Consider the following 57,671-nt stretch of genomic DNA (forward strand, 5'->3'; position numbering starts at 1 on the left):
CCAGCTCCAGCGTCACCGGAATAATGTTTTGCGTGGCGTACTGCATAATTTGTTGGCCCACTTCCGTTGAGCCGGTAAACGCCACTTTGGCGATGCGTTTCGAGGTCGCCAGATATTCGCCAATTTCCCCACCAGCGCCGTTAACCACGTTCACCACGCCCGGCGGCAGTAAATCACCGACGAGTTCCATTAGCAGCAGTACAGAAAGCGGGGTAAGACGTGCGGGTTTCAGCACCACACAGTTGCCCGCCGCCAGCGCGGGAGCCATTTTCCAGCTCGCCATCAGCAGCGGGAAGTTCCACGGAATAATCTGCCCCACCACGCCTAACGGTTCGTGGAAGTGATAAGCCACAGTTTCGCTATCCACTTCACTAATACCGCCTTCCTGCGCCCGAATACACGAGGCAAAATAGCGAAAATGGTCAATCGCCAGCGGCACATCAGCAGCACTGGTTTCGCGAATGGGTTTGCCGTTATCCCAGGTTTCAGCGGTCGCTAACAGTTCGAGGTTCTGCTCCATCCGATCGGCAATCTTAAACAGAATCGCCGCGCGATCCTGCACCGAAGTATGCGCCCATTTATCTTTCACTTTGTGCGCAGCATCCAGCGCCAGATCGATGTCTCGTTTGCCCGAAGACGCCACTTCGCACAGCAGCTGCCCGGTCACCGGCGTCAGGTTCTGGTAATACTCACCATCGGCAGGGGCTACCCATTCGCCGCCAATAAAGTTGTCGTAGCGGGCTTTTAACTTGAGGGGGAAACCATACTCGCCGGGCTTAATCTGTGCTGAAGGGGGATTATTGGTCATGATCGTCTCCTTGCGGTGTGAGGTATAACAAGGGTAGACGTGACTGGCGAAATCTTCGCCAGTCGGTAACAGCTTTACGACGGCTATCACGAATTTACGGGCAAGGATTACAGAGATAACTAAAACTCTCTCAAAAATCGCAAATTTTGAGATAGTTAAAAAAATGGCTGACAATTAGCCAGCCATTGGGGGAATGATGATTACATCGCAGCGCGATAAATTGCCACAATCTCTTCGTGAGTTGCCTGAATCGGGTTAGTAAAGCCACACGCATCTTTCAGGGCATTGGTGGCCAGTACCGCGAAATCCTCTTCTTTCACGTTCAGGTCACGCAGGCCTGCCGGGATATTCACTTTCTTCGCCAGTTCACGGATGGCATTGATGCACGCTTCTGCGCCTTCCGCGTCGTTTTTACCAGTCACGTTCACGCCCATTGCAGCGGCACAGTCACGCAGACGTGCTGCAGCGACTTTGCTATTGAATACCTGAACGTGTGGCAGCAGAACAGCATTACATACACCGTGTGGCAGGTTGTAGAAACCGCCCAGCTGGTGCGCCATCGCATGAACATAACCCAGAGAAGCATTATTGAACGCCATACCGGCGAGGAACTGGGCATAAGCCATTGCTTCACGCGCTTTAGCATTGCTGCCATCTTCAACGGCTAACGGCAGGTTTTCGGCAATCATGGTCACGGCTTTCAGTGCGCAAGCGTCAGTGATCGGCGTGGCGGCAATAGAAACATACGCTTCGATAGCGTGCGTTAAGGCATCCATACCCGTTGCGGCGGTCAGTGACTTCGGCATACCGACCATCAGAGATGAGTCATTGACAGAAAGCAACGGAGTTACATGTTTATCAACAATCGCCATTTTGATATGACGCGCTTCGTCAGTGATGATGCAGAAACGGGTCATTTCAGAGGCCGTACCCGCCGTGGTATTGATGGCGATCATCGGCAGCTGCGGTTTTGCAGAGCGGTCAACGCCTTCGTAATCGCGAATATCGCCGCCATTGGCTGCCACTAGCGCAATACCTTTTGCGCAGTCGTGCGGAGAACCACCGCCTAAGGAGATCACGCTATCGCAATTATTTTCTTTAAGTAATTTCAAACCTGCGGCGACGTTTTCCGTGGTTGGGTTAGGTTGGGTGCCATCATAAATAACGCTAAAAATATTGCGTTCTTCCAGTGCTTTTTGCACATCACCCGCCATACCTAATTTCGTTAACATATTGTCAGTGACAATTAAGGTACGGGTAAATCCATAATCTGCCATCATATTCATTGCATCATTCAATGAATCAGCACCAATAACATTCACGGAAGGAATAAAAAAGGTTGAAGCTGCCATAACACACTCCTGAAAGTGTAAAAAAGGGCGGGCAGCTTACTGAGGATTTTCATTCGAAAATATGATCAGTATTATTGTTTATCAAAATTAATCTAATAAAAAGCACATTGTATTCATTAAACAATGTGCTTTTTTTAAATTCATAAGAATTTTGTATTAATTTATTTTAAAACTTAATTAATCATTTCCTTATTTTTCCGGAAATAATAATGCGTCGCGCAATAAATGATCATTTCCCCGACGACGCGTAAAACCAATGCGGTCAAAATATTCCAGAATTTGAATTGCCAGTTTTCGACCAACACCTAAACGATCGCGGAAATCCGCCGCGCAGGTTGAACCACATTCCTGATCGAGATCGCGGATCATATTGGCAAATTCGACAATCCGATCGTTACGGTAATAACGATCTTTAACGATCGCCGTAATTATCCCCTGCTGGGCCGCCTGGCGTAGCGTCAGGCGCATTGCCTGCTCGTCGGTTCCCGTCTCTTTTGCCAGGTCACGCACCCACCACGGTTCGTCACCAAACAGCGGCTCTGCTTTTTGCCAGATGACCTGCTGCTCTTCGCTGAAGCCCGCTTTATGATCCGGCAGATGCAGCCAACCGTGATGACTGAGGATGTCGCCGCTTTCGCGCATCTTTTCAATCAGCAACAGTACCAGCGCTTCATCTTCCATTGGCAACGCCATACGTCGCAGACGTTCGCGCCCAGGACCAGGTTCATCGCGATGTTGCTCATGATAAGTCGCTAATGTGTCGAGAATTTTCCGCTGCCAGCGGGCGGCAACCGGCGCATTCAACAAGCTATAACCAGCCTGAATATAGCCAGGCTGTTGCAGCAGTTCGCGCATCCCTTCGCCGTTGAGCTGCCGTGCCCAGGCGAAATCCGCAAGGTTAACCGCTCCGCGTTCCAGATGAACAGATAACGCATCGGCATCGCTCTGCGCCCGTGCAAGAGACGCCAGCCATTGCAGATATTCCGGCTTACGCTTACCGCGACGCGGCGGGTTAAGCATCACCACACGCGCCCCCGCCAGCGTGTTGCGGGCCGAGATATCGCGCAGCACCAAGCGATCGTTATCCGCCAGCCATAGCGGCGTGTCGAACACCAGCTCGGCAAGGTTATCTTCCAGCAGCGAAACGCGTCCCGTGACGTGGCTGGCGGCGTGGTGAATATGCAGCGGCTGCCACTGGGTCAGCGGTGTATGGGTTTGAAGCTCGACAATCACCCGTGTGAAAGGCTCCGGCGGCGCATCGGCAAGCAGCCAGTCGCCACGGTTAATCTGCTCTTTTTCCGCATCACCCGCGATGTTAAGCGCGATACGCTGCCCGGCATGGGCAGTTTCTGTTGGCTGATTTTGCGCATGTAGCGCACGCACGCGCATCGGTTTATTTACACCAGTCAGCCAGAGTGAATCGCCTACCTTCACTTCCCCGCTTAACGCCGTACCGGTGACGACCAGCCCGGCACCTTTTACGGTAAATGCACGGTCGATCGCGAGGCGGAAACTATGTTGGCTGGCGTGTTCACGTTCTGGTAACTGAAGCAAATGCTCGCGCAGGGCATCAATTCCCCGACCTTCGGTTGCTGCGGTGATAAACAGTTTTGCCTCAGCAAAACCGTATTCCCGCAGCACCTCCTTTACCTGGCGTTCAACCTCATTAACACGCGCTTCGTCCACACGATCGGCTTTGGTCAGCGCCACTGTCAGCATCGGGTTACCGGTCAGCTGCAAAATCGCCAGATGCTCACGAGTCTGTGCCATCACGCCGTCATCGCACGCCACCACCAACAGCGCGTGATCAATACCACCAACGCCCGCCAGCATGTTGGAAAGAAACTTTTCATGACCGGGTACGTCGATAAAACCAGGCACACGGCCATCCGGCTGCGGCCAGTAGGCATAGCCGAGATCGATGGTCATGCCGCGCTTTTTTTCTTCCGGCAGACGGTCGGCATTTACGCCCGTAATCGCCTGCAATAAGGTTGTTTTGCCGTGGTCAACGTGTCCGGCAGTCGCAATAATCATTTCAACAACATCTCCAAAAACCGTTGCTCATCTTCTAGGCAGCGTAAATCCAGCCACAATCGTCCGTCATAAATACGACCAATCACCGGCACTGGCAATTCACGCCAGCGGGCGGCTAATGACTCAAGGTGGCTACCGCGTCCATCATGGGGTGTAAACGTTAATGCCGCGCTCGGCAGGCGATCAACCGGCAGCGAACCACTGCCAATCTGCGAAAGACATGGCATAACCTGTACCGCAAACTCCGCGCCGTAATGTGCGGCAAGGGGAGCCTGTAAACGTTGTGCCTGGATTTGAATGACCTCTGCGCTGCGGGTAAGCAGGCGCAGGGTCGGTAATTTTTCACTCAGAGCTTCAGGGTGTAAATAAAGACGCAACGTGGCTTCCAGCGCCGCGAGGGTCATTTTATCCGCGCGTAATGCACGCTTCAGCGGGTGGCTTTGCAGGCGGGCGATCATCTCTTTTTTACCAACGATAATCCCTGCCTGCGGCCCGCCTAACAACTTGTCGCCGGAGAAGCTCACCAGACTGACGCCCGCCGCAATCAACTCCTGCGGCATTGGCTCTTTCGGCAAACCGTACTGGCTAAGATCAACCAGCGAGCCACTGCCTAAATCAGTCACCACGGGAATATCCAGTTCTTTGCCAAGCGCCACCAGTTCAGCTTCGTCTATCGCTTTGGTGAACCCCTGAATGCTGTAGTTACTGGTATGTACTTTCATCAACAGTGCGGTATTTTCATTCACCGCCTGACGATAATCATTCGCGTGCGTGCGGTTGGTGGTCCCTACTTCGTGTAGTGTGCAGCCTGCCTGACGCATAACATCGGGAATACGAAACGCGCCGCCAATCTCCACCAGTTCGCCGCGAGATACCACCACCTCTTTCCCACTGGCAGTGGCCGCCAACATCAACAATACCGCCGCCGCATTGTTATTGACGATACAGGCATCTTCCGCTCCCGTAATGCGGCACAGCAGCTGCGCCAGCGCCCGATCGCGATGTCCGCGTCCGGCGTCGTCCAGATCGTACTCGAGGGTCACTGGCGAACGCATAGCCTGCGCAACGGCTTCCACCGCGGCTTCTGCCTGTAAAGCTCGCCCAAGATTGGTATGCAGCACGGTTCCCGTCAGGTTGATCACCGGACGCAGCGCGCTCTGCGCCTCTTTCGTCAACCGGGCATCGACTTCTTGCGCCCAGTTTTCACACCATGCGGGCAGCGTCTGGCTATCACGAATCACTTCTCGCGCTTCGTCAAGCATCTGACGCAGCAATTCCACCACGCGGGTGTGACCATAAGTATCACGCAAAGAAAGGAAGGAGCTATCGCGCAATAAGCGATCAATAGCCGGAAGTTGACTATAGAGGGAACGCGTTTCGGTTGTCATAGGAAACCTGGCTGATCAAGGCCCTCTCACACGGAGAAGGGCGTTTAACATAACCACGGATTGTAACGTGAGATGGGTCAGGAGGACATATCGCGCATCAAGCCTTTGGCGGTTCGGTGCGAGCAAAACTTTCGCGGCTAAACAGGTTTTCGACCAGTTTGACTAAGTGTGGGCGGTCGACACACCAACCTGGCGCAACGCGGCGGAAATTGAGATATCCGACGGCACAGGCAATGGCGATAGTCGCCAGATTGACCGTATCGGTTTTGAGTGTGCCATCGACCAGATATCCTTCCAGCACATCCAGACTGCGGTTGATTTTCTCCCGCTGGCGTAACAATTCATCTTCAGACTGCTGCGCCGCTGGACGCGCCTGTTCACGCACCGATACCAGCCCGGCATCCATAATGCCATCCGCCAGTGCCTCAATTTTGCGCACCCGCAACGACTCCAGCGGATCGCGCGGCAACATCGCCGGAGCGACATTCATTAATTCAATATATTCAGCGATGATCGGCGAATCAAACCAGCATTCGCCCTCTTCGGTCACCAGCACCGGCACTTTCCCTAACGGGTTAAATTGCGCCACGCCGTTGTCCGCGTTATAGGGCAGTTCATTAATAAATTCGAAAGTTATGCCCTTTTCTAACAACAGAATAGAAAGTTTGCGTACAAACGGGCTGGTGTAGCTACCGACGAGTTTCATGCCGAGTCCTTTGTGCGAGGAAAAATATCAGTATGGCTCAGGCTCACGCAAAACACAGGTGATATAAGTCTCAATGATCCAAATAAAGATAATGCATCCAGCTGGTCATTCTTAGCAGCACTTTTCGCATCACCGAAACATGGCTGAAATGGTCGGAGTAAACCGCCACCTGGGCGTAGATGCCGTCGGGTAAGGCATCGATATCATCGTTGGGGTCCAGTTCAATGGTTCCCAGCACACCGTCCGTGCCGGGCACGACCGTTAATGATTGCAATACCCCTTGCGCCTGATACGAACCGCCTGGCACGACAGGTAAAATACTGGTCAGTTTGCCGTGGAACACCTGCCCAGGTAGCGCGTTAAACACCACTTCCGCATCATCGCCGGGTTTCAGACGTAACAGCGAGTTCTGCCGAAATTGGGCGACAATTTGCCGTTTTTGCTCGGGGATGAAAACCATCACCGGACGTAGCGGCAAGGCAGCTGCGTATGTACCTGGGCGGATCAGTACCTGAGTAACGTAGCCATTGCTTGGTGCGCGAATGACAGTCTGCTCAAGGTTATATTTTGCTTCAGTAAGTTGCGCTCTTAAGCTCACAATCTGCGATTGCTCGCCGTTAACCATACTGTCGAGCTGGCTCTGGATCTGCGCCTGCTCCGCCACCGAGCCTTTCACCAGCGCGTCCTGCGCGAGGAAGTTTTGCCGCGCATCGTCGATGTCACGTTCCGAGAACGGATTCACCGCCGCCTGGCTGCCTTTCAGGTAACGTTGATAATTTTTAAACAGACGGTCGCGCTCCGCTGAAACCTGGGTGGTGTTGGCCTGCGCTTCAGTGAGCTGCGCGCGCAGCGTCTTTATATTATGCGTCGCCGTCATCAGGTCAGCCTGAAGTCTGTCAACTCGCGCCTGGTAACGAACCGGGTCGAGCTTAAAAAGCACCTCGCCCTTCTGAATAAGCTGATTATTTTTGTCGGTGACTTCAGTAACAATTCCCGTCACCTGTGGCGTGATGGGGATCGCTATCACTGCCTTTTGCGCGGTAAAAGTGTAAGGGTGGTTGTAGTTCATCAACAAAATCAAACCACTCACCAGAAACACGCCTCCCAGCGCCGCCGTCGCCAGCGTCCACTGATTCACCGGAATGCGGAAGATTTTAAAGACCGCCCACGCCAGCGCCACGTAAGTTAAAACAATCAATAGATCCATATTTAGATCTCCGGGAACGTGGAATAGTCAGTCTTTTTCTCGGCGGCGAGTTGGTGCTCCAGCCGGGAAATTCGGTCAGAAAGTGCGGCGATTTCCGGGTCAGTCGCTTTCTCTTGCGACGCAACATGTGACTGCATGCCCCAGCCGCGCTCCGGTTGATAGAGCGTCGCCCAGATCCACAGAAACGGCCAGATAACATGCAGAGTAAACAGGCTCACCCAGCCCGCTGTATGAATAGCGTCGGCATGGGGGTGGTTGCGCTTTTTGGCAATCAGATAAGGGATGTCATGTATCGCGATGATTCCATAAAAAATCACCAGAAAGACGAAGATCAGCACTCCCAACGCGAAATAGTTTAGAAACATATCTGCCTCGGATTCACGTTTATCAGTGTTGTTTTTTGGCTGGCAGCCAGAAGGGAGTCAGGCTGATATTTTGACAATAATTCGGGTTCGCGATTCTCGCCATAACACCAAAGAATAATTTTTAGAGGTGATGAGTTGCTTAGTTACATAACGATTTTATGACGAGGGCATAACATGCTGTAGATCACATCAGGTGAACGCCGTAAGAAAATATCTTGTGATTCAGATCACAAAGATTCAACAAACCAACAAAACAAAAATGTGACATTACTCACATTTAAATGCCATTTTTAGCGAAAATCGCCGCCTTGTTGCTTTTTTACACAAGAGTTTTGTGATGAGCATCACGTCAATTACCTCTCTACCCCCTATATTTATGTGACCGATATCACACAAAAGGCCGTCGACTGGACAGTTAACCGATTCAGTGCCAGATTTCGCAGTATCTACAAGGTCCGGCTACCTCTGCCGCCACATTAACAAAAAACCTCGGGCTTCCAGCCTGCGCGACAGCAAACATAAGAAGGGGTGTTTTTATGTCATCCGATATTAAGATCAAAGTGCAAAGCTTTGGTCGTTTCCTCAGCAACATGGTGATGCCAAATATCGGCGCGTTTATCGCGTGGGGTATCATCACCGCGTTATTTATTCCAACAGGGTGGTTACCGAACGAAACGCTGGCGAAGCTGGTCGGGCCGATGATCACTTATCTCCTGCCGCTGCTGATCGGTTATACCGGTGGTAAGCTGGTAGGCGGCGAACGTGGCGGCGTAGTCGGTGCCATTACCACCATGGGCGTTATCGTCGGCGCAGACATGCCGATGTTCCTCGGCTCTATGATTGCAGGTCCGCTGGGCGGCTGGTGCATTAAGCACTTCGACCGCTGGGTAGACGGTAAGATCAAATCCGGTTTTGAGATGCTGGTGAATAACTTCTCCGCAGGCATCATCGGGATGATCCTCGCTATTCTGGCATTCCTCGGCATTGGCCCGATTGTTGAAGCCCTGTCCAAAATGCTGGCTGCGGGCGTTAACTTCATGGTTGTCCATGACATGCTGCCGCTGGCGTCTATCTTTGTTGAACCGGCGAAAATCCTGTTCCTCAACAACGCCATTAACCACGGTATCTTCTCGCCGCTGGGCATTCAGCAGTCCCATGAACTGGGTAAATCCATCTTCTTCCTGATTGAAGCTAACCCAGGTCCGGGTATGGGCGTGCTGCTGGCGTACATGTTCTTTGGTCGTGGTAGCGCTAAACAGTCTGCGGGCGGTGCGGCAATCATCCACTTCCTGGGCGGTATCCACGAAATCTACTTCCCGTATGTGCTGATGAATCCGCGTCTGATTCTGGCCGTTATCCTCGGTGGTATGACTGGCGTGTTCACGCTGACTATCCTGGGCGGTGGTCTGGTTTCTCCGGCATCTCCGGGTTCTATCCTTGCTGTACTGGCGATGACACCAAAAGGTGCATACTTCGCTAACATCGCGGGTGTGTGTGCGGCGATGGCTGTCTCCTTCGTTGTCTCTGCCATTCTGCTGAAAACCAGCAAAGTGAAAGAAGAAGATGATATTGAAGCAGCAACTCGTCGTATGCAGGACATGAAAGCTGAGTCTAAAGGCGCGTCTCCGCTGTCTGCGGGCGATGTGACTAACGACCTGAGCCACGTACGTAAAATCATCGTTGCCTGTGATGCCGGTATGGGTTCCAGTGCGATGGGCGCAGGTGTGCTGCGTAAGAAAATTCAGGATGCAGGTCTGTCGCAGATTTCGGTCACTAACAGCGCGATCAACAACCTGCCGCCAGATGTGGACCTGGTCATCACTCACCGTGACCTGACCGAACGCGCTATGCGCCAGGTTCCGCAGGCACAGCATATTTCGCTGACCAACTTCCTCGACAGCGGCCTGTACACCAGCCTGACCGAACGTCTGGTTGCTGCCCAGCGCCATACTGAAAACGAAGTGAAAGTGAAAGACAGTCTGAAAGACAGCTTTGACGATTCCAGTGCTAACCTGTTCAAACTGGGCGCGGAGAACATCTTCCTCGGTCGCAAAGCGGCAACCAAAGAAGAAGCGATTCGTTTTGCTGGCGAGCAGCTGGTGAAAGGCGGTTACGTTGAGCCGGAATACGTTCAGGCGATGCTGGATCGTGAAAAACTGACCCCGACTTATCTGGGTGAGTCTATCGCGGTGCCACACGGTACGGTTGAAGCAAAAGATCGCGTACTGAAAACGGGCGTGGTGTTCTGCCAGTACCCGGAAGGCGTGCGCTTCGGTGAAGAAGAAGATGACATTGCCCGTCTGGTGATTGGTATTGCTGCCCGTAACAACGAGCACATTCAGGTTATCACCAGCCTGACCAATGCACTGGATGATGAATCCGTCATCGAGCGTCTGGCACACACCACCAGCGTGGATGAAGTGCTGGAACTGCTGGCAGGTCGTAAGTAATCCAATCCTACCCTCTCCTCACGGAGAGGGTTTGGGTGAGGGAAAAGCCTCACCCCAGCCCTCTCGGGTAAAAACATTGATGAAGGTTAATACTATGAAAGCATTACATTTTGGCGCAGGTAATATCGGTCGTGGCTTTATCGGTAAACTGCTGGCAGACGCGGGTATCCAACTGACGTTTGCTGATGTCAATCAGGTGGTACTTGATGCCCTGAATGCCCGTCATAGCTATCAGGTTCATGTGGTCGGTGAAACCGAGCAGGTAGATACCGTTTCTGGTGTCGATGCCGTCAGCAGCATTGGTGATGATGTCGTTGATCTGATTGCTCAGGTCGATTTAGTCACTACCGCCGTTGGTCCGGTTGTGCTGGAACGTATTGCCCCGGCAATCGCCAAAGGGCTGGTGAAACGTAAAGAACAAGGTAATGAATCCCCGCTGAACATCATCGCTTGTGAAAACATGGTCCGCGGCACCACACAGCTGAAAGGCCATGTGATGAGCGCCCTGCCGGAAGATGCCAAAGCGTGGGTAGAAGAACACGTTGGCTTTGTTGATTCCGCCGTTGACCGCATCGTGCCGCCTTCGGCTTCTGCAACCAACGATCCGCTGGAAGTGACGGTAGAAACATTCAGCGAATGGATTGTTGATAAAACCCAGTTCAAAGGCGCGCTGCCGAACATCCCAGGCATGGAGTTAACCGACAACCTGATGGCATTTGTCGAACGTAAACTCTTCACCCTGAATACGGGTCATGCTATAACCGCGTACCTCGGAAAACTGGCGGGTCATCAGACCATTCGTGATGCGATTCTCGACGAGAAAATCCGCGCGGTGGTAAAAGGTGCGATGGAAGAAAGTGGTGCAGTATTGATCAAGCGCTACGGCTTTGACGCAGACAAACATGCGGCGTACATCCGGAAAATCCTCGGTCGTTTCGAGAACCCGTACCTGAAAGATGATGTAGAGCGCGTAGGCCGTCAGCCGCTGCGTAAACTGAGTGCTGGCGACCGTCTGATCAAGCCACTGCTCGGAACGCTGGAATATGGTCTGCCACATAAAAACCTGATTGAAGGTATTGCCGCTGCAATGCACTTCCGCAGTGAAGATGATCCGCAGGCTCAGGAACTGGCAGCACTGATCGCTGACAAAGGTCCGCTGGCGGCGCTGGCACAGATTTCCGGTCTTGATGCCAACAGCGAGGTTGTATCCGAGGCGGTAACCGCTTATAAAGCAATGCAATAATGGTGGACCAGGCGCAGGATACCCTGCGCCCGAATAACAGATTGTCAGATATGCAGGCAACAATGGAACAAACCCAGGCCTTTGAAAACCGTGTGCTTGAGCGTCTGAATGCTGGCAAAACCGTGCGAAGCTTTCTGATCACCGCCGTCGAGCTTTTGACCGAGGCGGTAAATCTTCTGGTGCTTCAGGTATTCCGCAAAGACGATTACGCGGTGAAGTATGCTGTAGAACCGTTACTCGACGGCGACGGTCCGCTGGGCGATCTTTCTGTGCGTTTAAAACTCATTTACGGGTTGGGCGTCATTAACCGCCAGGAATACGAAGATGCGGAACTGCTGATGGCATTGCGTGAAGAGCTAAATCACGACGGCAACGAGTACGCGTTTACCGACGACGAAATCCTTGGACCCTTTGGTGAACTGCATTGCGTGGCGGCGTTACCACCGCCGCCACAGTTTGAACCTGCAGACTCCAGTTTGTATGCAATGCAAATTCAGCGTTACCAACAGGCTGTGCGATCAACAATGGTCCTTTCACTTACAGAGCTGATTTCCAAAATCAGCTTAAAAAAAGCCTTCCAAAAGTAAGCAACGTCTGCTTACTGCCCCTCTACCTGCTTCGGCCGATAAAGCCGACGATAATACTCCAGACGTTGTAGATATAACGGCACGCTTTCATCAGGTATTCCGGACGGAATCGCGTTACGGGGAGGTAGTTTTTTCAGATACTCCCGGAACGCCTGGCTCGATGCCATGAAATCTACGGCTTTATCGATAAGAAGCGGAACGTTTTCACCTAATTTGCCCATGATGATATCTCCGTATTACCCCGCGCCGGGAATGCGCGGCCGCCAATTTTAGTTTAGATCCCGGTATAAATGACATTAAGGAAAACGTGCTCAATCCTCAATAATCATCCGCTTCTGTTAACTATCTTTTTTCTTTAAATTTCTTAACTAATCAATGGATTGGGTGAATTTTAAACGCATTAATAGTTACAATCTGGAACTATTACAATGCCATCAGTTGTGAACAAAGCACCTGGTCGCGCATACTAGAGGCTATAAATTTATCTCTATCAGAAGTCATCACATGAAAGAAGTCGAAAAAAACGAAATCAAACGTCTCAGCGATCGTCTGGACGCCATCCGTCACCAGCAGGCCGATCTGTCGCTGGTTGAAGCCGCAGACAAATATGCCGAACTGGAAAAAGAGAAAGCCACTCTGGAAGCAGAAATTGCTCGCCTGCGCGAAGTTCACAGCCAGAAACTCAGTAAGGAAGCACAGAAGCTGATGAAGATGCCGTTCCAGCGCGCGATTACTAAAAAAGAGCAAGCTGATATGGGCAAACTGAAGAAGAGCGTTCGCGGACTGGTCGTTGTGCACCCAATGACCGCGCTGGGCCGCGAAATGGGCCTACAAGAGATGACAGGGTTCTCTAAGACTGCGTTTTAAGTTCCTTTCTCGTCGCTGTAATTACAGCCACTCACGATTTACTCGCTCCTGCTGGCACATGCAGGAGCCTGTTGTAGAGATCGAATATTTATAACGTTCTTAACATTATATATTTAACTCCACCTACACTTCTGAGCGCCCGGAGCAGGCTAAATTCTGAAAATCAGGTACAAATTAAAGAATGATGTATCAATATTAACAATGAATTGCCGCATATCAATGCTTGAAACATAATTAATTATTTAAATTTTTCTATCAGCATCGCAAAATTCGCAATAAAACATCACTCAACTGAATATTTATCTTTCCCTGCCCCGGGCCTTTATCCGGTGAAACATTTGACATTGATTGACACCGATCATTAAAATCCGCGCGATAAATTTATTTATTGGCTACAAACTAAAATTGTTTGACACTTAAAAACATATTCGCACAACCCATTAATACAAAAATTCTCTAACAAATTTATTTGGCGGATATGCCCCACTCTAATCATTCATAAAAAAAATGATTGTACTGTAATTATCAACGTATCGGGATTATGAAAAGGAATTCATCCTATGAACCTAAAGAAAACACTGTTAAGCGCGTTAATAATAGTGCCTCTCTGCTTATTGGCAGGGTGTGACTATATTGAAAAAGCGAGTAAGGTCGACGACCTCGTTACACAGCAAGAGTTGCAAAAAAGCAAAATTGAGGCGCTTGAGAAACAACAGGAACTCGATAAGCGAAAGATAGAACATTTTGAAAAACAACAAACTACTATCATAAATAGTACCAAGACGCTCGCTGGCGTGGTGCAAGCGGTTAAAGACAAGCAGGACGAATTTGTCTTTACAGAATTTAACCCAGCACAAACACAATATTTCATTTTAAATAACGGATCGGTCGGTTTGGCAGGCCGGGTGCTGGCTATTGATGCGGTTGAAAATGGCAGTGTTATTCGTATTTCGCTGGTTAACCTTTTAAGCGTTCCCGTATCAAATATTGGCTTTCATGCGACATGGGGCAATGAAAGACCCACCGATGCCAAAGCTCTGGCAAAGTGGCAACAATTACTTTTCAACACCACCATGAATTCCACCCTGCAATTAATGCCTGGTCAATGGCAAGACATTAATCTGACATTAAAAGGCGTTTCGCCTAATAACCTGAAGTATCTGAAGTTGTCCATCAATATGGACAATCTCCAGTTCGACACTGTTCAACCTGCTGAAACTCGGCAGCGAAAAAACAAAAAATAAATGCAGCTTCTGCGCTTATATCAAGGAATAGAGAGCATCAATAATGAACAAAATATTTAAAGTTATCTGGAATCCGGCGACGGGCAGTTACACCGTTGCCAGCGAAACGGCGAAGAGCCGTGGCAAGAAATCCGGGCGCAGTAAGCTGTTAATTTCTGCTCTGGTTGCTGGGGGAATGTTGTCGTCGTTTGGGGTACAGGCTCAGGCAGGAAGGGACAACGGTCAGGGCGTCAATTATGGCCAGGGAACAGGAACAGGCTGGGTTGCTATCGGTGAAGATGCAAAAGCAAATAGTTTTACAGACACCGGGGGTGGCTCCAGCACCGCAGTAGGTTATCACGCAACTGCTGACGGAAGGTGGTCAACAGCCCTCGGCGCTAAGACCCATTCGCTTGGCGAAGCATCAGTGGCGTTAGGGATTAACACTACCTCAGCAGGTGAGCGAAGCCTCGCTATAGGTGCATCGGCAACGTCAACGGGTGGATTTTCAATCGCACTTGGTCGTTATGCAAACTCAACAGGTGAATTTTCTATTGCACAAGGGGATTACGCAGAGACTGGTGCTGATGACGCCATCGCATTTGGACGTGAAAGCAAGGCCTTAGGAATTATGAGTATCGCCCTCGGAGCCACGGCTAATGCGTCGAAAGAATATGCAATGGCGCTGGGTGCAAGTAGCGCCGCATCTGCAGCTAACGCGATTGCAGTAGGCCGCAACAGTGCTGCAGCTGGCGTAGACAGCCTCGCATTCGGCAGACAATCCGCCGCCAACGCCGCAAACGCGATTGCTATGGGTGCAGAGAGCAAAGCTGCTGAAAATGCGACGGCAGTTGGTACTAACGCGGAGGCAAATGGACTTAATAGTATCGCGTTGGGCTCCGGCAGTATTGCAGATGTCGACAACACGATTGCTCTGGGCAATCAAAGTCAGGCAGTAGCGGCTGGCGCAATTGCCATCGGTCAAGGGAATAAAGCTGACGGCGCAAATGCTATCGCGCTGGGTAATGGTAGTATTACAGGTGGTGTAAATGCTATTGCTCTTGGACAAGGCAGTTATGCCGGTTTAGAAAATGGCACTGCAATTGGTGCTCAAGCCAGTGCTCAGGGGAAAAATTCAGTTGCTCTGGGTGCTGGTTCTGTAGCGACTGACGCGGATACTGTTTCTGTGGGTAACACAACAGCTCAGCGACAAATTGTCAATATGGCAGCAGGTGATATCAGCACTACCAGTACTGATGCCATCAATGGATCACAGCTTTATGCTATCAGTAAGTCAGTAGCGGACAATCTTGGTGGGGGGGCTACCGTCAATGCGCAAGGCGTCGTTACTTCCCCAAATTACAGGCTGAAAAGTGGTATTTTCGGCACTGTTGGCGACGCCTTAACGGGCCTGGACAATAATACGTTACAATGGGACTCCCTTAAAAAGGCATATAGTGCGGCACATGGTACAGATACTACCAGTACCATCACCAACGTTAAAGACGGCGCTATTTCTGATACCAGTAAGGATGCGGTTAACGGTTCTCAGCTGAAAACCACCAACGATAACGTAGCGACCAATACTGCCAATATCACCACCAACACTAACAGTATCAATACCCTGACGGATTCCGTTGGCGACCTTAAAGACGATGCCCTGCTGTGGAATGGCACCGCGTTCAGCGCCGCGCACGGCACCGATGCCACCAGCAAAATCACCAACGTCAAAGACGGTGACCTGACGGCTGGCAGCACCGACGCGGTTAACGGCTCTCAGCTGAAAACCACTAACGATGCCGTGGCAGCCAACACCACCAATATCGCCACGAATACCACCAACATCACCAACCTGACTGACGCAGTTGACAGCCTCGGTGACGATTCCCTGCTGTGGAACGCTACAGCGGGGGCATTCAGCGCCGCACACGGTACTGATGCCACCAGCAAAATCACTAACGTCAAAGACGGTGACCTGACGGCTGGCAGCACTGACGCGGTTAACGGCTCTCAGCTCAAAACCACTAACGATGCCGTGGCAGCCAACACCACCAATATCGCCACGAACACCACTAACATCACCAACCTGACTGACGCTGTTGACAGCCTCGGTGACGATTCCCTGCTGTGGAACGCTACAGCGGGGGCATTCAGCGCCGCACACGGTACTGATGCCACCAGCAAAATCACCAACGTCACCGCTGGCGACCTGACGGCTGGCAGCACCGACGCGGTTAACGGCTCTCAGCTCAAAACCACTAACGATGCCGTGGCAGCCAACACCACCAATATCGCCACGAATACCACCAACATCACCAACCTGACTGACGCTGTTGACAGTCTCGGTGATGACTCTCTGCTGTGGAACGCTACGGCGGGTGCATTCAGCGCCGCGCACGGTACCGAAGCCACCAGCAAAATCACCAACGTCAAAGACGGTGACCTGACGGCTGGCAGCACTGACGCGGTAAACGGCTCTCAGCTGAAAACCACTAACGATGCCGTGGCAGCCAACACCACCAATATCGCCACGAATACCACCAACATCACCAACCTGACTGACGCTGTTGACAGTCTCGGTGATGACTCTCTGCTGTGGAACGCTACGGCGGGTGCATTCAGCGCCGCGCACGGTACCGAAGCCACCAGCAAAATCACCAACTTACTGGCAGGCACTGTATCCTCTGACAGCACTGACGCCATTAATGGCTCACAACTTTATGGCTTAGCTGATTCATTTACGTCATACCTTGGCGGTGGTGCTGATATCAGCGATGCGGGTGTATTAACCGGGCCAACCTACACTATTGGTGGTACTGACTACAATAACGTCGGTGATGCTCTGGCTGCCATTAACACGTCATTTAGCACATCACTGGGTGATGCCCTACTCTGGGATGCGACCGCCAAGGGCGGTGACGGTGCGTTTAGCGCCGGTCGCGGGACAGATAACACGGCCAGCATCATTACTAATGTTGCAGACGGTGCAATTTCCTCTACCAGCAGCGACGCTATTAACGGCTCACAGCTCTATGACACCAGCAAGTACATTGCCGATACTCTGGGTGGTAACGCAGAAGTCAATGCTGACGGCACAATCACCGCACCGACTTATGCCATCGCTGGTGGCAGTTACAGCAACGTCGGTGACGCGCTGGAAGCGATCGATACCACGCTGGATGACGCCCTGCTGTGGGATGCCACAGCCAATGATGGTAATGGTGCATTTAGCGCCGGTCGCGGAGTAGATAAAACGGCCAGCGTCATTACTAACGTCGCAGACGGTGCAATTTCCTCCACCAGCAGCGATGCTATTAACGGCTCACAACTGTATACCACCAACAAGTACATCGCTGATGCGCTGGGTGGTGACGCAGAAGTCAACGCTGATGGTTCTATTACTGCGCCGAGTTACACCATTGCAAATGCCGAGTACAACAACGTCGGTGACGCCCTGGATGCGCTCGACGATAACGCTCTGCTGTGGGATGCAACGGCCAATGACGGCGCAGGTGCCTACAACGCCAGCCATGATGGCAAGGCCAGCATCATCACAAACGTTGCTGATGGTAACATTGGCGAAGGCAGCACTGACGCCATCAACGGTTCTCAGCTGTTTAACACCAATATGCTGATCCAGCAGAACAGCGAAATCATCAATCAGCTTGCCGGTAACACCAGCGAAACCTACATCGAAGATAACGGTGCGGGCATTAACTATGTACGTACCAACGACAACGGCTTAGCGTTCAACGATGCCAGCGCTTCAGGTATTGGCGCTACGGCTGTGGGTTATAACGCTGTCGCCTCAGGCGAAAGCAGCGTAGCCATTGGTCAAGGTAGCAGCAGCACCGTTGATACCGGTATTGCCCTGGGTAGCAGTTCCGTTTCCAGCCGTGTAATAGTTAAAGGTTCTCGTGACACCAGCGTGTCGGAAGAAGGTGTTGTGATTGGTTATGACACCACGGATGGCGAACTACTTGGTGCGTTGTCTATTGGTGATGACGGTAAATATCGTCAAATCATCAACGTAGCCGATGGTTCCGAAGCCCATGACGCCGTTACGGTTCGCCAGTTGCAAAATGCCATTGGTGCAGTCGCTACCACGCCGACCAAATACTTCCACGCCAACTCAACGGAAGAAGATTCACTGGCAGTAGGTGAAGACTCGCTAGCAATGGGCGCGAAAACTATCGTTAATGGTAATGCGGGTATTGGTATCGGTTATGGTGCCTACGTGGACGCGAATGCACTTAATGGCATTGCTATCGGTAGCAACGCGCGTGCAAACCATGCAAACAGCATTGCTATGGGTAATGGCTCACAGACGACTCGTGGTGCTCAAACTGGCTACGCCGCCTACAACATGGACGCACCGCAGAACTCTGTGGGTGAGTTCTCTGTCGGCAGTGAAGACGGTCAACGTCAGATCACCAACGTCGCGGCTGGTTCGGCTGATACCGATGCGGTTAACGTGGGTCAGTTGAAAGTAACGGACGCGCAGGTTTCCCAGAATACCCAGAGCATTACTAACCTGAACAATCAGGTGACGAATCTGGATACTCGCGTTACCAATATCGAAAACGGCATTGGCGATATCGTAACCACCGGTAGCACCAAATACTTCAAGACCAACACCGATGGCGTAGATGCCAACGCGCAGGGTAAAGACAGTGTTGCAATTGGTTCTGGTTCCATTGCTGCCGCTGACAACAGCGTCGCGCTGGGTACCGGTTCCGTGGCCAACGAAGAAAACACCATCTCTGTGGGTTCTTCTACCAACCAGCGTCGTATCACCAACGTTGCTGCAGGTGTTAATGCCACCGATGCGGTTAACGTTTCGCAGCTGAAGTCTTCTGAGGCAGGCGGCGTTCGTTACGACACCAAAGCTGATGGTTCTATAGACTACAGCAACATCACTCTCGGTGGTGGTAATGGCGGTACGACTCGCATCAGCAACGTCTCCGCTGGCGTGAACAACAACGACGCAGTGAACTATGCGCAGCTGAAGCAAAGCGTGCAGGAAACGAAGCAATATACCGATCAGCGGATGGTTGAGATGGATAACAAACTGTCCAAAACCGAAAGCAAGTTGAGCGGTGGTATCGCTTCTGCAATGGCAATGACCGGTCTGCCGCAGGCTTACACTCCAGGTGCCAGTATGGCCTCTATTGGTGGCGGTACTTACAACGGTGAATCGGCTGTTGCTTTAGGTGTGTCGATGGTGAGCGCCAATGGTCGTTGGGTCTACAAATTACAAGGTAGTACCAATAGCCAGGGTGAATACTCCGCCGCACTCGGTGCCGGTATTCAGTGGTAATGATCCATTAACTTAGTGTGACTAAGGGCAATTCTCTGATGAGGATTGCCCTTTTCTTTACCAGACATCTCCCTCCACCAAGAATTGGCCCTACCAATTCTTCGCTTATCTGACCTCTGGTTCACAATTCCCCAATTAAAACTCACATCAATGTTGCCAATGCATAACATTTAGTTAACCATTCATTGTCATTATCCCTACACAACACAATTGGCAGTGCCACTTTTACACAACGTGTGACAAGGAGATGAGCATCAGACTCATTACACGATGTGCGTGGACTCCAGGAGACCTGCAATGAATCTCTGGCAACAAAACTACGATCCCGCCGGGAATATCTGGCTTTCCAGCCTGATAGCATCGCTTCCCATCCTGTTTTTCTTCTTTGCGCTGATTAAGCTCAAACTCAAAGGTTATGTCGCCGCCTCATGGACGGTGGCAATCGCCCTTGCCGTGGCTTTGCTGTTCTATAAAATGCCGGTCGCTAACGCGCTGGCCTCGGTGATTTATGGCTTCTTCTACGGTTTGTGGCCCATCGCGTGGATCATTATTGCGGCAGTGTTCGTCTATAAGATCTCGGTGAAAACCGGGCAGTTTGACATCATCCGCTCGTCTATTCTTTCGATAACCCCTGACCAGCGCCTGCAAATGCTGATCGTCGGTTTCTGTTTCGGCGCTTTCCTTGAGGGAGCCGCAGGCTTTGGCGCTCCGGTAGCAATTACCGCCGCATTACTGGTCGGTCTGGGCTTTAAACCACTGTACGCCGCCGGACTGTGCCTGATTGTTAACACCGCGCCAGTGGCATTTGGCGCGATGGGTATTCCGATTCTGGTCGCCGGGCAGGTAACAGGCATCGACAGCTTTGAGATTGGTCAGATGGTGGGGCGTCAGCTGCCGTTTATGACCATTATCGTGCTGTTCTGGATCATGGCGATTATGGACGGTTGGCGCGGTATCAAAGAGACGTGGCCTGCGGTCGTGGTTGCAGGTGGTTCGTTTGCCATTGCTCAATACCTCAGCTCTAACTTCATTGGGCCGGAACTGCCAGACATTATCTCTTCGCTGGTATCACTGCTCTGCCTGACGCTGTTCCTCAAACGCTGGCAACCAGTGCGCGTATTCCGCTTCGGTGACTTGGGGGCGTCACAGGTTGATATGACGCTGGCTCACACCGGTTACACCGCAGGTCAGGTGCTTCGCGCCTGGACACCGTTCCTGTTCCTGACCGCCACCGTAACGCTGTGGAGTATTCCACCGTTTAAAGCCCTGTTCGCTTCGGGTGGTGCGCTGTATGAATGGGTGATCAATATTCCGGTGCCGTACCTCGATAAACTGGTTGCCCGTATGCCGCCAGTGGTCAGCGAAGCGACAGCGTATGCCGCCGTGTTTAAGTTCGACTGGTTCTCTGCCACCGGTACCGCCATTCTTTTTGCTGCCCTGCTCTCGATTGTCTGGCTGAAGATGAAACCATCTGACGCTATCAGCACCTTCGGCAGCACGCTGAAAGAACTGGCTCTGCCTATCTACTCCATCGGTATGGTGCTGGCGTTCGCCTTTATCTCGAACTATTCCGGACTATCATCAACGCTGGCGCTGGCACTGGCGCACACCGGCCATGCATTCACCTTCTTCTCGCCGTTCCTCGGCTGGCTTGGTGTCTTCCTGACCGGATCGGATACCTCATCTAACGCCCTGTTCGCCGCGCTGCAAGCCACTGCAGCACAACAAATTGGCGTTTCTGACCTGTTGTTGGTTGCCGCCAACACCACCGGTGGTGTCACCGGTAAGATGATCTCTCCGCAATCTATCGCTATCGCCTGTGCGGCGGTAGGCCTGGTAGGCAAAGAGTCAGATCTGTTCCGCTTTACTGTCAAACACAGCCTGATCTTCACCTGTATGGTGGGCGTGATCACCACGCTTCAGGCTTATGTCTTAACGTGGATGATTCCTTAATGATTGTTTTACCCAGACGCCTGTCAGACGAGGTTGCCGATCGTGTGCGGGCGCTGATTGATGAAAAAAACCTGGAGGCGGGCATGAAGTTGCCCGCTGAACGTCAACTGGCGATGCAACTCGGCGTATCGCGTAATTCACTGCGCGAGGCGCTGGCAAAACTGGTGAGCGAAGGCGTGCTGCTTAGTCGACGCGGCGGCGGGACGTTTATTCGCTGGCGTCATGACACATGGTCGGAGCAAAACATCGTCCAGCCGCTGAAAACGCTGATGGCCGATGATCCGGATTACAGTTTCGATATTCTGGAAGCCCGCTACGCCATTGAAGCCAGCACCGCATGGCATGCAGCAATGCGCGCCACACCAGGCGAAAAAGAGAAAATTCAGCTTTGCTTTGAAGCAACGCTAAGTGAAGACCCGGATCTCGCCTCACAAGCGGACGTTCGTTTTCATCTGGCGATTGCCGAAGCCTCACATAACATCGTGCTGCTGCAAACCATGCGCGGTTTCTTCGATGTCCTGCAATCCTCTGTGAAGCATAGCCGCCAGCGGATGTATCTGGTACCCCCGGTTTTTTCACAGCTGACCGAACAACATCAGGCAGTCATTGACGCCATTTTTGCCGGTGATGCTGACGGGGCGCGTAAAGCAATGATGGCGCACCTTAGCTTTGTTCACACCACCATGAAACGATTCGATGAAGATCAAGCTCGCCATGCACGCATTACCCGCCTGCCTGGTGACCATAATGAGCATTCGAGGGAGAAAAACGCATGATTATTTCCGCAGCCAGCGATTATCGCGCCGCAGCACAACGCATTCTGCCGCCGTTCCTGTTCCACTATATGGATGGGGGTGCATATTCTGAATACACGCTGCGCCGCAACGTGGAAGATTTGTCAGAAGTGGCGCTGCGCCAGCGTATTCTGAAAAACATGTCTGGCTTAAGCCTGGAAACGACGCTGTTTAATGAGAAATTGTCGATGCCGGTGGCGCTGGCTCCGGTGGGTTTGTGTGGCATGTATGCGCGTCGTGGCGAAGTTCAGGCTGCCAAAGCGGCGGATGCGCATGGTATTCCGTTTACTCTCTCGACGGTTTCCGTTTGCCCGATTGAAGAAGTCGCTCCAGCCATTAAACGTCCGATGTGGTTCCAGCTTTATGTGCTGCGCGATCGCGGCTTTATGCGTAACGCGCTGGAGCGAGCAAAAGCAGCGGGTTGTTCGACGCTGGTTTTCACCGTGGATATGCCGACACCGGGCGCGCGTTACCGTGATGCACACTCGGGTATGAGCGGCCCAAATGCGGCAATGCGCCGTTACTTGCAGGCGGTGACGCATCCGCAATGGGCGTGGGATGTGGGCCTGAACGGTCGTCCACATGATTTAGGTAATATCTCGGCTTACCTCGGCAAACCGACCGGACTGGAAGATTACATCGGCTGGCTGGGGAATAACTTCGATCCATCCATCTCATGGAAAGACCTTGAGTGGATCCGCGATTTCTGGGATGGTCCGATGGTGATCAAAGGGATCCTCGATCCGGAAGATGCGCGCGATGCAGTACGTTTTGGTGCTGATGGGATTGTGGTTTCTAACCACGGTGGCCGCCAGCTGGACGGTGTACTCTCTTCCGCTCGTGCATTGCCCGCTATTGCGGATGCGGTGAAAGGTGATATTGCCATTCTGGCAGATAGCGGGATTCGTAACGGGCTTGATGTCGTGCGTATGATTGCGCTCGGTGCCGACACCGTACTGCTGGGTCGTGCTTTCCTGTATGCGCTGGCAACAGCGGGCCAGGCGGGCGTGGCCAATCTACTGAACCTGATCGAGAAAGAGATGAAAGTGGCAATGACGCTGACTGGCGCGAAATCGATTAGCGAAATTACGCAAGATTCGCTGGTGCAAGGGCTGGGTAGAGAATTGCCTGCGGCACTAGCTCCGATGGCGAAAGGGAATGCGGCATAGTTGGGGGTGAGGGGAAAAGGCCGTACCAATCACCAATTTTCTGCTATCCTGCCCCCGCACTAAGGGGGCAGTATGCTAAACATCGTACTTTACGAACCAGAAATTCCGCCAAATACTGGCAACATCATCCGTCTTTGCGCTAATACCGGCTTTCGTCTGCATATCATCGAACCGATGGGATTTGCCTGGGACGATAAGCGCCTGCGCCGCGCGGGGCTGGACTATCACGAGTTTACCGCCGTTACGCGTCATCATGACTATCGCGCGTTCCTCGAAGCAGAAAATCCCCAGCGCCTGTTTGCCCTCACCACGAAAGGTACGCCTGCTCACAGCGCCGTAAGCTATCAGGATGGCGATTATCTGATGTTCGGCCCGGAAACACGCGGCCTGCCAGCAAGCATTCTTGATGCCCTGCCCGCTGAACAAAAAATTCGCATTCCAATGGTGCCGGACAGCCGCAGCATGAACCTGTCCAATGCGGTGTCGGTCGTGGTGTATGAAGCCTGGCGGCAGCTGGGATATCCGGGAGCGGTGTTGAGAGATTAGTTACTGTATGCCGGATAGATGATTACATCGCATCCGGCACAATCACAGGACGTCAGATCCCATCCCCATATTCAAACGTATGGTTAATACCGTTGAAATGCTGATCCATATCCATTGACGGTTTATCGCTGTCTGGTTTACCGACAATGCGTGCCGGAACGCCAGCGGCGGTGGTATGCGGCGGCACCGGTTGCAGCACCACGGAACCTGCGCCAATCTTCGCGCCGCGCCCAACTTCAATATTGCCGAGAATTTTCGCGCCCGCGCCAATCATCACACCTTCACGAATTTTCGGATGACGGTCGCCACCAGATTTACCCGTACCGCCAAGCGTCACAGATTGCAGAATCGATACGTCGTTTTCAATCACCGCCGTTTCACCCACAACGATGCCCGTGGCGTGGTCAAGCATGATACCGCGGCCAATTTTTGCTGCCGGGTGAATATCAACCTGGAACGTTACAGAAACCTGGTTTTGCAGAAAGATTGCCAGTGCGCGGCGGCCCTGATTCCACAGCCAGTGACCGATACGATAGGCCTGCAAGGCATGAAAACCTTTCAGATATAACAATGGAGTCGAGTATTTATCCACCGCCGGGTCGCGGGTACGCACTGCCTGAATATCACAGGCCGCAGAAGCGATCATTTCCGGGTCGGCGGCGTAGGCCTCTTCCACCACTTCGCGGATAGCAATGGCAGGCATAATTGGCGATGACAGCTTGTTCGCCAGCATGTAGCTCAGTGCACTGCCCAGGTTTTCGTGCTTGAGTAGCGTCGCGTGGTAAAAACTGGCCAGCATTGGCTCACAATCCGCCAGCGTTCTGGCTTCGGCTTTAATATTGTTCCAGACAATTTCCAGTTCTTCACACGACATTGCTTACTCCACACGATGAGATAATGACCGGCCCGTTCTGCGCGGGCCGGGTCATAGCGGTAACAAAGGTTTCCTGGGTTTAGTGGCTGCTGCGCTCGTCCTTGCGTGCACGACCTAATAACGTCAATGCTGCCTCGCGCGCGTTTTTTCCGCAATATAATACTTGATAAATTTCCTCGGTTATTGGCATTTCAACGCCGAAGCGATGCGCCAGTTCGCGGACTTCTTTCGTATTGCGGTAGCCTTCCACCACCTGACCAATCTTCTCCTGCGCGCTTTGTACATCCATGCCCTGACCGAGCATCATGCCAAAACGGCGGTTACGCGACTGGTTGTCGGTACAGGTAAGCACCAGATCGCCCAGCCCCGCCATGCCCATAAAGGTGGCAGGATCGGCCCCCAGCGCCGCGCCAAGACGCGACATCTCAGCCAGCCCACGGGTGATCAGTGCCGTACGCGCATTCGCACCAAAACCGATACCGTCGGACATCCCCGCGCCAATGGCAATGACGTTTTTCACCGCGCCGCCAAGCTGCACACCGATGAAATCCGGGTTGCTGTAAACGCGGAAACTTTTGCCACAGTGCAACAATTGCTGGAGATCATCGGCAAAGGTCTGGTCGGTAGAGGCCAGCGAAATAGCCGTCGGTAAACCTGCTGCCAGTTCTTTCGCAAACGTTGGGCCAGAGATAACCGCCAGCGGAATTTGATCGCCTAACGCTTCACGCGCCACGTCCTGTAACAGACGCCCGGTTTCCGCTTCCAGACCTTTGGTCGCCCACACCAGCCGCGCATCAGGACGCATCAGCGGTTTAATCTGACGCAGCACTTCACCAAAGACATGGCTGGGTACGACGACGAGAATATTACGGCTGGCTGCCAGCGCAGTGGCGAGATCGCTTTCAAGATGGAGCGTATCGGGAAAAGGCACATCGGGGAGAAACGCGGCGTTACAGCGGTCGCGTTCAAGCGTTGCGATATGTTCAGGGTCATGGCCCCAGAGGACAACCTCGTGGCCATTTCTTGCCAGGGTGATGGCAAGAGCGGTGCCGTACGAGCCGGCACCGATCACAGTCATTGAAGCATTACGTTGGTTCATCAGGCATCCTGATGTTCTTCAGTACCTTCGCCAGCCTGCTGCTGCAAATAGTTCATGAACAGCGCATCGAAGTTAACCGGCGCAAGGTTCAGTTGCGGGAATGTACCGCGGGATACCATGCTGGTGATGCACTCACGAGCATACGGGAACAGAATGTTCGGGCAGTATGCACCCAGGCAATGTGCCATCTGGGTGCCTTCGATACCCGCGATGGAGAAAATACCGCCCTGCTGAACTTCACACAGGAACGCGGTTTCTTCGCCCAGGGAGGCCGTTACGGTAACACGCAGTACCACTTCGTAAACGTCATCTGCCAGTTGAGAAGATGCCGTATCCAGATCAAGTTTAACTTCTGGCTGCCAATCTTTCTGGAAAACGTGCGGCGCGTTCGGCGCTTCGAAAGAAATATCCTTGGTATAAATACGTTGGATCTGGAAAGTCATTTCGGTGTTGTTTTGTTCTGACATGTGTAGAAAACCCTTAAGTGTTGTCCTTAAATACTGCGCAATGTAATGCCAACGTTCACACGTTATTTCAGCAGGGGATCCAGTCCACCACGTGCATCCAATGCATACAAGTCATCACAGCCGCCAATGTGCTGTGCGTCAATAAAAATCTGGGGAACCGTGGTGCGACCGCTGCGTTTGATCATCTCTTCACGCTTAGCGGCGTTGCCATCGATCGGCAACTCCTGAAAACTCACGCCCTTGCTGCTCAGCAGTGCTTTCGCACGATGGCAATACGGGCAGGTTTCTTTGGTATAGATTTCAACATTGGCCATAACTTAGCTCCTGTTTTTTTACCCTGAAATTTCTTGTTGCAGGGCGGCTGCAAAATGGAGTGTCCCCAGAAGCTTATAACAATAAGTCGCTGGGGGCCTAATTGCAGCTAACGGCCTGCATCATGAAAGACGACAGGTAAATTATTTGCCGCGCACCAGAGGTAAGTTTTCGCCAGCCCAGCCAGCAACGCCCTCTTTCAGCACGAATACTTGCGCAAAACCAGCTTTCGTCAGCGCGTTTGCAGGCTCCTGGCACTGCATGCCAGAACCGTCTACCACGATAACCGGTTTGTCTTTGTGCTTCTCAAGCTCACCAACATTGTTGGCTTTGATTTCGCTTGGCAACAGGTTGATAGAACCTGCGATATGGCCTTTACGGAAGTCATCACGCTGACGTAAATCCACAACCACAGCATCTTCTTTGTTGATCAGACGCGTAGCTTCACCACGAGTAATCACCTTCACTTTCGAGGTCAGGCTCTTAAACGTAGTCACAAGAACCGCCACCAGTAACGCGATCCAGGCGATACTCAGTATGGGATGACGGCCAACAAATTGCATAATTTCTTGCATGGGGGGTAACAACTCCCGACGTAGTGATTAAAAAAACCAGGAAAGGAGTATACCTGCGCGGTGCGGCAAATACAGCCAGCGCGTTAACTGGAATGCAATTTTGCGGGGCGCGACGAAAAAAAAGCGCAAATCTGGCATCGGCTTGCTGCGAGCGGTCGTATATTTTGATCTTCAGAGGCTATTTTATCGATTCAGCTGTAGTAAAATTACGCAAATTTTGACTCTTGAGTATGAGGTTGTCGCAATGTCGGTTTCTAAAAAACCTATGGTACTGGTGATTCTGGATGGCTATGGCTATCGTGAAGAACAGCAGGATAACGCCATTTTTAGTGCTAAAACCCCGGTAATGGATGCACTGTGGGCCAATCGTCCGCATACCCTGATCGACGCTTCCGGTCTGGAAGTCGGTCTGCCTGACCGTCAGATGGGTAACTCCGAAGTAGGTCACGTTAACCTGGGTGCCGGCCGCATCGTGTATCAGGACCTGACTCGTCTGGACGTTGAAATCAAAGATCGCGCTTTCTTCGCTAACCCGGTACTGACTGGCGCGGTAGATAAAGCGAAAAACGCAGGCAAAGCAGTTCACATTATGGGTCTGCTGTCCGCAGGCGGCGTACACAGCCACGAAGATCACATCATGGCGATGGTAGAACTGGCAGCTGAACGCGGCGCAGAAAAAATCTACCTGCACGCATTCCTTGACGGTCGCGACACTCCGCCGCGCAGTGCTGAATCCTCGCTGAAAAAATTCGAAGAGAAATTTGCCGCGCTGGGTAAAGGCCGCGTAGCGTCCATCATTGGTCGTTACTACGCCATGGACCGCGATAACCGTTGGGATCGCGTTGAAAAAGCTTATGACCTGCTGACTCTGGCGCAAGGTGAGTTCCAGGCCGATACCGCCGTTGCTGGTTTGCAGGCTGCTTATGCTCGCGACGAAAACGACGAATTCGTGAAAGCGACCGTTATCCGTGCAGAAGGTCAGCCAGACGCGGCAATGGAAGACGGCGATGCGCTGATTTTCATGAACTTCCGTGCTGACCGCGCACGTGAAATCACTCGTGCATTCGTGAACGCTGATTTCGATGGCTTCGCGCGTAAGAAAGTGGTTAACGTCGATTTCGTGATGCTGACCGAATACGCCGCTGACATCAAAACTGCGGTTGCTTACCCACCAGCTTCCCTGGTTAACACCTTCGGCGAGTGGATGGCGAAAAACGACAAAACTCAGTTGCGTATTTCCGAAACCGAAAAATATGCCCACGTTACTTTCTTCTTCAACGGTGGCGTAGAAGAGTCGTTCAAAGGCGAAGATCGCATTCTGATCAACTCACCGAAAGTGGCTACCTACGATCTGCAACCGGAAATGAGCTCCGCAGAGCTGACCGAAAAACTGGTTGCGGCAATCAAGAGTGGCAAATACGACACCATTATCTGTAACTATCCGAACGGCGACATGGTAGGTCACACCGGGGTGATGGAAGCGGCGGTTAAAGCGGTTGAAGCGCTGGATCACTGCGTGGAAGAAGTCGCGAAAGCGGTTGAGTCCGTGGGTGGACAACTGCTGATCACCGCTGACCACGGTAACGCTGAACAGATGCGCGATCCGGCAACGGGTCAGGCACACACGGCACACACCAACCTGCCAGTTCCGCTGATTTACGTTGGTGATAAGAACGTGAAAGCGGTTGAAGGCGGCAAACTTTCTGACATCGCGCCGACCATGTTGTCGCTGATGGGTATGGAAATCCCGCAAGAGATGACTGGTAAGCCGCTGTTCATCGTGGAATAATCCCTCCCCATGAGGGGAAAGGCGATTAATACCATGACACGGGCCGTGAAACCGCGCAGGTTTGCAATCAGGCCCATCATCTACGCCAGCGTTCTTAGCGCTGGCGTATTGTTGTGCGCCTTTTCCGCCCACGCGGATGAGCGTGACCAACTCAAATCTATTCAGGCAGATATCGCCGCGAAAGAGCGCGCGGTACGCCAAAAGCAACAACAACGCTCCAGCCTGCTTGCTCAGTTGAAAAAGCAGGAAGAAGCGATCTCGGAAGCCACCCGTAAGCTGCGCGAAACGCAAAACACGCTCAATCAACTGAATAAACAGATTGATGAGATGAACGCGTCGATTGCCAAACTGGAGCAGCAAAAAGCCGCCCAGGAGCGCAGCCTCGCCGCACAACTGGATGCCGCATTCCGTCAGGGCGAGCATACCGGTATTCAGCTGATTCTCAGCGGTGAAGAAAGCCAGCGTGGACAGCGTTTACAGGCTTATTTCGGCTATCTCAACCAGGCGCGACAAGAAACCATTGCTCAGTTGAAACAAACGCGTGAAGAAGTCGCTATGCAACGCGCCGAGCTGGAAGAGAAACAGAGCGAGCAACAAACGCTGTTGTATGAGCAGCGCGCCCAACAGGCGAAGCTGACCCAGGCGCTGAACGAACGTAAAAAGACGCTGGCAGGGCTGGAGTCTTCCATCCAGCAAGGTCAGCAACAGTTGAGCGAGCTGCGCGCCAACGAATCCCGTCTGCGTAACAGCATTGCCCGTGCGGAAGCCGCGGCGAAAGCGCGTGCTGAACGAGAAGCGCGTGAGGCCCAGGCGGTTCGCGACCGCCAGAAAGAAGCGACGCGCAAAGGCACCACCTACAAACCGACCGAAAGCGAAAAATCGCTGATGTCCCGAACTGGTGGCCTGGGTGCGCCGCGTGGTCAGGCATTCTGGCCAGTTCGCGGGCCGACGCTGCATCGCTATGGCGAGCAGCTACAGGGCGAATTACGCTGGAAAGGAATGGTTATCGGTGCCTCTGAAGGTACTGAAGTTAAAGCAATTGCCGACGGTCGGGTGATTCTGGCTGACTGGCTGCAAGGCTACGGTCTGGTGGTGGTGGTTGAGCATGGTAAAGGCGACATGAGTCTTTACGGCTATAATCAGAGCGCACTGGTGAGCGTTGGTTCGCAGGTTCGCGCGGGCCAGCCGATTGCGCTGGTGGGCAGCAGTGGCGGTCAGGGTCGGCCTTCACTCTATTTCGAAATTCGCCGCCAGGGTCAGGCGGTCAATCCACAGCCGTGGTTGGGAAGATAAGTTTTGTTTCCATTTCGTCGTAACGTTCTTGCATTTGCCGCTCTGTTGGCGCTCTCCTCCCCCGTAATTGCTGGCAAACTTGCCATCGTCATTGATGATTTTGGGTATCGCCCGCACAACGAAAACCAGGTGCTGGCGATGCCTTCCGCTATCTCCGTCGCTGTATTACCCGATTCACCACACGCCAGAGAGATGGCGACCAAAGCGCATAACAGCGGTCACGAAGTGTTGATTCATCTACCGATGGCACCACTGAGTAAACAGCCGCTGGAGAAAAATACGCTACGCCCGGAGATGAGCAGCGACGAAATTGAGCGCATTATTCGTAGTGCGGTCAATAACGTGCCCTATGCCGTGGGGATCAACAACCACATGGGCAGCAAGATGACCTCTAACCTGTTTGGTATGCAGAAAGTGATGCAGGCGCTGGAGCGTTACAATCTTTACTTCCTCGACAGCGTAACCATCGGTAATACCCAGGCGATGCGCGCAGCGCAAGGCACTGGCGTGAAGGTGATCAAACGGAAAGTGTTCCTCGACGATTCGCAAAATGAAGCGGACATCCGTGTGCAGTTCAATCGCGCAATTGATCTGGCGCGTCGCAACGGTTCAACCATTGCCATTGGGCATCCTCACCCTTCAACGGTACGCGTGCTACAACAGATGGTTTATAACCTGCCGCCAGACATTACGCTGGTGAAAGCCAGCAGCTTGCTGAATGAACCGCAGGTTGATACGTCTACACCGCCGAAAAACACTGTGCCTGACACACCGCGTAATCCGTTCCGTGGCGTGAAGCTGTGCAAACCGAAGAAACCGATAGAACCTGTTTATGCTAATCGCTTCTTTGAAGTATTAAGCGAAAGCATCAGCCAGAGCACGCTGATCGTTTACTTCCAGCATCAGTGGCAAGGCTGGGGCAAACAGCCTGAAGCGGCGAAGCTTAACGCTAGCGTAAATTAAAGGCGCTACGCGTAATGCGATGGTGCGACCGCGTTTTGTCGCGCCATTGCCATAAGCGGAAAGACCACAGTAACGCCTGATAACCCACCTTCACGCCGCGCACATTGGTAATCAGGCGCTTATACATACCAGAAGTAAATATCTCGGCAATCATCCGTTGGCGGGTAATAATATCCGGCTCTTTGCGCACCGCATGGTAAACACGCAATGCTTCGTAAGTTATTTGCTGATGAAATTCCGGATAAATCGTAATTTTGTCGGCATAATTTCGATTTAATTTCTCTAGCAGGCGGGTAATTTTAATATAGTGACGTTGATAATTAAGGTTTTTATTCCCTTGTCTATTCAACCGACTCACTGACGTATTATGCAGATAATATTTATATAACGATTGCTCGGTATATCGCGCACGCAGCGCATTAAACATAAATTCTGTTGTCCAGACAATATCCTGATGATGTAATCCGGCAATAAATTTAATGTTATTTTTAACAATAACATCGCGGCGATAAACCCCCATCCAGACAACGTGAGTCCAACGGCGGGAAGAAAGCCCCATCCGCAACCAATCCGGGCCGGTTAATACGCCGGTTGAGCGAAGGCGATCGGTGGGGATGGATTGCCAGGTTTCTCCCGTTTCACGAAAACACCAGTCAGCGTTGCACTGCGCCACGTCGAGGTCGTCCTCTAACGCCATGGTCATCAGCGTTTCGTACATGGTGGGATACACCTCATCGTCAGCATCGACAAAAGCGACATATTTGCCCGTCGCCACCTCGATCCCACGATTACGCGCCACCGATGCGCCAGCATTCGCCTGATGCAACAAACGAACGTGCGGATAGTTTTCTGCGTAATGCTTTGCTATTTCAACAGAATTATCCGTTGAACCATCGTTAATAATAATGATTTCCAGAGCAGTCCAGGTTTGCGTAATTAAAGATTCCATACAAGTGCGGAAATCATCGCCTGCATTATATAACGGAATAATAACACTAAGTTTATTGGTGCTGTTCATCATAAATTACCGACGACCTCTGAAGTTATCCTGACGTTTTACAGGCTTTGTATTAAGAAACTATTAAGCCTGTGAGATATTATTTTTACAGGTGAGAGAGTCACTTCAGGGTAGAGAGATAATGAGAACAGCTATATAAGAGATCAGCGCAATTACCCATTCTTTATTTTACTGACAGCATTTTACATATTTAACAGATTATCCTCAGGAAAAAGGGCTGGAATACCAGCCCTTGTTTGTGTTAATCCCAGCTCAGGATAACTTTCCCGGACTGGCCCGAACGCATGGCGTCAAAGCCCTTCTGGAAATCATCGATAGAGAAACGATGGGTAATGATCGGCGAAAGATCGAGGCCAGACTGAATCAGCGCCGCCATCTTGTACCAGGTTTCAAACATCTCACGACCGTAAATACCTTTAATGAACAATCCTTTAAAGATCACTTTGGTCCAGTCGATAGACATATCAGACGGTGGAATACCCAGCATCGCAATACGACCGCCGTGGTTCATGGTGTCGAGCATGGTACGAAACGCTGGCGGCGCACCGGACATTTCCAGACCGACATCAAAGCCTTCGGTCATGCCCAGTTCTGCCATCACATCATTGAGGTTCTCTTTAGCGACGTTAACCGCACGGGTGATACCCATTTTACGCGCCAACTCAAGGCGGTATTCGTTAACATCAGTAATCACCACGTTACGTGCACCAACGTGTTTCGCCACCGCCGCCGCCATAATACCAATCGGGCCTGCACCAGAGACCAGCACATCCTCGCCCACCAGATCAAACGACAGCGCGGTATGCACGGCGTTACCGAAGGGATCAAAAATGGAAGCCAGATCATCGGAGATATTGTCAGGGATTTTGAAGGCGTTGAACGCCGGAATCACCAGATACTCGGCGAAGCAGCCCGGACGGTTAACACCGACGCCGATCGTGTTGCGGCACAGATGGGTACGACCGCCACGACAGTTGCGACAGTGACCGCAGGTGATATGGCCTTCGCCAGAAACGCGATCGCCAATCTTGAAGCCTTTCACTTCCTGACCAATACCTACCACTTCACCGACATATTCATGGCCCACGACCATCGGCACCGGGATAGTTTTTTGCGACCACTCATCCCAGTTATAGATGTGAACGTCAGTCCCGCAGATGGCTGTTTTACGGATTTTAATCAGCAGATCGTTATGCCCGAGTTCCGGTACAGGAACGTCGGTCATCCAGATGCCCTCTTCCGCTTTCAGTTTGGATAACGCTTTCATCTCACATCCTCAGGCGATAACGCCCAGTTGTTTACCAATACGCGTGAATGCTTCTACTGCACGCGTAATTTGCTCAGGGGTATGCGCCGCAGACATCTGGGTACGAATACGCGCCTGACCTTTCGGAACGACCGGATAGAAGAAACCGGTGACGTAAATCCCCTCTTTTTGCAGCTCACGAGCAAATTTCTGCGCTACTACCGCATCGCCAAGCATGACCGGAATAATGGCGTGATCGGCTCCCGCCAGGGTAAAGCCCGCCGCCGACATTTGCTCACGGAACTGACGCGCGTTCGCCCACAGACGGTCACGCAGCTCGCTACCCGCTTCGACCATCTCCAGCACTTTGATAGACGCGGCAACAATGGCCGGTGCCAGCGAGTTGGAGAACAGGTACGGACGAGAACGCTGGCGCAGCCACTCAACCACTTCTTTGCGCGCCGCCGTGTAGCCGCCAGAAGCGCCACCCAGCGCTTTACCGAGCGTGCCGGTGATAATATCGACCCGGCCCATCACATCGCAGTATTCATGGGAACCACGACCGTTTTCACCGACAAAACCGACCGCGTGGGAGTCATCTACCATCACCAGGGCATCGTATTTATCTGCGAGATCGCAAACACCTTTCAGGTTGGCAATCACGCCGTCCATCGAGAACACACCATCGGTGGCAATCAGCACATGACGCGCACCGGCTTCACGCGCTTCTTTCAGACGTGCTTCCAGCTCCTGCATATCGTTGTTGGCATAACGATAGCGTTTAGCTTTGCACAGACGCACACCATCAATAATAGACGCGTGGTTCAGTGCGTCGGAGATAATGGCGTCTTCCGCGCCTAACAGCGTTTCGAACAGGCCACCGTTAGCATCAAAGCAGGAAGAGTAGAGAATCGCATCTTCCATCCCCAGGAAGGCCGCCAGTTTTTGTTCAAGCTCTTTATGGCTGTCCTGAGTGCCGCAAATAAAACGCACCGAAGCCATGCCGAAACCGTGAGAATCCATTCCCGCCTTTGCCGCCGCAATCAGATCCGGATGATTCGCCAGTCCGAGATAGTTATTGGCACAAAAGTTAATGACGTGGCTTCCATCAGCCACAGTGATATCTGCTTGCTGCGCAGACGTAATAATGCGCTCTTCTTTAAACAACCCTTCCGCCCGTGCGGTTTCCAGATCGTTGGTTAACTGCTGATAAAATTCTCCACGCATTGCGATTCTCCAGACAGGGCAAATTCCAGCACATATTACCCAAACTTATAGGTCGCGACGAGATGACGCGTTAACACTTCTGCAAAATTCAGGATAAATAACGTCCATCAATCTCACTTTTGGCGAATGGCTGAAGCCAACGCCGTGTAGTGATATGATAGGAGTATTCGTGTCTGAGATTGTCTCTGACTCCATAATTCGAAGGTTACAGTTATGATCATCGTTACCGGCGGCGCGGGCTTTATCGGCAGCAACATCGTTAAGGCCCTGAATGATAAAGGCATCACCGATATTCTGGTGGTGGACAACCTGAAAGACGGCACCAAGTTTGTGAACCTGGTGGATCTGGATATCGCGGACTATATGGATAAGGAAGACTTCCTGATCCAGATTATGGCTGGCGAAGAGTTCGGTGATGTCGAAGCGATTTTCCACGAAGGCGCATGCTCTTCCACCACCGAGTGGGATGGCAAGTATATGATGGATAACAACTATCAATACTCCAAAGAGCTGCTGCACTACTGTCTGGAGCGCGAAATCCCGTTCCTGTATGCCTCTTCCGCAGCCACCTACGGCGGACGCACCTCCGACTTTATTGAATCCCGCGAGTACGAAAAACCGTTGAATGTCTACGGTTACTCAAAATTCCTGTTTGATGAATATGTTCGTCAAATCCTGCCAGAAGCGAACTCGCAGATTGTTGGCTTCCGCTATTTCAACGTTTATGGACCGCGTGAAGGCCATAAAGGCAGTATGGCGAGCGTCGCTTTCCATCTCAACACCCAGCTTAATAACGGTGAATCGCCGAAGCTGTTCGAAGGTAGCGAGAACTTCAAACGCGACTTCGTTTACGTAGGCGACGTGGCAGATGTAAACCTGTGGTTCCTGGAAAATGGCGTTTCCGGCATCTTCAACCTCGGTACTGGTCGTGCGGAATCCTTCCAGGCTGTAGCAGATGCTACGCTTGCTTATCACAAGAAAGGCCAAATCGAATACATTCCTTTCCCGGATAAACTGAAAGGCCGCTATCAGGCGTTCACTCAGGCAGATCTGACAAATCTGCGCGCGGCGGGTTACGACAAACCGTTCAAAACCGTTGCCGAAGGCGTAACGGAATACATGGCCTGGCTGAATCGCGACGCATAAGAGCTCTGCATGAAAATACTGGTGATCGGCCCGTCTTGGGTTGGCGACATGATGATGTCGCAAAGTCTCTATCGCACGCTCCAGGCGCGCTATCCCCAGGCGATAATCGACGTGATGGCACCGGCATGGTGCCGTCCATTATTATCGCGGATGCCGGAAGTTAACGAAGCTATTCCTATGCCTCTCGGTCACGGAGCGCTGGAAATCGGCGAACGCCGCAAACTGGGTCATAGTCTGCGTGAAAAGCGCTACGACCGCGCCTACGTCTTACCCAACTCCTTCAAATCCGCATTAGTGCCTTTCTTCGCGGGTATTCCTCATCGCACCGGCTGGCGCGGCGAGATGCGCTACGGTTTACTTAACGATGTACGCGTGCTCGATAAAGAAGCCTGGCCGCTAATGGTGGAACGCTATGTCGCGCTGGCCTATGACAAAGGCATTATGCGTACAGCACAAGATCTGCCGCAGCCATTGTTATGGCCGCAGTTGCAGGTGAGCGAAGGTGAAAAATCATATACCTGTAATCAATTTTCGCTTTCATCAGAACGTCCGATGATTGGCTTTTGCCCGGGTGCGGAGTTTGGTCCGGCAAAACGCTGGCCACACTACCACTATGCGGAGCTGGCAAAGCAGCTGATTGATGAAGGTTATCAGGTGGTTCTATTTGGCTCGGCGAAAGATCATGAAGCGGGCAATGAGATTCTTGCCGCTTTGAATACCGAGCAGCAGGCATGGTGCCGGAACCTGGCGGGGGAAACACAGCTTGATCAAGCGGTTATCCTGATTGCAGCCTGTAAAGCCATTGTTACTAACGATTCTGGTCTGATGCACGTTGCGGCGGCGCTCAATCGTCCGCTGGTTGCCCTGTATGGTCCGAGTAGCCCGGACTTCACACCACCGCTATCCCATAAAGCGCGCGTGATCCGTCTGATTACCGGCTATCACAAAGTGCGTAAAGGTGACGCTGCGGAGGGTTATCACCAGAGCTTGATCGACATTACTCCCCAGCGCGTACTGGAAGAACTCAACGCGCTATTGTTACAAGAGGAAGCCTGACGGATGCGGGTTTTGATCGTTAAAACATCGTCGATGGGCGATGTTCTCCATACGCTGCCCGCACTCACTGATGCCCAGCAGGCAATCCCAGGGATTAAGTTTGACTGGGTGGTGGAAGAAGGGTTCGCACAGATTCCTTCCTGGCACGCCGCCGTTGAGCGAGTTATTCCTGTGGCAATACGTCGCTGGCGTAAAGCCTGGTTCTCGGCCCCCATAAAAGCTGAACGCAAAGCGTTTCGTGAAGCGCTACAAGCAGAGAACTATGACGCAGTTATCGACGCTCAGGGGCTGGTAAAAAGCGCGGCGCTGGTGACGCGTCTGGCGCATGGCGTAAAGCATGGCATGGACTGGCAAACCGTTCGAGAACCGTTAGCCAGCCTGTTTTACAATCGTAAGCATCATATTGCAAAACAGCAGCACGCCGTAGAACGCACCCGCGAACTGTTTGCCAAAAGTTTGGGCTATAGCAAACCGCAAACCCAGGGTGATTATGCTATCGCACAACATTTCCTGACGAACCTGCCTACAGATGCTGGCGAATATGCCGTATTTCTTCATGCGACGACCCGTGATGATAAACACTGGCCGGAAGAACACTGGCGAGAATTGATTGGTTTACTGGCTGATTCAGGAATACGGATTAAACTTCCGTGGGGCGCGCCGCATGAGGAAGAACGGGCGAAACGACTGGCGGAAGGATTTGCTTATGTTGAAGTATTGCCGAAGATGAGTCTGGAAGGCGTTGCCCGCGTACTGGCTGGGGCTAAATTTGTAGTGTCGGTGGATACGGGGTTAAGCCATTTAACGGCGGCACTGGATAGACCGAATATCACGGTTTATGGACCAACCGATCCGGGATTAATTGGCGGATATGGGAAGAATCAGGTGGTTTGTAGGGCTCCGCTAATGAATTTAAATAATTTAGAAGCAGCGGCTGTTTATAAAAAAATCACATTAATTTAATAAATAGTAAGTGGGCATTATACCCACTTACTTAGTCAACGCTTTTATTATTGTGGTTCATTTTTACTCAAAAACGATATAGACAGGAAGAGGCACACAATCCACGATGCCGGTATTGGTTTAGCATGTGTAATGACATCACTAATGCCAAATAACATAATAGAAGCAGGGAAAACCAAGAGTATATATTTTTTCTCTCGTATACAGTAATAGATCATTGCAACATAGAACATAATAAGAACAAGAAGACCAATTTTTCCTTTCGTGGAAAGAGATTCCACAATTTCGTTATGCATATGTACATCAAGGAATAATAAAGCTCCACTATAAATATTATTTTCTGCACTTAATGCTTTTATCTTTTCAGCACGCTGCTCAAGAGATTGCCAATTAAAACCATCAGGACTTCCTTTAATTCCTGCATTAACCATTGCAAAACGTGCTCCGACCGAGGATTGACTGTTATTTTTTGTAGCATATGAAATAACATCAGCTTTTAATGAATTAATTCGCCTATCAATTTCCTTATTAAATATCAAACCACAAGCAAGTAGCAATATAAAAACACCACTCAATCCTTTAAATAAAAACACTTTTTGATCACGATGCTGAAGAAATAATATGACCATAATCATAAGTGGGAATGTGAAAATTGCCGCACGCGTTCCTGTCATCATTACTGCTGCAAAGCTTAAAGCAAAGTTAGCATAAAATAGAAACCATTTATATTTCGATTGCATTTTTATGAATACAATTGAAGAATATAAAGTTGTAAATGTAATCACATAAGCCGCAATAGTCGCTGCCCCCATCTGACCAATATTCCCATTCATGGCGGAGAGGGGAATGCGGTCTGCATGCAAATATATCCCTTGATAATATGCTCTACATAGCATGATTATTTGAACTAAGATAGCTGAAATAAAATGTAGTTTTTCATTTTGCCTGAATTTATTTTTACTTAGTAATAAAAATGTCAACGAGCTAAATACTAATAGTTTTCCAGACTCAAGGTAGCCTCGATAAGCATTTCTATATACTACATCTTCTGTTTTATAAAATTCATACCATATAAGGTTCATTGCACCCAAAAGAAGTAAACCAAGAATTAATATAATGACATTTTTATTATAATTGTGCTTTTTATTTACAATTAATAAGAAAAGAGAAAATGCACCTGTCGCATTAATTATTTTAGTGGTGATATTAAGATCAATTGGCACAAACAACAAACCGATTAAATACAATAAAAAAATAAAATTACAGCTATTATTTCGAAATTGCTCAATTTTTACTTCCACGTTAATATCTCACAACAAATTGAAATTAACAATCTCATTTCAAAAGAGAAAAAAAAGCCACCTTTATCCAGGAGCGTATAAACTTCATTCTTTTCTGAAGCCTTGTTCTAGGTTGTTTTTTTTCCGATGTTAATAGCCTTTCACTTTCAAGATGACTATTAAACTCATTTAAAATAGGATGTAATATTATTTCGTCTAAATAAAACTCTTTTATAATATTATGTTGATACATTAACTTCCAGCTATCAGCTCGATAGGTGCCATAATCCTTTGTCAATTTAAGCAACTTTTGTGCCATATCTTTATTCATCAAATATGAACATGTACGACGAATTTTATTTTTATTGAAATTAACACGCCGAAAAGTACAAGTACTTACCTTAACTTTACTAAAAAGGCTTTGCCCCAATACCGGATAATCATGTAATCCTTTCTGTCCTCCAAGCAAATACAAATTATTATGTTTTAACTTGTCTTTTTCAGGAAGATTAAAATATTGCAGAAATTTTTTAAATTTCTCATTGACGATAACATCATCCTCGAGAATGACTGCCCATTCTATATTTTTATCTATCATATCCTTATATATAAGCTGATGACTTAATGTACAAGCAATTTCTCCATCAGTCATTTCTGCGCCGACACCACTTAATCTCATTTTATCAATAATTTCTTTATTTTGAGGGTCTTTAGCATCTATGGCATCAAAAAAATCAAAATTAATATTTAATCGATGAAAAACATCATTTATTTTATTTCTTCGCTCAATATCTCTTTTAAGTGAGACAATATAAATGGGCAAGTTCATTAAAAAATCTCTGGGTGATTAATCTTAATAATTATTTGGAAAAATGCTTACGCGCTATTTTCTTACTATAATAGAGCATGAAATAGTAAAATGAAGATGCAATATTACCATTTCTTTTCAAATGTCTGGATTTCACTTGATACTGCTTTTCATTCGTGGCTGGAATAAACGCCACATCATTCCAGCAAGAAGCCTGATAAGCCTCATTAAAATACTTCTGGCAGGGATAATTCGTCCAGTCGTTCCAGGGCTTCGTTACGCCAACATAATGAATCAGCTTAGTATCATCGGTAATGGTCTTTTTATAATCTTCATCGCTTTTATTTTTTAACTCATAGTCAATGCCATAAAAGCAATCATAATCGCCGCTAATAAAAATACAATGACCAAAGAACAGAATATTTAAAATATCCTGATCAAGGCATTTATACTTCGTATGCTGCGGGTCACTTGCCAGCATAGCAATGGCTTTATTCATAAAATCATTTTTCGCCCATGCTTCAAGCTGCAGATATACTACACCGGCGTTGAAATAATTACCTGGAAGTCCCTCTATAGCCAGACGCTTCGCTGGTTTTTCCTGCATAAAAGGCACATCTTTAATAACAGCTGCGAACTTATCGCCATCAAAATTAATATCAAGCAATCCAGCTAATGAGCCTTTACAGATGACATCAGCATCGATATATAACAGATTTTCAATAACTTCACTCAGATACTGGAACGCAACTAAACGGAAGAATGTTGCATAAGACCACTGTTTCAGGCTGGGGAAGATATCAATAAAGGCACTGGAGACTTTATAAATTCTTACTTCAACGTTAGCATTTTTGCTGGTAAAAGCGTTAACACGTTGTAGATAATCTTCATCAATGTAGTCGGTAAAGAGATGAAACTTAACCGCAAGGTCCGGGTTATGCATAATAACTGATTGCATAGATACTGCCGCACCAAATAAAAAGTTGCGGTCAATACCGTAAGCGATATTTAACACACGATCGGTGTTAGTAATTTTCCCAGAGACAGTGACTTCAGTAATACTCTCAGCTAATAAATCCATGTTGGTTCCGTTTTGACTGTGTGGTTTACGCTTTGCCTTTTAATTTTTTAATAAATTTGCGTAGTTTGGTTCTGTAGATTACTGAATAGTAGCCATAATCTTTTATTTCGTTGGCAATACCCAGGTGACGTTCCATGGCCAGACGATCACGAGCTTTACGCTCTGCCGTACAGCTTTTACCGGATAGGTCAATTATCCTGACACCATCTTTACTAACGATAAAGTTACCCCGGTGTGGGTCGCCCGATAGCATATTTAAGGCATGCAATTTTTCCATTGAAGCCTTAATTTCTGCTTTAACATTTTCTGGAATAATCGGCATATCATTGAGCTCTACGCCCTCGACATACTCGATAAGCATGATAAAAACACTGGCATAGTTGAAAAATTTACGCTCAGCCAGAAAATAAAAATCATTAGGAAAAGTAAGACCTGCACTTCTGACACGATCGGTTTCAACGATCAAATTCTGATAGTAGTCACCTTTTACAAAAGATTTAAAAAAACGTTCATTCCTTTTCGTTTTCGGAGCAAAGACTTTAAAAACATAGCGACCATATTTCGTATCAATCAACGATACTTTGGTATCATCAATATTACGTAATACTTTTACTGTTTTAAAATTATAGGCCAGTATTTCATCAAAGATTTCTTTATATTTATTATCATTATCTTTGTAATAAAATGAGAAGCCGCGATAACGTATACTTGTAATCATAAGAGTAATTTATTTCTTAAGCTTGTACTTAATTAATGAAGTTATGCCTTTTATATACTCACCATGGGCAAACAGATGCTTATATTGTTTCTGCATTTCTGCAACAGTCCGCGCCTCTTTAAGAGGATATTTCTTCCAGGGAGATTGTTCACGCGCGATATTAAAGTATGATGCAGACGGATATCCAGCCCAGCTATGCCATGGTTTAGTTATCCCTGTATAGTGAATCAACACTGTTTTATCGGTAATGGTTTGCTGATACTTTCGATGACTACGATCATAAAGTTCGTTTTTCAGGGTATAAATAGTATCAAAATCCTTCGCAAGGTAGATATTATTCATATTAAATGCGATATTCAACGCATCCTGATCTAAATATTTAAGAGAGCCATATTTAGTTTCCCCTCGTAAAAGTTTGAGTAAATACGGTGTCAAATTTGCTTCATGCCATTTTTTAAGATTGACATAGATAACGCCTGCATTGAAATAACGTCCATTCATTTCGGGAATGTTGAGGCGTTTTGCACATGCCGCCTGAGTACTATCATTGTCAGGAATGACCGCAGCAAACTCATCTTTAAATATAATTTCTGTGAGAGGTTTCAGGCTTCCTTTACAAACAACATCGGCATCCAGATACAGCAGTGTGGAAATACTTTCACTCAGATATTCAAAAGACAATACCCTGAAGTATGTCGCGTACGACCAAAACTGTGACGTCGGCAGATCAGCAAAGTATTTGGGGTCAATTAAATATACAATAATTGAGGTATTAAATTGTTTTGCTGTTTCATTAAATGACTTTAAATAATCATCATCCACATAATCAGTGAAAACATGAAAGACAAAATTAATATCTGAATTATTAATCAAAACGGAAGAAATTGAAACGCCAGCACCATACAAAAAATTCTTATCGATACCGTAGGAAACATTTAGCTCTGGGGCGTTTTCTTTTTTATTATCTGCTAAATACGAAAACCGTTCTTTTATAAATTCATTCATTTAACTTTTCTCAATTTCATTTTATTATCTTTAAATAAAAATAATAAATATAATTCATTATCCCGTTAATTGGTTTATTTTGTTTAAAATTATGCTTGGCGCAATAACGAGCATAGTTTGAGTTAACTGGCCGCATTAACGGTTCATTTTTCCAGGGCGATGCTTCTTTGGCTTTGATAAAAGGTTGCGCACTTGGATAACCGGCCCAGTAATGCCAGGGTTTTGTCGGGCCGACATAATGAATTAATACGGTTTCATCATTAATTGGACAAACAAATGATTTTTTTAATTCATAATTTAAACTAAATTGCGTATTGTATTTAGCATCAATGAATTTAACTTTCCCTAACAGGATAAGATTAAGGATATCTTGATCCATATAGGTTAAACGGGAAACGATGGCTTTATCAGCAAGCATCGACATCGCTTTAGCAGAAACGGACTCCTGCGCCCACGCTAGTGTATTAATTAACAGGACACCTGAATTAAAGTAACCCTTTTCAAGTTCATTACACTGCAGACTTTGACCCCGTAACGACCACCAGTTAGCATCGCGTTCAGTAACAACAGCAGCAACGTTATTGGCAAGATCCATTGTTATCAGCGGCTTTAAGTTTCCCTGACAGGCGATATCAGCATCCAGGTAAAGGATCTTATCTTGTTGATCAATAAAGTAATCTGCAATTACAAAACGGAAATACATGGCAATAGACCAATTTTTGGTCGTCGGTAATGCCTTAAGCCGTTCACAATTTACTAGATGGATCTGGATACAGGTACGATAGCTTTTCGCCAATTGGGCTAAACGCTGGATATCGGCTTCAGGGATAGCATCAATAAAAACGTGGAAAACAAAACTCACGTCGTTGTTATGTAACAAAACTGACGTGATTGAAACACCACAACCAAAAAGAAAGTTTTTATCAATGCCATAAGAAACATGGAATGATGATGCCACTGACGCCGCTGGCCTTTCATCGAAGATGATTGTCTTATTGATCATCTCTTGTGGATTAAAATAGTGGGCACTCATATTTCTCTCCGGAAATTACAACGATTTTCTAATCGTTCTTTCCCTGATTTTTGTGGCTTTTGCTTCTGCTTGCGACAGCAGCCCTTGTTCCTGCTTGATAATGTCTTTAAGCGGGGCGACAAAATACACTTTCATAAACCGCCAGATATCCCGCTGAGTCAGGCCAATATTCATCGAAGAAAAATAAAGTCCAATAAGATCTTTATCGCGCCAACGACGTGGAACGCGCGTGCGAAGCTGCGCCCGGTGCAGGTCAATTACTGAAATTTTTAACTCCTCTTCCTTACCGGAAAAAGGCAAGTGCAGCAGGAAATGACAGATATAACAGTCACGGTGGTTAATGCCCGCAGCATGCATATCGCGCACCATCGTCGCGACACGCTTAATAAGCATACGCTTTACGCGAACATCTGGTGGGTTAGTCGCCCAGTCAGCACAGTAATCTTCCAGACTGATGGTTGGTGTCAGATCTTCGGTTATAATAAACGAGGTTCTGGTGAGCGGATTAATGCCTTTTTCGCCGAATGCCACCCCATACATAGTATCAACGCCGACATCCCGCAGTCGATGAATCGCATTCCATTCGCGGTCTGCGCCTAATACTGGCATCCGCAATGAGAGTAAATTTTTGATTATCTCTTTCAGGGTCGTGCCGCGATGCCATTTGAGAAAATAGCTTTTGCCCGCCATTTCAAAGCGCAGAGTGCGGCGAGTTTCCAGTTCACGAAATACCTCACCCTGCAAGGTTTTAACTTCCTCAAAAGGATCTTTACCGCGCCATAACGTGGCAAACGGCTCTTTAAGTTCAACCATCCAGACCACCCGTTATGATGTCCGCCGCTTTCTCTGGCAGACTGTATAAATCTTGTGTATCAGCATAATGTCGCGCATTTTCCGCCCAGGCCTGGCGCAATGAAGATTGCGTTAACGCTTTGCGTAAAATCTCATTCAATGTTTCCTGGCGGAATGGCTCAGCAATAGCCTCGCCGCAATTGGCGTCGACAATATAATGCGCATAGCCACAAACGGCTGTTGTTAGTACCGGTAATCCTGCAGTTATCGCTTCCAGCAGTACAATTCCCGCGGCTTCCTGGTAGGCAGGATGCAGTAATAAATCCGCCGCCGCCATTAATTCCGAGACATCGTTGCGCCCCGAGAAGAAGTGAACATTACTGCGCACGCCGCGTTTTTCTGCCAGCGCCTCAAATTTTCGCGGTTTATCCTGCCCAACAACATATAGCAATGTGTTGTGGCGCAGCGAATCCGGTAACGAAGCAAGTGCTTCAATGGAACGATCGACACCTTTACGCGTGAAGTCTGAACCAACCTGCAACAATAAATATTGTTGTTCGGTTATTCCATTCTTCTTACGGAAGATTTCACGGCTATTGGCTGGCTGCTGGCTATATTTACGATCAGGATAAATCCCCGGTGGCAGAATATGAAAACGCTCCACTTCAGTCTGATAATGTTTCTGGAAATCGGCGATTTGCTTATCTGTCAGCATCAGCAGCTGTGTCGGCTTGCCCTGTTCGAAGGTTGCCCGCTCAAAGGCGGCATAATGGCGATAACGTGACGTCAGGCGATAGAAAAAGCCTTTTTCCTGCGCTACTTTCTCGGCATAACAAACATCAGCGGCATAATAAACGTCCAGCCCCGGCATTTTGTTGAATCCAACGACTTTATCGACGGGATGTTCGCGTAAATGTTTTTGCACCCAGGCAAAATACTCCGCATTGCGCCCGTGATTGGTATGCGATTTAACCGGCACTTTGATCAGTTCAAATACATCAGGACATTCGCCTTCCCACGACTGGGTATAAACCCGAACATGATGACCTCGGGCGGCGACTGTCTGAGCAATACGCATAAAATCGCGCTGCAAACCGCCAAAGGGAAAATATTTATATAAACAAAAAGCAACGATCATAACGACGTACCTGTCGTGGAGGAGGGCAGTAATTTATCGACAGCAGCAATGACATCTGCCGCCGGAATAACCGAAAGATACATCTCATTTCGGTCACGCTGATCGCGCGTTGGCATTTCCCGGTAATCTCCCGCCCAGAATTGAATCATGTTATTTGACCAGGGACGCCAGAAAATATGGTCTGTCGCACCAAACAGCGATATCAGCGGCGTATTAACTGCTGCGGCAATATGCGCCGGTGCGGAATCAACGCCAATAAACAGCTGCGCATGATCGATTAACGCACCAAGTTCCGGGAAGGTCACCTTTCCGGCCAGCGCCGTTACTGGTGGCGTCTGGCATCCCTGCGCAATTTCATTGACGCAGACCAGATCGTCTTTATCTGGGCCGGACGTCAGAACGACTTCATAACCACGAGCATGTAAGGCATCAATCACAGCGGAAAACTTGGCGTTGTCCCAGCATTTGAAGATTTGCCGCGCCGTAGGTTGGATAACCACATAATTTTGTCCAACACCAGCGTGATCAAGTTCGCGACGCATACGTTTCCAGCTTGCAGGCGGGTAACTCATGGTTGTCTGCTTCACCAACGAATCAAGTCCCAATGGTGTCAGCACGGATAAGTTACTTTCCACCACATTTCCACCCTGCAACGGCACCAAATGGGTGAAACTTTTACGCCAAAAAGCAGACTGCCGATGATGATAATCCTGGGAAATTTTCACACGGGCATTTAATAAGCGAACCAGTATAGCAACCATCCATTGATCGGTAAGATTGACGATAAGGTCATACTTATTGGCACGTAATACCTTGATGAGATGAAAAAAGTTGGCGATTTTTTCTGAGGCTTTTGCTTTTTTATTTTTTATGCCGTAGAGCGCGTTAATCTCTGGATTTTCAGACAGGATCGGGATGGTGTCCTGATAAAGCAGCACATCGATTTTTGCGTCAGGGTAATTTTTTTTCAGCGAACTAATGACGGGAGTAGTTAATAACATATCCCCATGAAAACGCATCTTAATGAGCAAAATTCTTCGAAATGGCTTATCCACAAGTAACTCTTTTTGTTGAGATTATCCGATTAAGGTGAAGCAGAAAAAGCACGCTACCGCCCCAGGCTCAACAGCTACCTGAATACTGATACCGCACTGATATTGACGCGCTAGTGTATCACTTCTTTCGCGGCAATCCGACCCGAATGATTTTTAAGCACATTGTTGATTTTCAATAAAGAAATCAATCAAATAAAATCATTAGCAACCATATTCTTTCACTGTTGCTCTGCGATTCCTTCCTGCACGTACTGCAGAAATCAATGAATCGCATAAAAATACAAAAAAAGTATAGATGTTCAGCAAGAATTGGCGGGTAAATTGCTATTTAAGTCAAAAACGGGAAAAGTAATGGTAAAGCCACAGCTAAATACATAGAATCCCCAGCACATCCATAAGTCAGCTATTTACTATGCTCGAATTGCTTTACACCGCCCTTCTCTACCTTATTCAGCCGCTGATCTGGATACGGCTCTGGGTGCGCGGACGTAAGGCTCCGGCCTATCGAAAACGCTGGGGTGAACGTTACGGTTTTTACCGCCATCCGCTAAAACCAGGCGGCATTATGCTGCACTCCGTCTCCGTCGGTGAAACTCTGGCGGCAATCCCGTTGGTGCGCGCGCTGCGTCATCGTTATCCTGATTTACCGATTACCGTTACAACCATGACGCCAACCGGTTCGGAGCGCGTACAATCGGCTTTCGGGAAGGATGTTCAGCACGTTTATCTGCCGTATGACCTGCCCGATGCACTTAATCGTTTCCTGAATAAAGTCGACCCTAAACTGGTGTTGATTATGGAAACCGAACTATGGCCTAACCTGATTGCGGCGCTACATAAACGTAAAATTCCGCTGGTGATCGCTAACGCGCGACTCTCTGCCCGCTCGGCCGCAGGTTACGCCAAACTGGGTAAATTCGTCCGCCGCTTGCTGCGTCGTATTACACTGATTGCTGCGCAAAATGAAGAAGATGGCGCGCGTTTTGTGGCGCTGGGCGCAAAAAATAATCAGGTGACCGTTACCGGTAGCCTGAAATTTGATATTTCTGTAACGCCGCAACTGGCTGCTAAAGCCGTGACGCTGCGCCGCCAGTGGGCACCACACCGCCCGGTATGGATTGCCACCAGCACTCACGAAGGCGAAGAGAGTGTGGTGATCGCCGCACATCAGGCATTGTTACAGCAATTCCCTAATTTATTGCTCATCCTGGTACCCCGTCATCCGGAACGCTTCCCGGATGCGATTAACCTTGTCCGCCAGGCTGGACTAAGCTATATCACACGCTCTTCAGGGGAAGTCCCTTCCACCAGCACGCAGGTTGTGGTTGGCGATACGATGGGCGAGCTGATGTTACTGTACGGCATTGCCGATCTCGCCTTTGTTGGCGGTTCACTGGTTGAACGTGGTGGGCATAATCCGCTGGAAGCTGCCGCACACGCTATTCCGGTATTGATGGGGCCGCATACTTTTAACTTTAAAGACATTTGCGCGCGGCTGGAACAGGCAAGCGGGCTGATTACCGTTACCGATGCCACTACGCTTGCAAAAGAGGTTTCCTCTTTACTCACCGACGCCGATTACCGTAGTTTCTATGGCCGTCATGCCGTTGAAGTACTGTATCAAAACCAGGGCGCGCTACAGCGCCTGCTTCAACTGCTGGAACCTTACCTGCCACCGAAAACGCATTGAGGTTGTTATGCAAAAACGGGCGATTTATCCGGGTACTTTCGATCCCATTACCAATGGTCATATCGATATCGTGACGCGCGCCACGCAAATGTTCGATCACGTTATTCTGGCGATTGCCGCCAGCCCCAGTAAAAAACCGATGTTTACTCTGGAAGAGCGTGTGGCGCTGGCACAGCAGGCAACCGCGCATCTGGGGAACGTGGAAGTGGTCGGGTTTAGTGATTTGATGGCGAACTTCGCCCGTAATCAACACGCTACGGTGCTGATTCGTGGCCTGCGTGCGGTGGCGGATTTTGAATATGAAATGCAGCTGGCGCATATGAATCGCCACTTAATGCCGGAACTGGAAAGTGTGTTTCTGATGCCGTCGAAAGAGTGGTCGTTTATCTCTTCATCGTTGGTGAAAGAGGTGGCGCGCCATCAGGGCGATGTCACCCATTTCCTGCCGGAGAATGTCCATCAGGCGCTGATGGCGAAGTTAGCGTAGCGTTTATGCCGGATGGTATGCCATCCGGCGCGCATCAATTACTTCTGGCACTGCCGACAATAAAACGTTGCCCGCTGCGCATGTTTAGTCGCCACAATCGGCGTACCGCACACACGACACGGCTCGCCTTTTCGCCCGTAAACCTGCAATTCTTGAGCGAAATAGCCCGGTTTACCGTCGCTTTGCAGAAAATCTTTCAGCGTTGTACCGCCCTGCTCAATCGAACGCAGCAACACCGCTTTAATCACCCGAGCCAGCAATTCACACTCTGCCAGCGACAGTGATGACGCCAGCCGATCCGGATGGATCCCCGCCGCAAACAGAGATTCGCTGGCATAGATATTCCCTACCCCTACCACCAGCTTGTTATCCATCAGCCACGGTTTAATCGCCGTTTTTTTCTTCTCGCACTTCTGATGCAGGTACTCACCGTTGAAATCGTCGCTAAGCGGCTCCGGTCCAAGATGGGCCAGCACGTTGTGCCCTTCCAGCTCTTTGGTCCACAGCCAGGCACCAAAGCGGCGCGGATCGGTGTAGCGCAGCACTTTACCGTTGCTCATCACCAAATCAACATGGTCATGCTTTTCAGGGGGAAGTTCTTCTGGAAGGATGCGCAGGCTGCCAGACATCCCCAAATGAATGATAATCCAGCCCTCAGGCAGCTCCAGCAGCAGATATTTAGCCCGCCGCTGCACGCTAAGCACTGGTTGGTCGCTTAAACGGTAGATCTCTTCTGAAACCGGCCAGCGCAAGCGTCCGTTGCGCACCACCGCATGAAGAATGGTTGCACCAACGAGATGCGGTTCTATGCCGCGACGGCTGGTTTCAACTTCGGGTAATTCAGGCATAGCATCTCCAGGAATGAACAGATGCAGTCAATATGGGGGCAAGCAGATAACAAAAAACCCCGCCGGAGCGAGGTTTTTTGTTACATCAAAGCGGAAATTATTTGATTTTCGCTTCTTTGTAGATCACGTGCTGGCGAACAACTGGATCGAATTTTTTCAGTTCCAGTTTTTCCGGCTTAGTACGTTTGTTCTTCGTAGTGGTATAGAAGTGACCAGTACCAGCAGAAGAAACCAGCTTGATTTTCTCACGAATACCTTTAGCCATGATTTATTTCCTCTAAGTACTTAGTACTTTTCGCCACGGGCACGCAGTTCAGCCAGAACTGTATCGATGCCTTTTTTATCGATTACACGCATACCTTTAGCAGATACGCGCAGGGTGACAAAACGCTTCTCGCTCTCAACCCAGAAACGGTGAGAGTGCAGGTTCGGCAGGAAACGGCGTTTAGTCGCGTTCAGTGCGTGGGAACGGTTGTTACCGGTCACCGGACGCTTGCCAGTAACTTGGCAGACTCGGGACATGTCTATTCTCCAAAAATCAAATTAGCTCGAGCTTCGTATGGGGTATTGGCGCCTCGTCAGGCTTTACAGCCCGGTCATCGCAGTTCTATGTGAACTCTCGATTGCCAGGCCCAAATGCCAAACCCGAGATTCTCAAAGGTGGCGTAGTATACGCTGACTCAGCGATGTGCTCAAGTCCCGAACAGACAAAGATCCCGAAGGATCGCGCATAGCGGGTTAAATCCAGCCGCGTTCGGCAAAAGAAACATACTCTCCACGCCCAATCACGATATGGTCGAGCACGCGTAAATCCATGAACTGACAACTCTTTATTATCCGTTCAGTAATGAGTTTATCCGCTTTACTGGGTTCAGCACAACCCGAAGGGTGATTATGTGCAAGGATCAGCGCCGAGGCATTTATTTTTATCGCTTCGCGGATAATTTCCCGAGGATGGACTTCAACATGGTTTAGCGTGCCGGAAAAAAGACGGCTATGCGTTATAACCCGGTGTTGTGAGTCGAGAAAGATCACCATAAAGATCTCCCGCTCCTCACCCGTGAGCTGGCTTTGTAAAAATTCCCGCGTCATCTCCGGGCTGAGTAAAGGGCTTTCTTCACGCATCCGCACGTTGTAGTAACGCCGCGCTAGTTCAGCAATCCCCTTTAACTGGGCAAATTTCGCCACGCCAATTCCATGAACACAACTAAATTGTTCATATTCAGAGGTTAACAAGCCATAAAGAGAGCCGAAATTCTCCAGCATCTCTTTTGCCAGGGTTAATACATCTTTACCGCGCGTTCCGGTACGCAGAAATAGCGCCAGCAGCTCGACATCAGTTAAGGCGCTAATACCAAACTTCAGCATTTTTTCGCGCGGCATCAACAGCTGTGCATTGTTTTTCACCTTCACCTCCTTTGTGGTGCTCGCATCCTGTCATAGCCGTTCCGTTAAATCGACGGCCAGTTTTCAATCCTGGAAAGCGCCTCGCAAAGTGATTCTCAGGTGAAGGCACGACAACAAAAGTATTGTGATAAAATCGCCAACTTCTGGTGTCACCCAACAGGAAAAATCATCATGAGCCTGGCCGGTAAAAAAATCGTTCTCGGCGTTAGCGGCGGTATTGCTGCCTATAAAACCCCTGAACTGGTGCGTCGTTTGCGCGATCGCGGGGCCGACGTCCGCGTAGCCATGACCGAAGCGGCAAAAGCCTTTATCACCCCACTTAGCTTGCAGGCGGTTTCTGGTTATCCCGTTTCCGACAGTCTGCTGGACCCGGCAGCCGAAGCCGCTATGGGCCATATTGAGCTGGGTAAATGGGCTGATTTAGTGATTCTCGCCCCTGCCACGGCAGATTTGATTGCCCGTGTTGCTGCCGGAATGGCGAATGATCTGGTATCGACGATTTGTCTGGCCACACCTGCGCCTGTAGCCGTGCTCCCCGCCATGAACCAGCAGATGTACCGTGCCGCTGCCACGCAGCATAATTTAGAGGTGCTTGCTTCCCGTGGTTTGCTCATCTGGGGGCCAGACAGTGGCAGTCAGGCTTGTGGTGATATCGGCCCTGGGCGAATGCTCGATCCGTTAACCATTGTTGATATGGCGGTAGCGTATTTTTCGCCCGTCAACGACCTGAAACATCTGAACATTATGATTACCGCCGGCCCGACGCGTGAACCGCTCGATCCGGTGCGTTATATCTCTAATCACAGCTCAGGCAAGATGGGTTTTGCTATCGCCGCCGCCGCTGCCCGTCGTGGCGCGAACGTCACGCTGGTATCAGGTCCGGTTTCACTACCGACGCCACCGTTTGTTAAACGTGTTGATGTGATGACCGCGCTGGAAATGGAAGCGGCCGTGAATGCTTCTGTACAGCAGCAAAATATTTTTATCGGCTGTGCCGCCGTGGCGGATTATCGCGCAGCTACCGTGGCCCCAGAGAAAATCAAAAAGCAGGCCACGCAGGGTGATGAATTAACAATAAAAATGGTTAAAAACCCCGATATCGTCGCAGGCGTTGCCGCACTAAAAGACCATCGACCCTACGTCGTTGGATTTGCCGCCGAAACAAATAATGTGGAAGAATACGCCCGGCAAAAACGTATCCGTAAAAACCTTGATCTGATCTGCGCGAACGATGTTTCCCAGCCAACTCAAGGATTTAACAGCGACAACAACGCATTACACCTTTTCTGGCAGGACGGAGATAAAGTCTTACCGCTTGAGCGCAAAGAGCTCCTTGGCCAATTATTACTCGACGAGATCGTGACCCGTTATGATGAAAAAAATCGACGTTAAGATTCTGGACCCGCGCGTTGGGAAGGAATTTCCGCTCCCGACTTATGCCACCTCTGGCTCTGCCGGACTTGACCTGCGTGCCTGTCTCGACGACGCCGTAGAACTGGCTCCGGGTGACACTACGCTGGTTCCGACCGGGCTGGCGATTCATATTGCCGATCCTTCACTGGCGGCAATGATGCTGCCGCGCTCCGGATTGGGACATAAGCACGGTATCGTGCTTGGTAACCTGGTAGGATTGATCGATTCTGACTATCAGGGCCAGTTGATGATTTCCGTGTGGAACCGTGGTCAGGACAGCTTCACCATTCAACCTGGCGAACGCATCGCCCAGATGATTTTTGTTCCGGTAGTACAGGCTGAATTTAATCTGGTGGAAGATTTCGACGCCACCGACCGCGGTGAAGGCGGCTTTGGTCACTCTGGTCGTCAGTAACACATACGCATCCGAATAACGTCATAACATAGCCGCAAACATTTCGTTTGCGGTCATAGCGTGGGTGCCGCCTGGCAAGTGCTTATTTTCAGGGGTATTTTGTAACATGGCAGAAAAACAAACTGCGAAAAGGAACCGTCGCGAGGAAATACTTCAGTCTCTGGCGCTGATGCTGGAATCCAGCGATGGAAGCCAACGTATCACGACGGCAAAACTGGCCGCCTCTGTCGGCGTTTCCGAAGCGGCACTGTATCGCCACTTCCCCAGTAAGACCCGCATGTTCGATAGCCTGATTGAGTTTATCGAAGATAGCCTGATTACTCGCATCAATCTGATTCTGAAAGATGAGAAGGACACCACAGCGCGCCTGCGTCTGATTGTGTTGCTGCTTCTCGGTTTTGGTGAGCGTAATCCTGGCCTGACCCGCATCCTCACTGGTCATGCACTAATGTTTGAACAGGATCGCCTGCAAGGGCGCATCAACCAGCTGTTCGAGCGTATTGAAGCGCAGTTGCGTCAGGTATTGCGCGAAAAGAGAATGCGTGAGGGTGAAGGTTACACCACCGATGAAACCCTGCTGGCAAGCCAGATCCTGGCCTTCTGTGAAGGTATGCTGTCACGCTTTGTCCGCAGCGAGTTTAAATACCGCCCGACGGATGATTTTGACGCCCGCTGGCCGCTAATTGCCGCACAGTTGCAGTAATATGACGCCGGATGACTTTTCATCCGGCGAGTTTCTTTAAACGCCAAACTCTTCGCGATAGGCCTTAACCGCCGCCAGATGTTCCGCCATTTCTGGCTTCTCTTCCAGGTAAGCAATCAGGTCTTTCAGGGTGATGATAGAGATCACTTTGCAGTTGTAATCACGCTCAACTTCCTGAATTGCCGAAATCTCGCCGCGCCCCCGTTCCTGACGATCGAGCGAAATCAACACGCCAGCAAGCGTCGCGCCATTGGCCTGAATAATTTCCATCGACTCACGAATCGCCGTTCCGGCGGTGATCACATCATCTACCAGCATTACGCGTCCTTGTAACGCGCTACCAACCAGATTGCCGCCTTCACCGTGGTCTTTTGCCTCTTTGCGGTTAAAGCAGTACGGCAGGTCCAGGTCATGATGCTCCGCCAGCGCCACGGCAGTTGTGGTGGCAATCGGGATCCCTTTGTAAGCAGGGCCAAACAGCAGATCGAACTCAATGCCGGAATCCACCAATGCTTCAGCGTAAAAACGGCCTAACAGTGCCAGATCGCGCCCGGTATTAAACAGCCCGGCGTTGAAGAAATAGGGGCTTTTGCGCCCGGACTTCAGCGTAAACTCGCCAAACTTTAACACCTGCTTGCTAAGCGCAAATTCAATAAACTGGCGCTGATATGGTTTCATGCCTTCGCTCCTCATCTTACTTTTCTACAGACAAAAAAAAGGCGACTCATCAGTCGCCTTAAAAATCAGTTTGCCAGCGCCGCCTTCTGCGTCGCTACAATGGATTCGATTCCCCCTCGGGCCAGCGCCAACAAGGTGAGTAACTCTTCATGGGTGAACGGCTCGCCTTCTGCCGTCCCCTGCACTTCAATGATGCGCCCGTCTTCGGTCATCACTACGTTCATGTCGGTCTCTGCGGCAGAGTCTTCAACGTATTCCAGATCGCAAACCGCTTCGCCGTTCACAATCCCGACAGAAACCGCGGCTACCATCCCTTTCATCGGATTGGTTTTCAGCTTACCGTTTTCCACCAGCTTCTGTAGCGCATCTGCCAGCGCCACGCAGGCACCCGTAATCGAAGCGGTACGCGTGCCACCATCAGCCTGAAGCACGTCGCAGTCCAGCGTAATAGTGAACTCACCCAGCGCTTTCAAATCTACTGCCGCACGAAGAGCACGGGCGATCAGACGCTGGATTTCCATGGTGCGTCCACCCTGCTTACCTTTCGCCGCTTCACGCGCGTTACGGGTGTGGGTAGAACGTGGCAGCATGCCGTACTCTGCGGTGATCCAGCCCTGGCCCTGACCTTTCAGGAAGCGCGGCACGCCTTCTTCAATAGAGGCGGTACACAATACTTTGGTATCGCCAAATTCGACCAGCACCGAGCCTTCTGCATGTTTTGTATAGTTACGAGTCAGGGTAACGGGACGCACCTGATTATTGCTACGGCCTGCTGGACGCATATTGAAATCTCCGGCTTGAAACAAATGTGGCTGCGCATTATACGGACTTCCGGCGGTTATTCCTATCCTGACAAGGCATCGATGGCTATAATCCTTCCACCTCTCCTTTTATAAACAGGAACGTCTATGATCCGCAGTATGACCGCCTACGCCCGGCGTGAAATCAAGGGTGAATGGGGGAGCGCAACCTGGGAAATGCGCTCGGTAAACCAGCGTTATCTGGAAACTTACTTTCGTCTGCCGGAGCAGTTCCGTAGCCTTGAACCTGTCGTTCGCGAGCGTATTCGTTCTCGCCTGACGCGCGGTAAAGTGGAATGTACCCTGCGTTATGAACCAGATGTTAGCGCACAAGGTGAGCTGATCCTCAACGAAAAACTGGCTAAACAGCTGGTAACCGCCGCGAACTGGGTAAAAATGCAGAGCGACGAAGGGGAAATAAACCCGGTTGATATTCTGCGCTGGCCGGGCGTAATGGCAGCCCAGGAGCAGGATCTCGACGCGATTGCCGCTGAAATTCTCGCGGCGCTGGATGGTACGCTGGACGACTTTATCGTCGCACGTGAAACCGAAGGTCAGGCGCTGAAAGCATTGATCGAGCAGCGTCTGGAAGGCGTCACCGCCGAAGTGGTCAAAGTCCGCGCCCATATGCCGGAAATCCTGCAATGGCAACGTGAGCGTCTGGTCGCGAAGCTGGAAGATGCTCAGGTGCAACTGGAAAACAACCGTCTGGAGCAGGAGTTGGTTCTGCTGGCACAACGAATTGACGTTGCCGAAGAACTGGACCGCCTCGAAGCGCATGTCAAAGAGACCTACAACATTCTGAAGAAAAAAGAAGCGGTTGGTCGTCGTCTGGACTTTATGATGCAGGAGTTCAACCGCGAGTCGAACACTCTTGCGTCGAAATCTATCAATGCCGAAGTGACGAATTCTGCCATCGAGCTGAAAGTGTTGATTGAGCAGATGCGCGAGCAGATCCAGAACATTGAATAACTCGTAACGCCAATTCTTCCTTTTCAGCCTTCACAAATGCCGCCCACTCAAACAGAGCGGCATTTTTCCTCCCCGCAACATTCAATTCTGTTTTGCGTGCCTGCTCCAGATTTTGCGATGTTTTTTTGCCCAGCGCAGTGAGAACGTGAGATACTCACAACTGTATATAAACACAGTTGTAAACTTACTTTCCTTGCAATCGATATCACATGGAGTGGGCAATGAACGAACATCATCAACCTTTTGAAGAGATAAAGCTGATTAATGCAAACGGAGCAGAACAATGGTCAGCAAGACAACTTGGAAAACTACTGGGTTATTCAGAGTATCGTCACTTTATACCTGTATTAACGCGCGCCAAAGAAGCTTGTCTGAATAGTGGTCACACAATTGATGACCATTTCGAGGAGATCCTCGATATGGTCAAAATTGGCTCAAATGCCAAAAGAGCATTAAAAGACATCGTACTCTCCCGCTATGCCTGTTACCTGGTAGTACAAAACGGCGACCCTGCGAAACCGGTTATTGCGGCAGGGCAAACTTATTTTGCTATCCAGACCCGACGGCAGGAGCTGGCTGACGATGAAGCTTTCAGGCAACTTCGTGAAGACGAAAAGCGTCTTTTTCTGAGAAATGAGTTGAAAGAACATAACAAACAATTAGTTGAGGCAGCGCAGCAAGCTGGGGTAGCGACAGCTATCGATTTCGCCATATTTCAGAATCATGGTTACCGGGGACTGTATGGTGGATTAGATCAGAAAGCCATCCATCAGCGGAAGGGGCTGAAAAAGAGTCAGAAGATCCTGGATCATATGGGTTCAACAGAACTGGCGGCTAATCTCTTTCGAGCTACCCAAACAGAAGAAAAACTCAAGCGGGATGGCGTGAATTCAAAACAGCAAGCTAACACCACACACTTTGACGTGGGTCGCAAGGTGAGGCAAACCATTCAGGAACTTGGCGGAACCATGCCTGAGGAGTTGCCGACCCCGCAGGTCAGCATCAAGCAGTTGGAAAACAGTGTAAAAATTACAGAGAAGAAATAGCAGAAACTAAAAACTCTTTTTGTTGATTGAGATACCCGATGCGTAAGCCAAAGTCCAGGTGCGGTGAACACAATGGCTAAACATTGCACCTTTCTTTTCCACTCCTCAATTTTAACCTATTTTTTCTTATGCATTTTCTCAGACAAGAAGTCAGAAGAATGCATCTACGCTACAGAAAATAGCGATTTCACATAACTACAAGTTATCAATTTCCTCTCACCTTAAAAAATCTCAATCGTGACAATACGCACAAATCGCTACC

General features: G+C 49.9%; 54 protein-coding genes (1 of these 54 only partly in view). 23 read left to right on the forward strand and 31 right to left on the reverse strand.

Annotated elements, in window-relative coordinates; genetic code table 11:
* From aldB to ACJHWK_RS13395, 7 genes are all read right to left on the reverse strand, one after another.
* On the reverse strand, window positions 1–808 hold the 5' portion of the coding sequence (gene aldB, locus ACJHWK_RS13365) for an aldehyde dehydrogenase AldB (protein ID WP_001521595.1). The gene continues 731 nt to the left of window position 1, outside the view; 808 of the gene's 1,539 nt are visible here — the first part of the coding sequence; its start codon is at window positions 806–808; the stop codon falls past the left edge of the window.
* 200 nt (window positions 809–1,008) lie between these two features.
* A complete protein-coding gene (yiaY, locus tag ACJHWK_RS13370) occupies window positions 1,009–2,160 on the reverse strand; it encodes an L-threonine dehydrogenase (protein ID WP_000741508.1) in 1,152 nt (383 codons plus the stop codon).
* Between the two features lie 189 nt (window positions 2,161–2,349).
* Complete coding sequence (gene selB, locus ACJHWK_RS13375) at window positions 2,350–4,194, reverse strand: selenocysteine-specific translation elongation factor (RefSeq protein WP_020233168.1); 1,845 nt, start codon at window positions 4,192–4,194, stop codon at window positions 2,350–2,352.
* Window positions 4,191–5,582 carry an L-seryl-tRNA(Sec) selenium transferase gene (gene selA / locus ACJHWK_RS13380; protein WP_000206240.1) on the reverse strand — a complete coding sequence of 464 codons (1,392 nt, stop codon included), beginning with the start codon at window positions 5,580–5,582 and terminating at the stop codon, window positions 4,191–4,193. Before selA ends, selB begins: the two co-directional genes overlap by 4 nt.
* A gap of 97 nt (window positions 5,583–5,679) precedes the next feature.
* Window positions 5,680–6,288, reverse strand: a complete 609-nt coding sequence (locus ACJHWK_RS13385; protein WP_000779792.1) for a glutathione S-transferase — start codon at window positions 6,286–6,288, stop codon at window positions 5,680–5,682.
* A gap of 70 nt (window positions 6,289–6,358) precedes the next feature.
* The gene (locus ACJHWK_RS13390; RefSeq protein ID WP_000364939.1) at window positions 6,359–7,495 is read right to left on the reverse strand and encodes an HlyD family secretion protein; all 1,137 of its coding nucleotides are present in this window, start codon (window positions 7,493–7,495) and stop codon (window positions 6,359–6,361) included.
* 2 nt (window positions 7,496–7,497) lie between these two features.
* A complete protein-coding gene (locus tag ACJHWK_RS13395; protein ID WP_000479624.1) occupies window positions 7,498–7,860 on the reverse strand; it encodes a DUF3302 domain-containing protein in 363 nt (120 codons plus the stop codon).
* Between the two features lie 536 nt (window positions 7,861–8,396).
* Between ACJHWK_RS13395 and mtlA the strand changes: the two genes are divergently transcribed.
* The 3 genes from mtlA (at window position 8,397) to mtlR (ending at window position 12,140) form a co-directional block, all read left to right on the forward strand.
* Window positions 8,397–10,310, forward strand: coding sequence for a PTS mannitol transporter subunit IICBA (gene mtlA / locus ACJHWK_RS13400; protein WP_000093252.1), 1,914 nt, complete (start codon window positions 8,397–8,399; stop codon window positions 10,308–10,310).
* Window positions 10,311–10,404: 94 nt separating this feature from the next.
* Entirely contained in the window at window positions 10,405–11,553 is a 1,149-nt protein-coding gene (mtlD, locus tag ACJHWK_RS13405; RefSeq protein WP_020233171.1) for a mannitol-1-phosphate 5-dehydrogenase, read from the forward strand.
* The gene (gene mtlR / locus ACJHWK_RS13410; RefSeq protein ID WP_000228269.1) at window positions 11,553–12,140 is read left to right on the forward strand and encodes a mannitol operon repressor MtlR; all 588 of its coding nucleotides are present in this window, start codon (window positions 11,553–11,555) and stop codon (window positions 12,138–12,140) included. Before mtlD ends, mtlR begins: the two co-directional genes overlap by 1 nt.
* An 11-nt stretch (window positions 12,141–12,151) precedes the next feature.
* Here the strand turns inward: mtlR and yibT are convergent, their stop codons facing one another.
* Complete coding sequence (yibT, locus tag ACJHWK_RS13415; protein ID WP_000517100.1) at window positions 12,152–12,361, reverse strand: protein YibT; 210 nt, start codon at window positions 12,359–12,361, stop codon at window positions 12,152–12,154.
* A 283-nt stretch (window positions 12,362–12,644) separates the two neighbouring features.
* On the opposite strand from yibT, the gene ACJHWK_RS13420 reads away from it, so the two are divergent.
* The 7 genes from ACJHWK_RS13420 to trmL all read left to right on the forward strand — a co-directional run bounded on the left by ACJHWK_RS13420 (window position 12,645) and on the right by trmL (window position 24,012).
* A complete protein-coding gene (locus ACJHWK_RS13420) occupies window positions 12,645–13,007 on the forward strand; it encodes a YibL family ribosome-associated protein (protein WP_000665680.1) in 363 nt (120 codons plus the stop codon).
* 560 nt (window positions 13,008–13,567) lie between these two features.
* Window positions 13,568–14,251, forward strand: a complete 684-nt coding sequence (locus ACJHWK_RS13425) for a DUF3251 domain-containing protein (protein WP_001521600.1) — start codon at window positions 13,568–13,570, stop codon at window positions 14,249–14,251.
* Between the two features lie 43 nt (window positions 14,252–14,294).
* Complete coding sequence (locus ACJHWK_RS13430) at window positions 14,295–19,550, forward strand: YadA-like family protein (RefSeq protein WP_105375197.1); 5,256 nt, start codon at window positions 14,295–14,297, stop codon at window positions 19,548–19,550.
* A 297-nt stretch (window positions 19,551–19,847) separates the two neighbouring features.
* Complete coding sequence (gene lldP, locus ACJHWK_RS13435) at window positions 19,848–21,503, forward strand: L-lactate permease (protein ID WP_001306611.1); 1,656 nt, start codon at window positions 19,848–19,850, stop codon at window positions 21,501–21,503.
* Entirely contained in the window at window positions 21,503–22,279 is a 777-nt protein-coding gene (gene lldR, locus ACJHWK_RS13440; protein WP_001304974.1) for a transcriptional regulator LldR, read from the forward strand. Before lldP ends, lldR begins: the two co-directional genes overlap by 1 nt.
* The gene (gene lldD, locus ACJHWK_RS13445) at window positions 22,276–23,466 is read left to right on the forward strand and encodes a quinone-dependent L-lactate dehydrogenase (protein WP_001521602.1); all 1,191 of its coding nucleotides are present in this window, start codon (window positions 22,276–22,278) and stop codon (window positions 23,464–23,466) included. Before lldR ends, lldD begins: the two co-directional genes overlap by 4 nt.
* A 72-nt stretch (window positions 23,467–23,538) precedes the next feature.
* Window positions 23,539–24,012, forward strand: coding sequence for a tRNA (uridine(34)/cytosine(34)/5-carboxymethylaminomethyluridine(34)-2'-O)-methyltransferase TrmL (trmL, locus tag ACJHWK_RS13450; protein ID WP_000932347.1), 474 nt, complete (start codon window positions 23,539–23,541; stop codon window positions 24,010–24,012).
* A 52-nt stretch (window positions 24,013–24,064) separates the two neighbouring features.
* Here trmL and cysE read toward each other — a convergent pair whose 3' ends face one another.
* The 5 genes from cysE to ACJHWK_RS13475 form a co-directional block, all read right to left on the reverse strand.
* On the reverse strand, window positions 24,065–24,886 hold the full coding sequence (cysE, locus tag ACJHWK_RS13455; RefSeq protein WP_001277561.1) for a serine O-acetyltransferase: 822 nt from the start codon (window positions 24,884–24,886) through the stop codon (window positions 24,065–24,067).
* A 79-nt stretch (window positions 24,887–24,965) separates the two neighbouring features.
* A complete protein-coding gene (gene gpsA / locus ACJHWK_RS13460; protein WP_001076194.1) occupies window positions 24,966–25,985 on the reverse strand; it encodes an NAD(P)H-dependent glycerol-3-phosphate dehydrogenase in 1,020 nt (339 codons plus the stop codon).
* Window positions 25,985–26,452, reverse strand: coding sequence for a protein-export chaperone SecB (secB, locus tag ACJHWK_RS13465; RefSeq protein WP_000003377.1), 468 nt, complete (start codon window positions 26,450–26,452; stop codon window positions 25,985–25,987). The genes gpsA and secB overlap by 1 nt, the downstream gene beginning before the upstream one ends.
* Window positions 26,453–26,514: 62 nt before the next feature.
* On the reverse strand, window positions 26,515–26,766 hold the full coding sequence (grxC, locus tag ACJHWK_RS13470) for a glutaredoxin 3 (RefSeq protein ID WP_000024392.1): 252 nt from the start codon (window positions 26,764–26,766) through the stop codon (window positions 26,515–26,517).
* A gap of 141 nt (window positions 26,767–26,907) precedes the next feature.
* Window positions 26,908–27,339 carry a rhodanese-like domain-containing protein gene (locus ACJHWK_RS13475; protein WP_001156181.1) on the reverse strand — a complete coding sequence of 144 codons (432 nt, stop codon included), beginning with the start codon at window positions 27,337–27,339 and terminating at the stop codon, window positions 26,908–26,910.
* A gap of 244 nt (window positions 27,340–27,583) precedes the next feature.
* Between ACJHWK_RS13475 and gpmM the strand changes: the two genes are divergently transcribed.
* Genes gpmM through ACJHWK_RS13490 form a run of 3 tightly spaced genes read left to right on the forward strand, consistent with a single transcriptional unit; the run spans window position 27,584 to window position 31,384 of the window.
* Window positions 27,584–29,128 carry a 2,3-bisphosphoglycerate-independent phosphoglycerate mutase gene (gene gpmM, locus ACJHWK_RS13480; protein WP_000116566.1) on the forward strand — a complete coding sequence of 515 codons (1,545 nt, stop codon included), beginning with the start codon at window positions 27,584–27,586 and terminating at the stop codon, window positions 29,126–29,128.
* Between the two features lie 33 nt (window positions 29,129–29,161).
* On the forward strand, window positions 29,162–30,421 hold the full coding sequence (envC, locus tag ACJHWK_RS13485; protein ID WP_000196271.1) for a murein hydrolase activator EnvC: 1,260 nt from the start codon (window positions 29,162–29,164) through the stop codon (window positions 30,419–30,421).
* Window positions 30,422–30,424: 3 nt separating this feature from the next.
* Window positions 30,425–31,384 carry a divergent polysaccharide deacetylase family protein gene (locus ACJHWK_RS13490; protein ID WP_000483830.1) on the forward strand — a complete coding sequence of 320 codons (960 nt, stop codon included), beginning with the start codon at window positions 30,425–30,427 and terminating at the stop codon, window positions 31,382–31,384.
* On the opposite strand, the gene waaH is transcribed toward ACJHWK_RS13490, so the two are convergent.
* The 3 genes from waaH to kbl form a co-directional block, all read right to left on the reverse strand.
* The gene (gene waaH / locus ACJHWK_RS13495; protein ID WP_170886448.1) at window positions 31,371–32,405 is read right to left on the reverse strand and encodes a UDP-glucuronate:LPS(HepIII) glycosyltransferase; all 1,035 of its coding nucleotides are present in this window, start codon (window positions 32,403–32,405) and stop codon (window positions 31,371–31,373) included. The two genes, ACJHWK_RS13490 and waaH, sit on opposite strands and share 14 nt — an antisense overlap.
* A 238-nt stretch (window positions 32,406–32,643) precedes the next feature.
* Window positions 32,644–33,669, reverse strand: a complete 1,026-nt coding sequence (tdh, locus tag ACJHWK_RS13500) for an L-threonine 3-dehydrogenase (protein ID WP_000646014.1) — start codon at window positions 33,667–33,669, stop codon at window positions 32,644–32,646.
* 9 nt (window positions 33,670–33,678) lie between these two features.
* Window positions 33,679–34,875 (reverse strand): glycine C-acetyltransferase, encoded by a 1,197-nt coding sequence (gene kbl, locus ACJHWK_RS13505; protein ID WP_001213834.1) that lies wholly within the window; start codon window positions 34,873–34,875, stop codon window positions 33,679–33,681.
* Window positions 34,876–35,088: 213 nt separating this feature from the next.
* Between kbl and rfaD the strand changes: the two genes are divergently transcribed.
* The 3 genes from rfaD to rfaC are packed head-to-tail and all read left to right on the forward strand — an operon-like array spanning window position 35,089 to window position 38,040.
* Complete coding sequence (gene rfaD, locus ACJHWK_RS13510; protein WP_000587750.1) at window positions 35,089–36,021, forward strand: ADP-glyceromanno-heptose 6-epimerase; 933 nt, start codon at window positions 35,089–35,091, stop codon at window positions 36,019–36,021.
* Between the two features lie 9 nt (window positions 36,022–36,030).
* The gene (gene rfaF / locus ACJHWK_RS13515) at window positions 36,031–37,077 is read left to right on the forward strand and encodes an ADP-heptose--LPS heptosyltransferase RfaF (RefSeq protein ID WP_000699228.1); all 1,047 of its coding nucleotides are present in this window, start codon (window positions 36,031–36,033) and stop codon (window positions 37,075–37,077) included.
* A 3-nt stretch (window positions 37,078–37,080) separates the two neighbouring features.
* Complete coding sequence (rfaC, locus tag ACJHWK_RS13520) at window positions 37,081–38,040, forward strand: lipopolysaccharide heptosyltransferase RfaC (RefSeq protein WP_001521607.1); 960 nt, start codon at window positions 37,081–37,083, stop codon at window positions 38,038–38,040.
* 47 nt (window positions 38,041–38,087) lie between these two features.
* Here rfaC and ACJHWK_RS13525 read toward each other — a convergent pair whose 3' ends face one another.
* The 9 genes from ACJHWK_RS13525 to rfaQ are packed head-to-tail and all read right to left on the reverse strand — an operon-like array spanning window position 38,088 to window position 46,950.
* Window positions 38,088–39,341: an O-antigen ligase family protein gene (locus tag ACJHWK_RS13525; RefSeq protein WP_000453196.1), complete on the reverse strand. Its 1,254-nt coding sequence runs from the start codon at window positions 39,339–39,341 to the stop codon at window positions 38,088–38,090.
* A gap of 34 nt (window positions 39,342–39,375) precedes the next feature.
* Complete coding sequence (locus tag ACJHWK_RS13530; RefSeq protein ID WP_170886449.1) at window positions 39,376–40,149, reverse strand: glycosyltransferase family 25 protein; 774 nt, start codon at window positions 40,147–40,149, stop codon at window positions 39,376–39,378.
* A 31-nt stretch (window positions 40,150–40,180) separates the two neighbouring features.
* Window positions 40,181–41,209: a UDP-galactose--(galactosyl) LPS alpha1,2-galactosyltransferase gene (locus ACJHWK_RS13535; RefSeq protein WP_000364807.1), complete on the reverse strand. Its 1,029-nt coding sequence runs from the start codon at window positions 41,207–41,209 to the stop codon at window positions 40,181–40,183.
* Between the two features lie 25 nt (window positions 41,210–41,234).
* Entirely contained in the window at window positions 41,235–41,927 is a 693-nt protein-coding gene (gene rfaY / locus ACJHWK_RS13540) for a lipopolysaccharide core heptose(II) kinase RfaY (RefSeq protein ID WP_000633080.1), read from the reverse strand.
* Window positions 41,928–41,936: 9 nt separating this feature from the next.
* A complete protein-coding gene (locus ACJHWK_RS13545; protein ID WP_001001720.1) occupies window positions 41,937–42,932 on the reverse strand; it encodes a glycosyltransferase family 8 protein in 996 nt (331 codons plus the stop codon).
* A 16-nt stretch (window positions 42,933–42,948) separates the two neighbouring features.
* Window positions 42,949–43,965, reverse strand: coding sequence for a lipopolysaccharide 3-alpha-galactosyltransferase (waaO, locus tag ACJHWK_RS13550; protein WP_001272745.1), 1,017 nt, complete (start codon window positions 43,963–43,965; stop codon window positions 42,949–42,951).
* A 15-nt stretch (window positions 43,966–43,980) separates the two neighbouring features.
* Window positions 43,981–44,778 carry a lipopolysaccharide core heptose(I) kinase RfaP gene (gene rfaP, locus ACJHWK_RS13555; protein WP_001366774.1) on the reverse strand — a complete coding sequence of 266 codons (798 nt, stop codon included), beginning with the start codon at window positions 44,776–44,778 and terminating at the stop codon, window positions 43,981–43,983.
* On the reverse strand, window positions 44,771–45,895 hold the full coding sequence (locus ACJHWK_RS13560; protein WP_000634253.1) for a glycosyltransferase family 4 protein: 1,125 nt from the start codon (window positions 45,893–45,895) through the stop codon (window positions 44,771–44,773). Before ACJHWK_RS13560 ends, rfaP begins: the two co-directional genes overlap by 8 nt.
* Window positions 45,892–46,950 carry a lipopolysaccharide core heptosyltransferase RfaQ gene (gene rfaQ, locus ACJHWK_RS13565; RefSeq protein WP_001521608.1) on the reverse strand — a complete coding sequence of 353 codons (1,059 nt, stop codon included), beginning with the start codon at window positions 46,948–46,950 and terminating at the stop codon, window positions 45,892–45,894. Before rfaQ ends, ACJHWK_RS13560 begins: the two co-directional genes overlap by 4 nt.
* Before the next feature lie 412 nt (window positions 46,951–47,362).
* Here rfaQ and waaA point away from each other — a divergent pair, with 412 nt between their 5' ends.
* Both waaA and coaD read left to right on the forward strand, forming a co-directional pair.
* Window positions 47,363–48,640, forward strand: coding sequence for a lipid IV(A) 3-deoxy-D-manno-octulosonic acid transferase (waaA, locus tag ACJHWK_RS13570; RefSeq protein ID WP_000891564.1), 1,278 nt, complete (start codon window positions 47,363–47,365; stop codon window positions 48,638–48,640).
* A 7-nt stretch (window positions 48,641–48,647) separates the two neighbouring features.
* Window positions 48,648–49,127 carry a pantetheine-phosphate adenylyltransferase gene (coaD, locus tag ACJHWK_RS13575; RefSeq protein ID WP_001171866.1) on the forward strand — a complete coding sequence of 160 codons (480 nt, stop codon included), beginning with the start codon at window positions 48,648–48,650 and terminating at the stop codon, window positions 49,125–49,127.
* A 38-nt stretch (window positions 49,128–49,165) separates the two neighbouring features.
* Here the strand turns inward: coaD and mutM are convergent, their stop codons facing one another.
* The 4 genes from mutM to radC all read right to left on the reverse strand — a co-directional run bounded on the left by mutM (window position 49,166) and on the right by radC (window position 51,382).
* Complete coding sequence (gene mutM / locus ACJHWK_RS13580; RefSeq protein WP_001114542.1) at window positions 49,166–49,975, reverse strand: bifunctional DNA-formamidopyrimidine glycosylase/DNA-(apurinic or apyrimidinic site) lyase; 810 nt, start codon at window positions 49,973–49,975, stop codon at window positions 49,166–49,168.
* Between the two features lie 97 nt (window positions 49,976–50,072).
* Entirely contained in the window at window positions 50,073–50,240 is a 168-nt protein-coding gene (rpmG, locus tag ACJHWK_RS13585) for a 50S ribosomal protein L33 (protein ID WP_001051798.1), read from the reverse strand.
* Window positions 50,241–50,260: 20 nt separating this feature from the next.
* The gene (rpmB, locus tag ACJHWK_RS13590) at window positions 50,261–50,497 is read right to left on the reverse strand and encodes a 50S ribosomal protein L28 (RefSeq protein WP_000091955.1); all 237 of its coding nucleotides are present in this window, start codon (window positions 50,495–50,497) and stop codon (window positions 50,261–50,263) included.
* A 216-nt stretch (window positions 50,498–50,713) separates the two neighbouring features.
* Entirely contained in the window at window positions 50,714–51,382 is a 669-nt protein-coding gene (radC, locus tag ACJHWK_RS13595) for a RadC family protein (protein ID WP_001521609.1), read from the reverse strand.
* Between the two features lie 171 nt (window positions 51,383–51,553).
* On the opposite strand from radC, the gene coaBC reads away from it, so the two are divergent.
* From coaBC to slmA, 3 genes are all read left to right on the forward strand, one after another.
* On the forward strand, window positions 51,554–52,774 hold the full coding sequence (coaBC, locus tag ACJHWK_RS13600) for a bifunctional phosphopantothenoylcysteine decarboxylase/phosphopantothenate--cysteine ligase CoaBC (protein ID WP_000050153.1): 1,221 nt from the start codon (window positions 51,554–51,556) through the stop codon (window positions 52,772–52,774).
* Entirely contained in the window at window positions 52,752–53,210 is a 459-nt protein-coding gene (dut, locus tag ACJHWK_RS13605) for a dUTP diphosphatase (RefSeq protein ID WP_000976070.1), read from the forward strand. The genes coaBC and dut overlap by 23 nt, the downstream gene beginning before the upstream one ends.
* Before the next feature lie 106 nt (window positions 53,211–53,316).
* Window positions 53,317–53,913: a nucleoid occlusion factor SlmA gene (gene slmA / locus ACJHWK_RS13610; protein WP_000818601.1), complete on the forward strand. Its 597-nt coding sequence runs from the start codon at window positions 53,317–53,319 to the stop codon at window positions 53,911–53,913.
* A gap of 36 nt (window positions 53,914–53,949) precedes the next feature.
* Here the strand turns inward: slmA and pyrE are convergent, their stop codons facing one another.
* On the reverse strand, window positions 53,950–54,591 hold the full coding sequence (pyrE, locus tag ACJHWK_RS13615; protein ID WP_000806177.1) for an orotate phosphoribosyltransferase: 642 nt from the start codon (window positions 54,589–54,591) through the stop codon (window positions 53,950–53,952).
* A gap of 65 nt (window positions 54,592–54,656) precedes the next feature.
* Window positions 54,657–55,373 (reverse strand): ribonuclease PH, encoded by a 717-nt coding sequence (rph, locus tag ACJHWK_RS13620; protein WP_001247093.1) that lies wholly within the window; start codon window positions 55,371–55,373, stop codon window positions 54,657–54,659.
* Between the two features lie 126 nt (window positions 55,374–55,499).
* Here rph and ACJHWK_RS13625 point away from each other — a divergent pair, with 126 nt between their 5' ends.
* Together ACJHWK_RS13625 and dinD are read left to right on the forward strand one after the other, a co-directional pair.
* Window positions 55,500–56,363, forward strand: a complete 864-nt coding sequence (locus ACJHWK_RS13625) for a YicC/YloC family endoribonuclease (protein WP_000621336.1) — start codon at window positions 55,500–55,502, stop codon at window positions 56,361–56,363.
* A 221-nt stretch (window positions 56,364–56,584) separates the two neighbouring features.
* Entirely contained in the window at window positions 56,585–57,409 is an 825-nt protein-coding gene (gene dinD / locus ACJHWK_RS13630; protein WP_001521610.1) for a DNA damage-inducible protein D, read from the forward strand.
* Window positions 57,410–57,671: the final 262 nt, after the last annotated feature.

The sequence above is a fragment of the Escherichia sp. WS547 genome, from assembly GCF_046486065.1.
Classification (GTDB): Bacteria; Pseudomonadota; Gammaproteobacteria; order Enterobacterales; family Enterobacteriaceae; genus Escherichia; species Escherichia coli.

Bases quoted from the DNA above. Each gene is read 5' to 3' on its own strand.
- yiaY (WP_000741508.1), bottom strand. From the start codon at position 2,160: ATGGCAGCTTCAACCTTTTTTATTCCTTCCGTGAATGTTATTGGTGCT.
- selB (WP_020233168.1), bottom strand. From the start codon at position 4,194: ATGATTATTGCGACTGCCGGACACGTTGACCACGGCAAAACAACCTTA.
- selA (WP_000206240.1), bottom strand. From the start codon at position 5,582: ATGACAACCGAAACGCGTTCCCTCTATAGTCAACTTCCGGCTATTGAT.
- ACJHWK_RS13385 (WP_000779792.1), bottom strand. From the start codon at position 6,288: ATGAAACTCGTCGGTAGCTACACCAGCCCGTTTGTACGCAAACTTTCT.
- ACJHWK_RS13390 (WP_000364939.1), bottom strand. From the start codon at position 7,495: ATGGATCTATTGATTGTTTTAACTTACGTGGCGCTGGCGTGGGCGGTC.
- ACJHWK_RS13395 (WP_000479624.1), bottom strand. From the start codon at position 7,860: ATGTTTCTAAACTATTTCGCGTTGGGAGTGCTGATCTTCGTCTTTCTG.
- mtlA (WP_000093252.1), top strand. From the start codon at position 8,397: ATGTCATCCGATATTAAGATCAAAGTGCAAAGCTTTGGTCGTTTCCTC.
- mtlD (WP_020233171.1), top strand. From the start codon at position 10,405: ATGAAAGCATTACATTTTGGCGCAGGTAATATCGGTCGTGGCTTTATC.
- mtlR (WP_000228269.1), top strand. From the start codon at position 11,553: ATGGTGGACCAGGCGCAGGATACCCTGCGCCCGAATAACAGATTGTCA.
- yibT (WP_000517100.1), bottom strand. From the start codon at position 12,361: ATGGGCAAATTAGGTGAAAACGTTCCGCTTCTTATCGATAAAGCCGTA.
- ACJHWK_RS13420 (WP_000665680.1), top strand. From the start codon at position 12,645: ATGAAAGAAGTCGAAAAAAACGAAATCAAACGTCTCAGCGATCGTCTG.
- ACJHWK_RS13425 (WP_001521600.1), top strand. From the start codon at position 13,568: ATGAACCTAAAGAAAACACTGTTAAGCGCGTTAATAATAGTGCCTCTC.
- ACJHWK_RS13430 (WP_105375197.1), top strand. From the start codon at position 14,295: ATGAACAAAATATTTAAAGTTATCTGGAATCCGGCGACGGGCAGTTAC.
- lldP (WP_001306611.1), top strand. From the start codon at position 19,848: ATGAATCTCTGGCAACAAAACTACGATCCCGCCGGGAATATCTGGCTT.
- lldR (WP_001304974.1), top strand. From the start codon at position 21,503: ATGATTGTTTTACCCAGACGCCTGTCAGACGAGGTTGCCGATCGTGTG.
- lldD (WP_001521602.1), top strand. From the start codon at position 22,276: ATGATTATTTCCGCAGCCAGCGATTATCGCGCCGCAGCACAACGCATT.
- trmL (WP_000932347.1), top strand. From the start codon at position 23,539: ATGCTAAACATCGTACTTTACGAACCAGAAATTCCGCCAAATACTGGC.
- cysE (WP_001277561.1), bottom strand. From the start codon at position 24,886: ATGTCGTGTGAAGAACTGGAAATTGTCTGGAACAATATTAAAGCCGAA.
- gpsA (WP_001076194.1), bottom strand. From the start codon at position 25,985: ATGAACCAACGTAATGCTTCAATGACTGTGATCGGTGCCGGCTCGTAC.
- secB (WP_000003377.1), bottom strand. From the start codon at position 26,452: ATGTCAGAACAAAACAACACCGAAATGACTTTCCAGATCCAACGTATT.
- grxC (WP_000024392.1), bottom strand. From the start codon at position 26,766: ATGGCCAATGTTGAAATCTATACCAAAGAAACCTGCCCGTATTGCCAT.
- ACJHWK_RS13475 (WP_001156181.1), bottom strand. From the start codon at position 27,339: ATGCAAGAAATTATGCAATTTGTTGGCCGTCATCCCATACTGAGTATC.
- gpmM (WP_000116566.1), top strand. From the start codon at position 27,584: ATGTCGGTTTCTAAAAAACCTATGGTACTGGTGATTCTGGATGGCTAT.
- envC (WP_000196271.1), top strand. From the start codon at position 29,162: ATGACACGGGCCGTGAAACCGCGCAGGTTTGCAATCAGGCCCATCATC.
- waaH (WP_170886448.1), bottom strand. From the start codon at position 32,405: ATGATGAACAGCACCAATAAACTTAGTGTTATTATTCCGTTATATAAT.
- tdh (WP_000646014.1), bottom strand. From the start codon at position 33,669: ATGAAAGCGTTATCCAAACTGAAAGCGGAAGAGGGCATCTGGATGACC.
- kbl (WP_001213834.1), bottom strand. From the start codon at position 34,875: ATGCGTGGAGAATTTTATCAGCAGTTAACCAACGATCTGGAAACCGCA.
- rfaD (WP_000587750.1), top strand. From the start codon at position 35,089: ATGATCATCGTTACCGGCGGCGCGGGCTTTATCGGCAGCAACATCGTT.
- rfaF (WP_000699228.1), top strand. From the start codon at position 36,031: ATGAAAATACTGGTGATCGGCCCGTCTTGGGTTGGCGACATGATGATG.
- rfaC (WP_001521607.1), top strand. From the start codon at position 37,081: ATGCGGGTTTTGATCGTTAAAACATCGTCGATGGGCGATGTTCTCCAT.
- ACJHWK_RS13530 (WP_170886449.1), bottom strand. From the start codon at position 40,149: ATGAACTTGCCCATTTATATTGTCTCACTTAAAAGAGATATTGAGCGA.
- ACJHWK_RS13535 (WP_000364807.1), bottom strand. From the start codon at position 41,209: ATGGATTTATTAGCTGAGAGTATTACTGAAGTCACTGTCTCTGGGAAA.
- rfaY (WP_000633080.1), bottom strand. From the start codon at position 41,927: ATGATTACAAGTATACGTTATCGCGGCTTCTCATTTTATTACAAAGAT.
- ACJHWK_RS13545 (WP_001001720.1), bottom strand. From the start codon at position 42,932: ATGAATGAATTTATAAAAGAACGGTTTTCGTATTTAGCAGATAATAAA.
- waaO (WP_001272745.1), bottom strand. From the start codon at position 43,965: ATGAGTGCCCACTATTTTAATCCACAAGAGATGATCAATAAGACAATC.
- rfaP (WP_001366774.1), bottom strand. From the start codon at position 44,778: ATGGTTGAACTTAAAGAGCCGTTTGCCACGTTATGGCGCGGTAAAGAT.
- ACJHWK_RS13560 (WP_000634253.1), bottom strand. From the start codon at position 45,895: ATGATCGTTGCTTTTTGTTTATATAAATATTTTCCCTTTGGCGGTTTG.
- waaA (WP_000891564.1), top strand. From the start codon at position 47,363: ATGCTCGAATTGCTTTACACCGCCCTTCTCTACCTTATTCAGCCGCTG.
- coaD (WP_001171866.1), top strand. From the start codon at position 48,648: ATGCAAAAACGGGCGATTTATCCGGGTACTTTCGATCCCATTACCAAT.
- mutM (WP_001114542.1), bottom strand. From the start codon at position 49,975: ATGCCTGAATTACCCGAAGTTGAAACCAGCCGTCGCGGCATAGAACCG.
- rpmG (WP_001051798.1), bottom strand. From the start codon at position 50,240: ATGGCTAAAGGTATTCGTGAGAAAATCAAGCTGGTTTCTTCTGCTGGT.
- rpmB (WP_000091955.1), bottom strand. From the start codon at position 50,497: ATGTCCCGAGTCTGCCAAGTTACTGGCAAGCGTCCGGTGACCGGTAAC.
- coaBC (WP_000050153.1), top strand. From the start codon at position 51,554: ATGAGCCTGGCCGGTAAAAAAATCGTTCTCGGCGTTAGCGGCGGTATT.
- dut (WP_000976070.1), top strand. From the start codon at position 52,752: ATGATGAAAAAAATCGACGTTAAGATTCTGGACCCGCGCGTTGGGAAG.
- slmA (WP_000818601.1), top strand. From the start codon at position 53,317: ATGGCAGAAAAACAAACTGCGAAAAGGAACCGTCGCGAGGAAATACTT.
- pyrE (WP_000806177.1), bottom strand. From the start codon at position 54,591: ATGAAACCATATCAGCGCCAGTTTATTGAATTTGCGCTTAGCAAGCAG.
- rph (WP_001247093.1), bottom strand. From the start codon at position 55,373: ATGCGTCCAGCAGGCCGTAGCAATAATCAGGTGCGTCCCGTTACCCTG.
- ACJHWK_RS13625 (WP_000621336.1), top strand. From the start codon at position 55,500: ATGATCCGCAGTATGACCGCCTACGCCCGGCGTGAAATCAAGGGTGAA.
- dinD (WP_001521610.1), top strand. From the start codon at position 56,585: ATGAACGAACATCATCAACCTTTTGAAGAGATAAAGCTGATTAATGCA.